Source organism: Brevundimonas sp. P2_A6, assembly GCF_056404975.1.
Genome location: NZ_JBFUCZ010000005.1, coordinates 117,481 through 175,151 on the forward strand (window position 1 = coordinate 117,481; position 57,671 = coordinate 175,151).

The 57,671-nt window shown below is 64.0% G+C and carries 41 protein-coding genes and 1 pseudogene (2 of these 42 only partly in view); 18 read left to right on the plus strand and 24 right to left on the minus strand.

What is annotated here, in order from left to right; all coding sequences use genetic code 11:
• The 3 genes in view from AC1DW4_RS12820 to AC1DW4_RS12830 are tightly spaced (at most 27 nt apart) and all read right to left on the minus strand, a layout consistent with a single transcriptional unit that may run on beyond the window.
• Positions 1–310, minus strand: partial view of a Zn-ribbon domain-containing OB-fold protein gene (locus AC1DW4_RS12820; RefSeq protein WP_477017653.1) — the 5' portion only. The gene continues 122 nt to the left of window position 1, outside the view; the window shows 310 of its 432 coding nt (coding positions 1–310); its start codon is at positions 308–310; its stop codon lies off the left edge, out of view.
• A gap of 10 nt (positions 311–320) precedes the next feature.
• Entirely contained in the window at positions 321–869 is a 549-nt protein-coding gene (locus AC1DW4_RS12825) for a MaoC family dehydratase (RefSeq protein WP_477017654.1), read from the minus strand.
• A 27-nt stretch (positions 870–896) separates the two neighbouring features.
• Positions 897–1,343, minus strand: coding sequence for a MaoC family dehydratase (locus AC1DW4_RS12830; RefSeq protein ID WP_477017655.1), 447 nt, complete (start codon positions 1,341–1,343; stop codon positions 897–899).
• A gap of 224 nt (positions 1,344–1,567) precedes the next feature.
• Here AC1DW4_RS12830 and AC1DW4_RS12835 point away from each other — a divergent pair, with 224 nt between their 5' ends.
• The 11 genes from AC1DW4_RS12835 (at position 1,568) to AC1DW4_RS12885 (ending at position 18,733) form a co-directional block, all read left to right on the plus strand.
• Positions 1,568–4,048, plus strand: a complete 2,481-nt coding sequence (locus tag AC1DW4_RS12835; RefSeq protein WP_477017656.1) for a TonB-dependent receptor — start codon at positions 1,568–1,570, stop codon at positions 4,046–4,048.
• Positions 4,048–5,421, plus strand: a complete 1,374-nt coding sequence (locus AC1DW4_RS12840; RefSeq protein WP_477017657.1) for a spinster family MFS transporter — start codon at positions 4,048–4,050, stop codon at positions 5,419–5,421. The genes AC1DW4_RS12835 and AC1DW4_RS12840 overlap by 1 nt, the downstream gene beginning before the upstream one ends.
• Positions 5,422–5,453: 32 nt before the next feature.
• Entirely contained in the window at positions 5,454–7,157 is a 1,704-nt protein-coding gene (locus AC1DW4_RS12845) for a class I adenylate-forming enzyme family protein (protein ID WP_477017658.1), read from the plus strand.
• Positions 7,154–7,912, plus strand: a complete 759-nt coding sequence (gene fabG, locus AC1DW4_RS12850) for a 3-oxoacyl-ACP reductase FabG (protein WP_477017659.1) — start codon at positions 7,154–7,156, stop codon at positions 7,910–7,912. The genes AC1DW4_RS12845 and fabG overlap by 4 nt, the downstream gene beginning before the upstream one ends.
• Before the next feature lie 48 nt (positions 7,913–7,960).
• On the plus strand, positions 7,961–8,620 hold the full coding sequence (locus AC1DW4_RS12855; RefSeq protein WP_477017660.1) for a TetR/AcrR family transcriptional regulator: 660 nt from the start codon (positions 7,961–7,963) through the stop codon (positions 8,618–8,620).
• 488 nt (positions 8,621–9,108) lie between these two features.
• A complete protein-coding gene (locus tag AC1DW4_RS12860) occupies positions 9,109–14,919 on the plus strand; it encodes a HAMP domain-containing protein (protein WP_477017661.1) in 5,811 nt (1,936 codons plus the stop codon).
• A gap of 44 nt (positions 14,920–14,963) precedes the next feature.
• Positions 14,964–16,949 carry a response regulator gene (locus AC1DW4_RS12865; RefSeq protein ID WP_477017662.1) on the plus strand — a complete coding sequence of 662 codons (1,986 nt, stop codon included), beginning with the start codon at positions 14,964–14,966 and terminating at the stop codon, positions 16,947–16,949.
• Positions 16,950–17,130: 181 nt separating this feature from the next.
• Positions 17,131–17,523, plus strand: coding sequence for a hypothetical protein (locus AC1DW4_RS12870; protein WP_477017663.1), 393 nt, complete (start codon positions 17,131–17,133; stop codon positions 17,521–17,523).
• A complete protein-coding gene (locus tag AC1DW4_RS12875) occupies positions 17,520–17,792 on the plus strand; it encodes a DUF5985 family protein (RefSeq protein WP_477017664.1) in 273 nt (90 codons plus the stop codon). Before AC1DW4_RS12870 ends, AC1DW4_RS12875 begins: the two co-directional genes overlap by 4 nt.
• A 17-nt stretch (positions 17,793–17,809) precedes the next feature.
• Positions 17,810–18,046 (plus strand): DUF5985 family protein, encoded by a 237-nt coding sequence (locus tag AC1DW4_RS12880; RefSeq protein ID WP_477017665.1) that lies wholly within the window; start codon positions 17,810–17,812, stop codon positions 18,044–18,046.
• A gap of 195 nt (positions 18,047–18,241) precedes the next feature.
• On the plus strand, positions 18,242–18,733 hold the full coding sequence (locus AC1DW4_RS12885; protein ID WP_477017666.1) for a peroxiredoxin family protein: 492 nt from the start codon (positions 18,242–18,244) through the stop codon (positions 18,731–18,733).
• A 336-nt stretch (positions 18,734–19,069) separates the two neighbouring features.
• Here AC1DW4_RS12885 and AC1DW4_RS12890 read toward each other — a convergent pair whose 3' ends face one another.
• Both AC1DW4_RS12890 and AC1DW4_RS12895 read right to left on the minus strand, forming a co-directional pair.
• Positions 19,070–19,444, minus strand: a complete 375-nt coding sequence (locus AC1DW4_RS12890) for a hypothetical protein (protein ID WP_477017667.1) — start codon at positions 19,442–19,444, stop codon at positions 19,070–19,072.
• Positions 19,445–19,720: 276 nt separating this feature from the next.
• The gene (locus AC1DW4_RS12895) at positions 19,721–20,230 is read right to left on the minus strand and encodes a hypothetical protein (RefSeq protein WP_477017668.1); all 510 of its coding nucleotides are present in this window, start codon (positions 20,228–20,230) and stop codon (positions 19,721–19,723) included.
• 656 nt (positions 20,231–20,886) lie between these two features.
• Here AC1DW4_RS12895 and AC1DW4_RS12900 point away from each other — a divergent pair.
• Positions 20,887–21,363, plus strand: coding sequence for a hypothetical protein (locus AC1DW4_RS12900; protein WP_477017669.1), 477 nt, complete (start codon positions 20,887–20,889; stop codon positions 21,361–21,363).
• A 71-nt stretch (positions 21,364–21,434) separates the two neighbouring features.
• Here AC1DW4_RS12900 and AC1DW4_RS12905 read toward each other — a convergent pair whose 3' ends face one another.
• The 5 genes from AC1DW4_RS12905 to AC1DW4_RS12925 all read right to left on the minus strand — a co-directional run bounded on the left by AC1DW4_RS12905 (position 21,435) and on the right by AC1DW4_RS12925 (position 26,694).
• On the minus strand, positions 21,435–22,028 hold the full coding sequence (locus AC1DW4_RS12905) for a C39 family peptidase (protein ID WP_477017670.1): 594 nt from the start codon (positions 22,026–22,028) through the stop codon (positions 21,435–21,437).
• 228 nt (positions 22,029–22,256) lie between these two features.
• Entirely contained in the window at positions 22,257–23,159 is a 903-nt protein-coding gene (locus tag AC1DW4_RS12910; RefSeq protein WP_477017671.1) for an NmrA family NAD(P)-binding protein, read from the minus strand.
• Positions 23,160–24,434: 1,275 nt separating this feature from the next.
• On the minus strand, positions 24,435–24,728 hold the full coding sequence (locus AC1DW4_RS12915; protein WP_477017672.1) for an HU family DNA-binding protein: 294 nt from the start codon (positions 24,726–24,728) through the stop codon (positions 24,435–24,437).
• 740 nt (positions 24,729–25,468) lie between these two features.
• Complete coding sequence (locus AC1DW4_RS12920) at positions 25,469–26,194, minus strand: hypothetical protein (protein ID WP_477017673.1); 726 nt, start codon at positions 26,192–26,194, stop codon at positions 25,469–25,471.
• Positions 26,191–26,694: an RNA polymerase sigma factor gene (locus AC1DW4_RS12925; protein WP_477017674.1), complete on the minus strand. Its 504-nt coding sequence runs from the start codon at positions 26,692–26,694 to the stop codon at positions 26,191–26,193. The genes AC1DW4_RS12920 and AC1DW4_RS12925 overlap by 4 nt, the downstream gene beginning before the upstream one ends.
• A 114-nt stretch (positions 26,695–26,808) precedes the next feature.
• Here AC1DW4_RS12925 and AC1DW4_RS12930 point away from each other — a divergent pair, with 114 nt between their 5' ends.
• The 3 genes from AC1DW4_RS12930 (at position 26,809) to AC1DW4_RS12940 (ending at position 30,408) form a co-directional block, all read left to right on the plus strand.
• Entirely contained in the window at positions 26,809–28,113 is a 1,305-nt protein-coding gene (locus AC1DW4_RS12930) for a S8 family serine peptidase (protein ID WP_477017675.1), read from the plus strand.
• A gap of 90 nt (positions 28,114–28,203) precedes the next feature.
• Complete coding sequence (locus AC1DW4_RS12935) at positions 28,204–28,872, plus strand: hypothetical protein (RefSeq protein ID WP_477017676.1); 669 nt, start codon at positions 28,204–28,206, stop codon at positions 28,870–28,872.
• A gap of 546 nt (positions 28,873–29,418) precedes the next feature.
• On the plus strand, positions 29,419–30,408 hold the full coding sequence (locus AC1DW4_RS12940) for a hypothetical protein (RefSeq protein WP_477017677.1): 990 nt from the start codon (positions 29,419–29,421) through the stop codon (positions 30,406–30,408).
• 165 nt (positions 30,409–30,573) lie between these two features.
• Here AC1DW4_RS12940 and AC1DW4_RS12945 read toward each other — a convergent pair whose 3' ends face one another.
• The 6 genes from AC1DW4_RS12945 to AC1DW4_RS12970 form a co-directional block, all read right to left on the minus strand.
• Complete coding sequence (locus AC1DW4_RS12945) at positions 30,574–32,235, minus strand: MFS transporter (RefSeq protein ID WP_477017678.1); 1,662 nt, start codon at positions 32,233–32,235, stop codon at positions 30,574–30,576.
• A gap of 5 nt (positions 32,236–32,240) precedes the next feature.
• Positions 32,241–33,149 (minus strand): ROK family protein, encoded by a 909-nt coding sequence (locus AC1DW4_RS12950; RefSeq protein WP_477017679.1) that lies wholly within the window; start codon positions 33,147–33,149, stop codon positions 32,241–32,243.
• A complete protein-coding gene (locus tag AC1DW4_RS12955; RefSeq protein WP_477017680.1) occupies positions 33,146–34,954 on the minus strand; it encodes an alpha-amylase family glycosyl hydrolase in 1,809 nt (602 codons plus the stop codon). Before AC1DW4_RS12955 ends, AC1DW4_RS12950 begins: the two co-directional genes overlap by 4 nt.
• On the minus strand, positions 34,944–36,521 hold the full coding sequence (locus AC1DW4_RS12960) for a carboxylesterase/lipase family protein (RefSeq protein WP_477017681.1): 1,578 nt from the start codon (positions 36,519–36,521) through the stop codon (positions 34,944–34,946). Before AC1DW4_RS12960 ends, AC1DW4_RS12955 begins: the two co-directional genes overlap by 11 nt.
• A 183-nt stretch (positions 36,522–36,704) precedes the next feature.
• The gene (locus AC1DW4_RS12965; protein ID WP_477017682.1) at positions 36,705–38,888 is read right to left on the minus strand and encodes a TonB-dependent receptor; all 2,184 of its coding nucleotides are present in this window, start codon (positions 38,886–38,888) and stop codon (positions 36,705–36,707) included.
• Between the two features lie 128 nt (positions 38,889–39,016).
• The gene (locus AC1DW4_RS12970; RefSeq protein ID WP_477017683.1) at positions 39,017–39,940 is read right to left on the minus strand and encodes an alpha/beta hydrolase; all 924 of its coding nucleotides are present in this window, start codon (positions 39,938–39,940) and stop codon (positions 39,017–39,019) included.
• A 500-nt stretch (positions 39,941–40,440) separates the two neighbouring features.
• On the opposite strand from AC1DW4_RS12970, the gene AC1DW4_RS12975 reads away from it, so the two are divergent.
• Positions 40,441–41,400 carry an alpha/beta hydrolase gene (locus AC1DW4_RS12975; protein WP_477017684.1) on the plus strand — a complete coding sequence of 320 codons (960 nt, stop codon included), beginning with the start codon at positions 40,441–40,443 and terminating at the stop codon, positions 41,398–41,400.
• An 18-nt stretch (positions 41,401–41,418) separates the two neighbouring features.
• A complete protein-coding gene (locus AC1DW4_RS12980; RefSeq protein WP_477017701.1) occupies positions 41,419–42,327 on the plus strand; it encodes an alpha/beta hydrolase in 909 nt (302 codons plus the stop codon).
• 3 nt (positions 42,328–42,330) lie between these two features.
• On the opposite strand, the gene AC1DW4_RS12985 is transcribed toward AC1DW4_RS12980, so the two are convergent.
• From AC1DW4_RS12985 to AC1DW4_RS12995, 3 genes are all read right to left on the minus strand, one after another.
• Complete coding sequence (locus AC1DW4_RS12985) at positions 42,331–43,674, minus strand: MFS transporter (protein ID WP_477017685.1); 1,344 nt, start codon at positions 43,672–43,674, stop codon at positions 42,331–42,333.
• A gap of 120 nt (positions 43,675–43,794) precedes the next feature.
• Positions 43,795–44,802, minus strand: coding sequence for an alpha/beta hydrolase (locus AC1DW4_RS12990; RefSeq protein ID WP_477017686.1), 1,008 nt, complete (start codon positions 44,800–44,802; stop codon positions 43,795–43,797).
• A 28-nt stretch (positions 44,803–44,830) separates the two neighbouring features.
• The gene (locus AC1DW4_RS12995; protein ID WP_477017687.1) at positions 44,831–45,793 is read right to left on the minus strand and encodes an alpha/beta hydrolase; all 963 of its coding nucleotides are present in this window, start codon (positions 45,791–45,793) and stop codon (positions 44,831–44,833) included.
• A gap of 347 nt (positions 45,794–46,140) precedes the next feature.
• Here AC1DW4_RS12995 and AC1DW4_RS13000 point away from each other — a divergent pair, with 347 nt between their 5' ends.
• Entirely contained in the window at positions 46,141–47,130 is a 990-nt protein-coding gene (locus tag AC1DW4_RS13000; protein ID WP_477017688.1) for a LacI family DNA-binding transcriptional regulator, read from the plus strand.
• Between the two features lie 328 nt (positions 47,131–47,458).
• Here the strand turns inward: AC1DW4_RS13000 and AC1DW4_RS13005 are convergent, their stop codons facing one another.
• From AC1DW4_RS13005 to AC1DW4_RS13025, 5 genes and pseudogenes are all read right to left on the minus strand, one after another.
• On the minus strand, positions 47,459–48,106 hold the full coding sequence (locus AC1DW4_RS13005) for a ShlB/FhaC/HecB family protein (protein WP_477017689.1): 648 nt from the start codon (positions 48,104–48,106) through the stop codon (positions 47,459–47,461).
• A 189-nt stretch (positions 48,107–48,295) separates the two neighbouring features.
• Positions 48,296–48,748: a ShlB/FhaC/HecB family hemolysin secretion/activation protein gene (locus AC1DW4_RS13010; RefSeq protein WP_477017690.1), complete on the minus strand. Its 453-nt coding sequence runs from the start codon at positions 48,746–48,748 to the stop codon at positions 48,296–48,298.
• A 50-nt stretch (positions 48,749–48,798) separates the two neighbouring features.
• Positions 48,799–49,053, minus strand: a pseudogene (locus AC1DW4_RS13015) (hypothetical protein); the annotation flags it as partial.
• Positions 49,054–49,381: 328 nt separating this feature from the next.
• Positions 49,382–51,085, minus strand: a complete 1,704-nt coding sequence (locus AC1DW4_RS13020; protein WP_477017691.1) for a ShlB/FhaC/HecB family hemolysin secretion/activation protein — start codon at positions 51,083–51,085, stop codon at positions 49,382–49,384.
• Positions 51,085–57,671, minus strand: the 3' portion of a protein-coding gene (locus AC1DW4_RS13025) for a YDG domain-containing protein (RefSeq protein ID WP_477017692.1). The gene runs 217 nt beyond the window's last position; the window shows 6,587 of its 6,804 coding nt (coding positions 218–6,804); its start codon lies beyond the right edge, outside the window — the gene reads right to left on this strand; the stop codon is at positions 51,085–51,087. Before AC1DW4_RS13025 ends, AC1DW4_RS13020 begins: the two co-directional genes overlap by 1 nt.

A 57,671-nucleotide genomic window follows, 5' to 3' on the forward strand; every position in this document is an offset into this window, starting at 1 on the left:
CATCGACGATGCCCATCACCCGCAGACCGTCCTCGACGTCCACGAGCCCCAGGGCATAGGGATGCCACGGCTCCAGCGCGAAGAGGGCCGGCGGTCGGTAACGCTGGATCGTGAAGCTATAGAGCGTACCGCGTCCGGCGATGCGCGCCGGGACGACATGCTTGCCCTTGCACTCCGGGTTCCGGCAGCTGACGACCTGGGGATAGTAGAGCGTCCCGCAATCCTCGCAGCGGGTGCCCAGCAATGCCGGCGCGGCCTCGTCGAGTACGAGTGCCTCGGGGACGACGGCGGTGATGGCAGAGCCCGTCATGATCGACCCCTCAAAGCGAGAGGATGTCGCGGGTTTCGCGGAAGTAGAGGAGACCACTGTTCACGTCGGTGACCTCGACCGCATGGCGCACGTAACGGCGGCCCCGCTTCTCGAACTTTTCGATCGCCCGGGTCGTGATCCGGACCGTCGCGCCGACCGGGATCGGCTCCAGGATCTCGGAGTCGTGATAGGTGTGAATCGAGCCGATCGAGAACGGCCGGGTGGCGTCGAACTGCACCGACAGGACGAAGTGGGAGACCAGCAGCGGCGGCACGATGGCCCCGCCGAAAGGCGATTCCCCCTCGATGTGCCAGCTGTTCATCCGCCAGCCTTCGTACCAGGGATTGAAGTCCTCGACGCCGTCCGAATACAGGATCACCAGCTCGGCCGAGAGGTGAAGGTCGCGCGACAGCTCGTCTCCGATCTCCACCATATCCCAATAGGGTCGCGCTTCCGAAGCGAGACCGTCGATGAAGTCGCGCGTCTGCCTGGCCTGAAGGGGGCTCATGGGCTTGAGCGCGTCGGTGGCCGGGCGGTGGGATTGGGTCGGCGGTGTCATGGCATCATTTCCTTCCACGAGGCGCGATCAGGCGCCGACATCGACTTCGACCCAGCCGGCCGTCTTCTTTTCACCGGCCTCGTTCTCGGCCCAGACATCGACGATGAAGCGGAAGCCTGCGCCCTTCGGCTGCTTCTCGCGCACGACGCCGTGAGTGGAGATGGTCTCGTCGGCGAAGGTCGACGCGACGTATTTGAGCACCACGCGTGAGCCCTTGAAAAAGGCCGCGCCGAAATGGTTGACGCACATCTCGGCGATGTAGGCCGATGACATCTCCCCGGTCTGGATCGGGGCCTTCAGCCCGGTCTCAGCAGCATACACGGGGTCCCAGTGGTTCGGGTTGAAACGGCCCCACAGGCGCGAACCCATCAGCTGGATCGCGGCCTTCTTGCGCAGACTCTGCAGTCGGTAGCCGACCGGCGTCGCCGGCGTGATCGCCAGGTCCAGCGGCAGCGATGCTCCAGTGCCATCCATGGCCAACCCCTACTCCCATCTGCACGACTCTGACGGCCGCTGCCGGGGTCGAGGTCGCAACATACGACCATTCTGTGCCCCTGCGACATACTATCAACGTTGTCGTTGATTTCTGTCAACACTGGTATTGACAGATCGTACGGCAACGGTCTTCCTGAGCCTGTCGCAAGGACTCGCATCAGACGAGCGGAAGGCGACAGGGATTGGAAAGTCAGGGGAGAGCCATGACTGCATCTACGAAATCGCTGTTGATGGCGGGTAGCGCCGCAGCCTTGCTGATGGTCGCGTCAGGACCTGCCTTCGCGCAGTCGGCCGGGGCACAAAGCGGCACGGCGCAGGAAGATACGTCCTCGGTCGATGACATCGTGGTCACCGCCCGACGTCGATCGGAAACCCTGATCAGTGTTCCCGTGGTCGTGAATGTGGTCACGGCCGAAACGCTGGAGCGGAACCGGGCCGACGATCTGTCGCGGATCGGAGAACTGACACCGACCGTCGTCGTCGGATCTTACAAGTCCAACGGGGGCGGTTCGATCGCCATTCGCGGCATCAGTTCCCCTGCCAATCAGACCGGTTTTGAACAGGCCGTTTCGGTCGCCATCGATGGCGTCCAGACCAGCGACGGCCGGATCACCCAGATGGGCTTCTTCGACCTGCAACAGGTCGAGGTCCTAAAAGGCCCGCAGGCCCTCTTTTTCGGCAAGAACAGCCCTGCAGGCGTCATCTCGATCAAGTCTGCCGACCCGACCGACCAGTTCGAGGCGGGTTTCCGCGCCGGGTATGAGTTCGAAGGCGACGAGGCCACGATCGATGGCTATGTTTCGGGGCCGCTGGCGGAGGGGCTGAATGCCCGTCTTGCCCTGCGCTATCGCAACCTCGACGGCTGGCTGACCAACACCGCCCAGCCGATCGCCAACCCCTTCTACTCGGCGATCACGGGCGCGCCTGCCGGGGCCGCCACCCTGCCCGGCGTTTCCGACAGCCGCCCCGGTGACGAGGAAGTCCTCGGCCGCCTGACCCTCACGGCCGAGATCGCCCCGACGATCACCGGGCGACTGAAGCTGTTCATGGGCCACAACGAGGATGCAGGCCCCGGCGTCGCGACCCAGAACATCGGATCCTGCTCCGGGGGCTCCAACCCGCGTGTCTACGGCATCGCCGACCCATTCGCGGACTGCGTGGCCGACAACCGCACGACCAGCGGCGACCTGCCCGACGCGATCGCGCGCACGATGCGCGGGTATCGCGGCAACAACAAAGCCTATGGCGAGCTGGACGTGTTCACCGGGGTGCTGGACTTCGACTGGGCGCTGACCGAATCGCTGAACCTGTCGTCGACCACGGGCTATGATTCCACGCAGTACGAATTCCTGTCCGGCCTGGACCAGACGACCTATTCGCAGTTGGCCTTCTACAATCGGCAGACCAACCAGGAGATCAGCCAGGAATTCCGGCTGACCAGCGATTACGCCGGACCTCTGAACTTCATGCTGGGGGCCTTCTATCAGGTCACCGATCTGTTCACGACGAACGACACCAAGCTGCGGGACAGCAACTACCAGGCCGCGTCCGGCAGGTTCTCGACCTATGAGGACTACGCCAAGCAGAGCGGCGAGACCCAGTCGGTCTTCGGCCAGCTGGTCTATGACCTGACCGACACGATCGAGATCGCGGGCGGTGTGCGGTGGACGCGCGAACAGAAGGACTTCGCCAAGCGCAACCTCTACGGCATCGGCACCTTCGCCACCCAGAACACGACGTATGCTGGATCGTCGAACGTCGGCGAGATCCAGGGCCGCTTCGAAGATGAGAACATCTCTCCCGAAGCGACGATCACCTGGCGTCCGGACAGCAACCACACCGTCTTCCTGGCCTACAAGACGGGCTACAAGTCCGGAGGGTTTGGACTGACCAGCCCGTTCCAGACGACGACCGTGATCGGTGACATCGACTTCAGTCCGGAGTCGGCCAGCGGCTTCGAGGCCGGAGCCAAGGGAATCTTCGCCGATGGTCGGATCCGGGCCAACGTCGCAGCCTTCGCCTACCGGTTCGAGGATCTGCAGGTGAACACCTACGATCCGTCGCGCATCGCCTACACGATCAACAATGCCGGCGAGGTCCAGCAGCGCGGGATCGAGGCCGACGGGACATGGCAGGCGACGGACGCCCTACAACTGCGGGGTGCGATCGCCTACGTCGATGCGCAGTTCAAGGACTTCGTGGGCCAGTGCTATTCCTACGCCTTCCCGACCGGGACGGTGCGGGCAACAGCCGTGGCGCCGGCCAACTGTTCGTTCGTCAATGCGACGGCGCTGACGCTGCAGCAAGACTTCGAGGGGCGCGCGCCTGCTCGCGCACCCCAGTGGTCGGGCAGCGCCGGCTTCACCTACGAGACCCAGATCGCGGGGTTCGGCGTGGCCCTGACCGGCGACGGCTTCTACAGCGACAGCTATTACGCGTCCGAGACCATGGCTCCGGCCACGCTGCAGGACGCCTTCTGGCGCTACAATGCGGGGGTCACCGTGACCTCACCGGACGGGCGCTATTCGGCGCAGCTGCTGGGCCGCAACCTGTCGGACGAGAACTACATCCTCTATGCGGCGGACCGGACCGGCGGGGCGAGCGTTCCCGGCGCGATCGGAGAACAGCGCGGCGTGATCGCGCGGGGCCGTGAAGTGGCCCTGCAGTTCTCGGCCAAGTTCTGATGAACGAAACGACCCAGGCCGCCGGATCGAAAGGTCCGGCGGTTTCTTCGTTCAGGGCCCCGCCCGCGACTGGCTATGCCTGGTACACGGTGGCCGTCCTGACGATCTGCTACACCCTGTCCTTCATCGACCGGCAGATCCTCAGCCTGCTGGTCGGTCCGATCAAGGCCGAGTTCGCGGTATCGGACACCCAGGTCGGGCTGCTGGGCGGACTGGCCTTTTCGCTGTTCTACACCATCGTCAGCCTGCCGGCGGGACGTCTGGTCGACCGGTTGAACCGTCGCAACATCATCGCCGCGGGCGTCTTTTTCTGGAGCCTGATGACTGCCGCCTGTTCGGTCGCCATGGGTTATCCGGGCCTGTTCCTCGCCCGAATGGGCGTCGGCGTCGGCGAAGCGACCCTGGCCCCCGCCGCAGTCTCCATGATCTCCGATACGTTCCCCAACGAAAAGCTGGGTGCCGCCATGAGCCTGTATGGCGTCGGCATCTATCTGGGGTCCGGCCTGGCGCTGCTGGTCGGAGGACTGGTGGTCCAGCTGGTTACCCAGACCGCGACACTTGTCCTGCCCATCTTCGGCGAGGTCGCCTCGTGGCGGGCGACCTTCCTGGTCACGGGCATCCCCGGCCTCCTGGTCGCCCTCTGGGTCCTGACGCTGCGAGAGCCGGCCCGCCGCAAGGCCATCGTGGCTTCCGACGGGGCCGTCGCTCGCCTCACGATCCGCGAGACCGTGACGGAGATCGCCAAGCGACGGGTCGCCGTGGCCTCGATCGCTCTTGGCCTGATGTTCCAGGCCGTGGCCCTCTACGCCTTCATGCTATGGTCGCCGGGCGTGCTGCAGCGGTCCTTCGACTGGACGCCGCAACAGACAGGCCTGGTCATGGGTCTGGTCGTCCTGTTCGGCGGCAGCTTCGGCATGCTGATGGGAGGGCGCCTCAGCGACAGCGGCTTGGTGGCTGGTCGCCGCGACGCCGCGCTGCGCATCGCGACCTTCAGCTCCATTATGGGCACCCTCGCCTTCGGGGCGCTGATCTGGGCACAGGGATTTTCAGCCACCGCTACGGTCGCGGTCTTCGCGGTCGGGGTCGTTCTTCTCGCGATGCCAGCGGGCAGTTGCTATGCGGCATCCCAGATGGTCCTGCCCAACCAGGTCCGGGGACAGGCCCTCGCTCTGATCCTGTTCGTCGCCAACCTGGGCGGGTTGACCATGGGGCCCCTGCTGCCAGGACTGCTCAACGACTACGTCTTCCATTCCGAAACCGCGCTCGGCCTTTCGCTGGGCATAACCTTGTCGATCTCCACGCTGCTCGCCACTCTGGCTTTTGGCTGGGGACGGTCTGACTATCGCAAGCACCATGAGATCCTGAACCCCTGACCATGGCCTTCGAGAGCGCCCAAGATCCGATCATGCCTGCCAGCGCGTTTCCTTCCCCCGTCGCCGAACGTCAGGCCACCACGGCGCGGGGCTTCGATCCGTGGCGATCGCGCACCCTCTATGACATGCTCGTCCACGCGGCGGGGCGGCATCCAGATCGTCCCTATCTGATCACCGACGCCCGGACCTGGACCTATCGCCAGATGGCCGACTGGGCGGCGTCCGTCGCCGGCGGCCTGCTCACGGCCGGCGTCCGGCCAGGCGAAAACGTGGCCCTGGTGATGGCGAACTATCCCGCCTTCGCCGCCCTGAAGTTCGCGATCGCGGCGGTCGGCGCCGTTGCCGTTCCGGTCAATATCCTGAACCGCAGGGACGAACTGGCCTATGTGCTGCGCCAGTCGCGGGCCGTCATGCTGGTCACGATGGACCGGTTTCGGGACCTCGACTACCTGGGCATGCTGGACGAGATCGCCCCGGGTTGGGAGAGCGACGGAGGCGGCACGGCTCTGCCCAACCTGCGCACGGTCGCGGTCTTCCAGGCCGAGGGCGACGGGCGCCCCGGCGCGACCACGTTCCAAGACCTCGAGGGCGATGCGGGCGCGCTGCCCCAGGTCGACCCGGCCGCCCCCGCAGACATCATTTACACCTCGGGCACGACCGGCTCGCCCAAGGGCGTCGTCCTGACCCACGACATGCTGCTGCGGGCGGCCTTCGGCAGCGCCTACGCCCGGGCCTTCGAGGACGGGCGTCGCATCCACTTCAGCCTGCCGATGAACCATGTGTACGGGTATGTGGAAGGGCTTCTGGCGTCGCTGTTCGTGGGCGGCGCGATCGTCCCGCACCTGAAGTTCGATCCGCGCGCGACGCTGCAGGCGGTCGAGCGGCACAAGGTCACCGACCTCCTGCTAATCCCGACGATGACCCTGGCCGTGCTCGATGCGCTCGTCGACACGCCGGTCGATACGGCATCACTGAAGGGCATGCTGTCGTCCGGGGGCCGCACGCCGCCCGGTCTGTGGGATCGCATTCTCGCGACCTTCGACGGCATCGAGATCACGACCGGCTATGGCATGAGCGAATGCACGGCCTCCACGACCGTGACCCGGCCGGACGACCCGACCGCGCGGCTTTTGACGACCAACGGCCGGCTGCGCGACGTCGGGCCGGCCGGCGATCCGGCCATCGGCAACCGCATCGTCGACTATCGCGTCATCGACCCGCAGTCGGGCGCGGTATTGCCGGCTGGAGAGGTCGGCGAACTGATGGCCAGGGGCCCCGGCGTGACGGCTGGCTACTACGACAAGCCCGACGCCACGGCCGAGGCCTTCGACGCCGAAGGCTGGCTGCACACCGGTGACCTCGGTCGAATCGATGCGGACGGCTATCTGAGCCTGGTCGGGCGCGTGAAGGAAAGCTATCGCTGCGGGGGCGAGCAGGTCACGCCCTCGGAGATCGAGGACGTGCTGATGGTCCATCCGTCGGTGCTTCAGGCCCACGTCGCGCCTGTGCCGGATGACCGCATGGGCGAGGTCGGCGTGGCCTTCGTCGTCGTCCGCCCTGGGCAGGCGCTGGATCCACAGGCGCTGATCGATTGGTGCGCGGGGCGACTGGCGCGCTTCAAGGTGCCGCGTCATATCCTGCCGATCCGGGCCGAGGACGTTCCGCTGACACCATCGGGGCGACCCCGCAAATTCCTGCTGTCGCGCATGGCCATCGAACGTCTGGGCTTGTCATGACCGAAGTCTCCAGTGTCGCCCTGGTGACCGGAGCCGCGCGCGGCATAGGGGCCGCCATCGCCGAGCGCCTGGCCGCGGACGGCTGCGACATCGCGGTGTTGGATTTGGATCCGGCGACTTGTGCAGACACCGTCGCGCGGATCGAGGCGCTGGGGCGTCGGGCTATCGCCGTGGCCGTCGATGTCGCCGACGAGGCTTCGGTCCAGACCGCCGTCGCAGCGGCCGAAGCCGCGCTGGGGCCTCCCGCCGTTCTGGTCAACAACGCCGGCGTGCTGCGCGAGAAGACCCTGGCCAAGATGACGCTCGACGACTGGCAGGTCGTTCAGGACGTGAACCTGCGTGGCGCGTTCCTCATGTGCCGCGCGGTCCAGCCGGCGATGCGCCGACAAGGCCATGGCCGGATCGTCAACCTCGCCAGCATCGCCGCGCTAGGGGCCTACGGCCAGGCCAACTACGCCGCGGCCAAGGCGGGGCTGATCGGCCTGACGAAGACCCTGGCTCTGGAGATGGGCAAGTCGGGCATTACCGCCAACGTCGTCGCGCCGGGCTTCGTCGTCACCCCGATGACGGCCGCCGTGGCCGAGCGGCTGGGCGTGACCTTCGAAGCGATGATCGCGGACGTCGTGCGCGATATCCCCGCCGGCCGCCCGGGCCAGCCAGAGGACATCGCCAACGCCGTCGCCTTCTTCGCCGACCCGCGATCGGGCTTCGTCTCTGGCCAGGTTCTGTTCGTGGCGGGCGGACCGCGCGGCTGAACGGGCCCGCTTGGTCTTTCGGCGCTCGCTCGCTAATCAGGTCGCAGCATGAGCCCCACCAGCGACAAGACCAGCGGCATCGGCAAACGTCGCAAGGCGGCAAAGGAAGAGAGTTCCGACGCCTACAAACGGCGTCGGCGCGAGATCGCCGAAGCGGCCGTCCGTGTGTTCGACCGTCTGGGTCTGCAGGGCGCCAGCATCAGCGCCGTGGCGGCCGAACTCGGCATCGATCGCGCCTCGGTCTACTACTACATCTCGTCCAAGGAGGAGCTGTTCGACGAAGTCCTGCGTGCCGTGGCCGAACGGAACTCCCAGATCGCCACGGACATCGCCGCCAGCACCCTGCCAGCGCCGGACAAGCTGTGGAACCTGATCGTCGCGATCATGGAATCGTATGGAGAGCACTATCCGCTGCTCTTCATCTACATTCGCGAGAACCTGGGTCGCGTGTCGGGCACACGTTCGAAATGGTCATCGGACATGCGCCAGGTGAACCGCATGATCGAGAACGCCTTCATCTCGATCATCGAGGAAGGCTATGCCGACGGCACGTTGCGCGATGTCGGACCATCACGTGTTGTCGCCTATGGCATGCTGGGCGTCGTCGGCTGGACCCATCGCTGGTTCCGCCCCGAGACCTCGCCACAGAGCGCGCGCGAAATCGGCGAGACGTACGCCAACATGATGGTTTCCGGCATGCGATCTTGATTGCTGATGAGCCCGATGCAGTCCTGACGCACACATCGACAAGCTTTCAAGGCTCGACACCGCAGCCAACCGCGGGGTCCCATCGTCGAGCCGGTCTCAGAGTGGCGTCCCGAAAGCGGACGTTCCGAACGTCTTTGACGAGTCAGAATCGGACATTCCTCCCCCGCTTTGCGCCTAAGCGCCATTCCGTGAAAAGTGGCACTGCGAATGCGTTCCAGTCCAAGCCGCCAATGACCGTGACGAGACAGCCGCTAGCGGCCAAATAGTCGCTCGTAGGGTGGCAGCCAAATAGTCGCTCGTAGGGTGGCAGAATGCCGTCAGCAAATTTTGATGGCGATGGAACCAAGCGCTGCGTTACCGGTTTGATCGGAATTCTGGGGGACGGTTTAGCGGGGGACAAGGTGGGGGAGCTGCGAGTTCTTAAGACCAACGCCCCCGATCGGCATCCGCTACCTCAGTCACGGGATTGAGACGCACGGAGTTCGAAAATGGCTATGGTTGCTCTGGGCCCCGAGGCGGCACTCGATAATCGTCAGCTTCTGGCGGCTCTAAGGGCATTCCGTCGTGGCGACTTCTCCGTCCGCTTGCCCGGCGACCTCACTGGAATGGACGGCGAGTTGGCGGAAGCCTTCAATGACGTCGTGGAGCTCAACGATCGAATGAGCCGTGAGTTCGGGCGGCTCGGCGAAGTCGTCGGACGACAGGGCAAGATCAACAATCGAGCGCGAGTGCCCGCAGCCGTCGGTGCCTGGGCCGCCAGCGTGGATGCCGTCAACACCCTGATCGAAGACATGGTCCATCCCACCGCCGAGATGGCGCGAGTGATCGGCGCGGTCGCCAAAGGCGACCTCAGCCAGACCATGGACCTGGAGAATGAGGAGCGGCCGCTGCGCGGTGAGTTTCTGCGGATCGGCCGGGTGGTGAACACCATGGTTGGCCAGCTGGGCTCGTTCGCCTCCGAAGTGACACGCGTGGCGCGCGAGGTCGGGACCGAGGGCAAACTGGGCGGGCAGGCGAACGTGAAGGGCGTGGCCGGAGCCTGGAAAGACCTGACCGACAATGTGAATTTCATGGCGGCGAACCTCACGGGCCAAGTCCGGAACATCGCCGAAGTGACTACCGCCGTGGCCAACGGGGATTTGTCGCGCAAGATCACCGTGGATGTGAAAGGCGAGGTGCTGGAGCTGAAGAACACCATCAACACCATGGTGGACCAGCTGAACGCCTTCGCGTCCGAAGTGACCCGGATGGCCCGCGAGGTCGGCACCGAGGGCAAGCTGGGCGGACAGGCCCAGGTGAAGGGCGTGACCGGAACCTGGAAAGACCTGACCGAGAACGTGAACTTCATGGCCGCCAACCTGACCAGTCAGGTGCGCAACATCGCCGAAGTTACCACCGCCGTGGCCAAGGGCGACCTCTCCAAAAAGATTACCGTCGACGTGAAGGGCGAGATCCTGGAGCTCAAGGTCACCATCAACACGATGGTGGACCAACTGAACGCCTTCGCCTCCGAAGTGACGCGTGTTGCCCGCGAAGTCGGCACCGAGGGCAAGCTAGGCGGTCAGGCGCGGGTGGAAGGCGTCGGCGGCACTTGGAAGGACCTGACAGATAACGTCAACCTGATGGCTGACAATCTGACCGGTCAGGTGCGCAACATTGCCGAGGTGACTACTGCCGTGGCGAAGGGCGATCTGTCCAAGAAGATCACTGTGCAGGTGCGCGGAGAGGTGCTGGAGCTGAAAGACACCATCAACGTCATGGTGGACCAGCTTAACGCCTTCGCATCGGAAGTGACTCGGGTCGCTAAGGAAGTCGGCACCGACGGCAAGCTTGGTGGCCAAGCCCAGGTGGAAGGCGTCACCGGGGCCTGGAAGGACCTGACGGACAATGTGAACCTGATGGCCGACAATCTGACCGGTCAGGTCCGGAACATCGCCGAGGTTACCACCGCCGTGGCTAACGGCGACTTGTCGAAGAAGATCACCGTCGACGTGAAAGGTGAAATCCTGGAGCTGAAATCGACCATCAACGTGATGGTGGACCAGCTGAACTCATTCGCCTCGGAAGTGTCGCGCGTGGCGCGTGAGGTGGGCACCGACGGCAAGCTGGGTGGTCAGGCGAACGTGAAGGGCGTCGGCGGCGCGTGGAAGGATCTGACCGATAACGTGAACTTCATGGCCGCCAACTTGACCGGTCAGGTGCGTAACATCGCCGAGGTGACCACCGCCGTGGCCAACGGCGACCTGTCCAAGAAGATCACCGTGGATGTGAAGGGCGAGGTGCTGGAGCTGAAGGACACCATCAACGTCATGGTGGACCAGCTGAACGCCTTCGCTTCGGAAGTGACCCGCGTGGCCAAGGAAGTGGGAACGGACGGCAAGCTGGGCGGTCAGGCGCGAGTTGAGGGTGTGACCGGGACCTGGAAAGACCTGACCGACAACGTCAATCTGATGGCCGACAACCTGACGGGTCAGGTGCGCAACATCGCCGAAGTGACGACCGCAGTGGCCAACGGCGACCTGTCCAAGAAGATCACCGTGGATGTGAAGGGCGAGATTCTGGAACTCAAATCTACCATCAACGTCATGGTGGACCAGCTCAATTCCTTCGCCTCCGAGGTGTCGCGGGTGGCGCGCGAGGTCGGCACCGAAGGCAAGCTGGGAGGTCAGGCCAATGTGCGCGGCGTCGCCGGCACCTGGAAGGACCTGACCGACAACGTGAACTTCATGGCCGGAAACCTAACCGGCCAGGTGCGGAACATCGCCGAAGTCACCACCGCCGTGGCCAAGGGCGACCTGTCCAAGAAGATCACCGTCGACGTGAAGGGGGAGATCCTAGAGCTGAAAGACACCATCAACACCATGGTGGACCAGCTTAACGCCTTCGCGTCTGAAGTGACCCGTATGGCGCGCGAAGTGGGTACCGAGGGCAAGCTGGGCGGACAGGCGCAAGTCGCCGGGGTCACCGGGGCCTGGAAGGACCTTACCGACAACGTGAACTCGATGGCCGCCAACCTGACCGGTCAGGTGCGCGGTATCGCCCAGGTCGTGACCGCTGTGGCCAACGGTGACCTTAAGCGCAAGCTCACCCTGGATGCCAAAGGTGAGATCGCCTCGCTGGCCGATACGATCAACGGCATGATCGAGACCCTGGCCATCTTCGCTGACCAGGTGACCAACGTGGCGCGTGAGGTGGGCATCGAAGGCAAGCTGGGCGGACAGGCGCGGGTGCCCGGCGCAGCTGGCCTGTGGCGCGACTTGACCGACAACGTCAACCAGCTTGCCGGCAACCTGACCACCCAGGTGCGCGCCATCGCCGAGGTGTCGACCGCCGTGACCAAAGGCGAGCTGACCCGATCCATCACCGTCGAGGCCTCGGGCGAGGTCGCGGCGCTGAAGGACAACATCAACGAGATGATCCGCAATCTGAAGGACCAGACGCTGAAGAATACCGAGCAGGACTGGCTGAAGACCAACCTCGCCCGCTTCACCCGCATGCTGCAGGGCGAGCGCGACCTGGCGACTGTCTCGAACATGGTGCTGTCCGAACTCGCGCCCCTGATCAACGCGCAGCACGCCGTCTTCTACGCCGCCGATTCCGACATCGAGGCGGAACCCGTTCTGGTGCTGGCGGCGACCTACGCCACCACGGAACGCGAGCAGCTGTCGCCGACCTTCCGCCTCGGCGAGAGCCTGATCGGCCAATGCGCGAAGGAGAAGGAGCGCATCCTGCTGACCAATGTGCCAAAAGACTATGTCCAGATCGGCTCGGGCCTAGGCGGCGCGGCACCGCTGAACATTATCGTGCTGCCCGCCCTGTTCGAGGGCGAGGTCAAAGCGGTGATCGAGCTAGCGACCTTCGGCGAGTTTTCAGAGACTCATCAATCCTTCCTGAGCCAACTGATGGAGTCCGTCGGCATCGTTCTGAACACCATTGCGGCCAACATGCGGACAGAAGGCCTGCTCACTCAATCTCAATTGCTCACCTCGGAACTGCAGGCCCAGCAAGACGAGCTCAAATCCACCAATGACCGGCTAGAACAGCAGGCCGCATCACTGCGTCAGTCCGAGGAGCTACTCCGGGCTAAACAGGAAGAGCTGCAACAGTCGAACGCAGAGCTGGAGGACAAGGCCATCCTGCTGTCAGCCCAGAACAAGCAGGTGGAAGCCAAGAACATTGAGGTGGAACAGGCCCGTTTCGCGCTGGAGGAAAAGGCCGAGCAGCTGGCGCTGACGTCCAAATACAAATCCGAGTTTTTGGCAAACATGAGCCACGAGCTGCGCACGCCGCTGAACAGCCTGCTCATACTCTCCAAAATGCTCAGCGAGAACACGCAAGGCAATCTGACTGGCAAGCAGGTGGAGTTTGCCAAAAACATCCACGCCGCCGGTTCGGACCTGCTGGGCCTGATCAACGATATTCTGGATCTGTCCAAAATCGAGTCAGGCACCGTCACCCTCGACATCAGCGAAACCAGCTTCTCCGGGTTGCGCGACCAGATGGAGCGCACCTTCGCCCAGATCGCCCAGGACAAGCGGCTGGACTTCCGCATCGAGCTGGATTCCGCCCTGCCTACTTCGATGTACACCGACGACAAGCGGCTGCAGCAGATCATCAAGAACCTGCTCTCCAACGCCTTCAAATTCACCGCTGCCGGCGGCGTCAGCCTGAAGGTCGAGCGGGTAGATAGCGGCTGGAATCCCGCCAACGAGCATCTGACCAAGGCGGGCCAGGTCCTGGCCTTCTCGGTCCACGACAGCGGCATCGGCATCCCCGAAGAGAAGCAGCGGATCATTTTCGAGGCCTTCCAGCAGGCTGACGGGACCACCAGCCGCAAATACGGCGGCACGGGCCTGGGTCTGTCGATCAGCCGCGAAATCACCCGCACCCTCGGCGGCGAACTGAAGGTCGAGAGCGAGACCGACAAGGGCTCGACCTTCACACTTTTCCTGCCGCTGAACTTCAGCCCTGCAGTCCCCGCGACAGGAACCTCGGCGCGCGAACCCGGTCGATCGGTCACGATTCGCGCGACGCCGGTGGAAGAGGAGATGGAACAGGTCGAAGTCGTCATTGACGATCGTGACGCGATCACCCCGGGCGATGCCGTTATTCTGATCGTCGAGGATGATCCGCGTTTCGGCTCCATTCTGCTGGCACTCGTGCATGACTGCGGCTTCAAAGGCGTCGTGACCCAGCAGGGCGTGGCAGCCGCCTCCCTGGCCCGCCGCTACGGGCCACATGCGATCATGCTCGACATCGGTCTGCCGGACATGGATGGACTGGCTCTGCTGGACCTGCTCAAGCGGACACCGGAAACCCGTCATATCCCGGTGCACGTCATCTCGGCAGACGATCAGGCGGGCCTGGGCCTGGCGATCGGAGCCTTTGCGTTCACACCAAAGCCGATCGACCGGGAAGGTGTCGTGGCCAGCCTGGACGACGTGAGGCGATTTGTGTCGACGCCAAACCGCCGGTTGATCTTCGTCGGCAACGGCGGGGAACCCCTAGCCCTTCTGAAATCGGCATTTGGATCCGTCACCCGGGTCGAGTCGCTCAAATCCTTGTGTCGTCTCAAGATCAGGCGCTCCGACAGCCTGGTCATGGACGCGGCAAGCGTCCCGATTCCCGCCCTCATAGGATGGCTGAAATCCGCAGACAGACCCGCGATCGTCTTTGCGGCTGACGACCTTGTCGCTGCGGACGAACGGAGCCTCCGCCTCGCGGTCTTCGCTGGCTACGCACGGCTGGCACGCACGTCCGAGCAGCTTCTCGAACAGACCACGCTTCTGTTGCACCAACCGACCGAGAGCTTGTCCGAGGATGCCCGCACCACCCTGGCCCAGACCCGCAAGGATGACGCGATCCTGACGGGTCGCACCGCACTCGTGATCGACGACGATATCCGGAATATCTTTTCGATGGCCAGCGCACTGGAGGAATTCGGCGTCGGCCTTCACTACGCCGAAAGCGGCCGGGCCGGGCTCGACCTTCTCCGTCAGCATCCGGAGATCGACATCATTCTGGTCGATATCATGATGCCGGACATGGACGGATACGAAACCATGCGGGAAATCCGTTCGATCGCGCAGTTCGCCGATCTGCCGATCATCGCCGTCACCGCCAAGGCGATGAAGGGCGACCGCGCCAAATGCATTCAGGCCGGCGCTTCGGACTACGTCTCCAAGCCCGTTGACATCGACTATCTGATCTCGGTCATGCGGGTTTCGATCCAAAGGACGGATGCCACCCGGTTGTCAGCATCCACGCTCGAAGCGCCCCGCGAACCGGCGGTGGTGTGATGGTCCGCGCCACCAGGAGGAAGTCGGGTCCACCCAAGGCGCGGGTGCTGATCGTCGACGATGACGAGCGCAACGCCTTCGCCGCGACAGAGGCTCTAGAAGTCCTCGGCCATGAACTGGTCGTGGCCCGCTCCGGCGAGGAAGCCCTGCGCATCCTCTTGGTCCAGGAGTTCGCTGTCATACTGCTGGACCTCCACATGCCCGGCATGGACGGTTACGAAACCGCCCGACTGATCCGCGAACACCCGCGCACTCGCGACACACCTATCGTCTTCGTCACGGCGGTGTTCCGGGACGAGCCGCACATCTTCCAGGCTTATTCCGTCGGGGCGGTGGACGTCGTGTTCAAGCCGGCCGATCCTTTCATCCTGCGCTCCAAGGTCGCCATTCTGGCCGATCTCCACCTCAAAACGCTTGAGCTACGCCAGCAGAACGAAGAGCGCCAGGCGCTGCTCGAAGACCATGCACGCATCAGCGAAGAGAAGCTGGCGGCCGAACGCGCGTTGCGGGCCACGCGAGAACGACAGGACGCGATCCTGAAGTCGCTTCCCGTCGTCTTCACCTCGCGGGCTACGGTCCACCCCTTCAAGGCGCTGTTCGTCAGCGACAGCATCATGCCGCTGACGGGCTTCTCGCCCGAACGCTTTGTAGAAGATCCTGAGATCGGCTTGGGCCGTCTGCACCCCGATGATGTCGCCAGCGTCGCGGACTGCCTCATGAAGGCTTCGGAGACTGGAGCCTACGCTTGCGAGTATCGGTGGCAGTGCGCCGACGGCACCTATCGCACCTTCCTAGACCAGGGCGTGTGGGTTCCGGATGAGATCGGTGGAGAAGGCCACATCCATGGAACGCTGTTAGACGTCACCGAGCGTCGCCAGCTGGAAGAACAGTTAATCCAGGCGCGAAAGATGGAAGCGGTCGGCCAGTTGACCGGCGGTGTCGCCCACGATTTCAACAACCTTCTCACGGTGGTGCTGGGCAACGCCGATATCCTGCTGCGGCGCGTCGAGGGTCAGGCGAACCTCATCAAACATCTCGCGGCCATCCGCGCTGCGACCGAGAGAGGTCAGACCCTGACCCGCCAGTTACTGGCGTTTTCCCGGCGGCAGACTCTTAATCCTCAGGTTGTCGATCTCAATCAGTTGATCACTGGTTTTGTACCCCTGCTTCAGCAGGCCGTGGGCGACGGCGTCGAGATCGAAACGCGGCTGTCCGCCGATCCATTTCGCGTCATGGTCGACCCGACCCATCTGGAGACTGCGCTCCTCAACCTTGCGGTCAATGCGCGCGACGCCATGAGCGGACGGGGCCGACTGACAATCCGCTCGGACGGGCCACCTGCCTCGGAGGGTGCTGACGCTTTTGCGCGCATTTGTGTCGGCGACACGGGTCCGGGGATGCCGCCGGAGATCGCCGCGCGAATATTCGAGCCGTTCTTTACCACCAAGGACGTTGGGAAGGGCTCCGGCCTGGGGCTATCGCAAGTGTTCGGCTTCGTCACTCAATCCGGCGGAAGGGTGAGTGTCGCAAACGAGCCCGGCAAGGGCGCGAGTTTCGAGCTTCGCCTGCCGGTGACGACGGAGCCGGTCGCGACCGAGGGACGGAGCTCTCTGGCGAATGAAGACCTTACTGGCACCGAGCGAGTGCTCATTGTCGAGGACGATCCTGCAGTCCTCAGCGTTTGCCTCGATATGCTCGTCAGCCTTGGCTACAGCTGTGAGGTCGCTTCGGATGGCCAGGGTGCCCTGCACCGTCTGTTAGGCGAAAATCGGTTCGACCTGCTGTTCTCCGACGTCGTCATGCCGGGGGGGATGAACGGCATAGAACTGGCGCGTCAAGCACGCCAGATCCGGCCAGAATTGCGCGTTCTTCTCACTTCTGGTTATCTAGGCGAAGGCGTCGAGACGTCCACGCATGAGTTCAATTTAATCGATAAACCATACGAACGCGCGCAGCTTGCGCAATGTCTTAGACAGGTCCTGGGCGAAGGGAGCCAACCTCTCCTAGAGCCCAAGGCACTTGCGAAGTGATGGGGCCAGACACCGGCGTGCTCGGCTCCAAAACCATTGGCAGGGGTCGCCTGAACCCGAGCCCGGGTAGACACCGCGCGTCGTCCAAGCCGCAGGCAGCCGGAGCTTCCGACATTGCCTCCTGCAGAGGGCTCTCCAGGTTCGGCCCGATGCCGCTTTCCGACGACGCAGGCCTCGAACCGTGACGGATCGTAATTCGCCTGGAATTGACCCGGAGTTGCGCGCCTTCATTGAAGGAGCACTTCCTTCGGTCTGGGCGCTTGAGACCTTCCTAGCATTAAAGCGGAACACGGGGACGTCGTGGACCGTGGACGGCTTGGTCAGTGAGTTGCGGGCCAACACGTCCTTGGTAGCGGACTGTCTTGGCCACCTGGAACGCGCAGGTCTGATCGTCTCGATAGAAAATACATATCGCTACCAGCCGGCTTCAATGGCCCTCGACAGGCTGGCGCACGATCTCGAGGCCGCATATGGCGAGCGGCCGTTCACAGTGATTGGCGTGATAACGTCAAGGCGTGTTGATCCTTTGAAGGGTTTCGCCGATTCATTCAAACTTGGGAGATGGAAGGCATGAGCGTATTCGCCCCGGAAGTCATTTACTTCCTCTGCCTTGCTGCTAGCTCCGCATGCGCCGCCCTTTTGATCCGATCTTACCTTCGATCACGTCAGCCGTTACTGTTGTGGAGCGCGGGTTGCTTCTGCCTACTGGCGCTCAACAACGCCGCCGTCGTGTTGGATATGATCGTGTTTCCCAACCTGGATCTCACGCTTGCACGTCAGTTGACGGCGTTATGCGCGGTGGGGGTTCTTATCTATGGCTTCGTTTGGGAAGTTGATCGATGAACGGGACCGAAGCTATCATGGGTGCCACCATCATGGGGTACACGGTCGCCAGCCTCTTCTTTCTGAAGTTCTGGCGTCGTACGGGCGACAGTCTATTTTTTGCTTTCTCCATGGCTTTCCTGCTCCTCGCTGCGACCCCATTGCTTACTCTTGTTTTCTCGGTTCCCAGGGAAGAGCAGAGCCCATTCTATCTAATCCGCGCTTGCGCCTTCATAATCATCATCCTCGCCATCGCCATAAAGTCTCGGCGCTAGGTTCTGGGCTCATAAGCGCGGTTCCAGGAAGCGGACGTTCCTAAGGTCCGCTTCGGGTGGAAAGCGGACCTTAGGCTTGGCTGCTCACAAGCATGGGTCTTTAGGGTACTCGCGCCACGAAACTAACGATTAACGAAATCGCAGCCGCCACTCTCTTACCTTCAAATTGGAAGGGCGTAGAAGTGGCGTAGATCGATGAAGAGAACTATCCGCGTGGGCGAACGGGTTCCACCCGTCCGGTTGGGCCGACTGAGCGAAGGCTTCGTCAGCAGTCAGAGCGCAGAGACCCTGTTCCTGGGCCGTCGCGGCATCTTGATCGGCGTGCCCGGAGCCTTCACCCCAGTGTGCAGCGGAACTCACGTGCCAGACTTTGTAGACCGCGCGCCGCAGCTGAAGGCATCGGGCTTCGACTTCATCGCCTGTCTTGCCGCAAACGACCCTTGGACGCTGGACGCCTGGAGCCGTCAGTTAGATCCGGAGGGCCGCCTGCTCTTTCTGTCGGACGGCAACCTGGAGTTTGCACGCACGACCGGCCTCACAAGGTTGGATCCGGATCAGTTCCTGGGCGAGCGTTGCCGCCGGTTCATGATGGTACTGAACGGTGCGGTGGTGGAGAAGCTGTCGGTCGAGCCCGAACTCGCGGCCCTGACCTGCACTCGATCCGCCGACGTTCTGTTGGACGCCTGAGATCGGTCCTCAGCAAGCGACACACCGATTTGGCGAAGGCTCCTAGCAGTCATTGGCGTCTGGGTGAAAAGCCGACTTTGCAAACGACAGCCACGGATCCAAAGCGACTAGTGACGTCGCGGCTGCAAGTGGACGCGTGAAACGTTTGAAGTCGGCAGAAGACGGTCGCTCAGCTGCTCCGTTCAAGATGCCGACGTGCCGCCTTCACTACGGCCTCGCGGTCCAAAACCGCCATTCGTTCCCACAAGGGCTGCGTGGGGGAGACCGTTTGTCGACGCATATTACGTAGTTCGACCCACCGATCTTCGTTATCGCTGTTTTTATTCATGTGACTACTCAGATGCTCATCATGGGTCGCGGCAAGAGTGCTTCAGCCAATTGGACAGTGTCGGCGACCAGATGGCAGCGGTCGAGGAACTTTGTCTCCATCATCGCGCAACGTTCGTAAGTAGCAGGATCATTGCTGACGAAAATCGTAAAGCTCTGTTTGCTGCGGGCGCTGTTGAAAGCTGCAGCGATCTGGCCGACTTCGTCTAGGGTCGCCTTCTCATGGGGGTTGCGGATGTCGAATATCCAATCCCAACCGCCGAGTTCAGGCCGCTTCTTGATCAGGTCCAAAACCGTGTCAGCGACCGTATAGGTTTGTGGCATTGGCAGGACTGTTACCAAAATCCGGTGCGACCGCTCGTTGATTGAAACCTTGGTGGTCATGCCTCGACCATATCGGAAGCCGACAAACGAAACTTTAAACAGCCGAATAAAGGAAGGCCCTCGTCCGGGGCGGGGCGAGGGCCTTCAGGTCTGGGCATCATCACGGATAGGAATTGGTCGGGCGATGAAGGATCATCCCGACTGCTGACCTTGACCAAATCGGCCTGGACTCTCAATCCCTAAATAGTAACGGGTTGTCGAAGCCAAGTGCTAACGACTTCTGGTCGCCATGCGAGGTCCACTAAGGGTCGAAAGCAGACGGGCGCCAATGGGTGGTTAGCGGACTTTAAATCTGGCTTCGGCGAGCGCGCGCTCATGCTCGTCCAGAACGGTATGTCGCGCAGAGTGACCGATGGCAGCAGCGACGCACCATGCGACCATGCCAATCAGGCAAATCCCGATCACGCCGTTGTAAAGGACTGCGTCGAGCCACACGGCGAAGAAGGACATGATGAGGGGAACGCACATCAGCAAGATGAGAGCGACGGCAAGACCTATGGACAGCGGTTTTTGATTTCGAAGGCGTTGCCGAGCTACTTCGTCAAGCGACGCAGTCATTCGCTCCTCACGGTCACGTGCACCAGACCTCACGTAGAACCACACACCCAACAATCCTAAGCCTCCTAAAGCGATAGAAAGGATCAACGGGGCAGGTGGGTTGGTCAGGCGGGAAAAAACAGCGGCTACAAAAAGCATGACGCCAACCGTCCCGGCCAAAACTGGCTTTCGCCAACCGGATCGCTTTTCTGTCAATCCATCCGCCATCAGCACATTGTGGTCAGCCATCTGAAAGTCCGCAATGGGTCGGAAGCGGCAATCTGCGTGCCGCCCGAAAGCGGACCCTCCCATGACGCCCAGGGGTGGGAAGCGGACCGTTTGCTGAGGGCGATTACCGGCCTGTTTGGCGGTCGCCAGTCGCCACCACTCGTTTCAAATGAGCATCTTCGGTTCTGTGCCCCATCACGGTGGAAACTGATCCGACAATCAACGCTGCGTGGCCTAAACCTGCCCTGATCGGGAAATCTAATCGAGTGAAAATCAGAGCCGCGACCGCTCCAAAGGCTAGGATTGTGAGAAGCAACCACATCGTATGCTGAAAAAGAAATCGGTCTCGCTCACCCACGGACACCAATGAAAAGTTCGCAGTCCCGACGAGCATGTTTTCTTTGATGGCGGCCCCGCCGATCCCAACGATGAAAGCCACAACGGCAACTATCGGTCCTGCATAACTAGGTCTGGCAAGCAGAGCCGCAGAAAGGCCCAACGCTGCAAGAACGCCCGTGCACGCCGCCCAGCGTTTTGTCTCAGAAGAATGAAACGTAACGCGCATCGAGCGGCTCAATCTGGTTAGACGTTGATACGATCACGAATACCACGATTGGCGGAACCAGTGTCCGCAATGGGTCGGGAGCAGACGGACGCCCACTGGTGGGAAGCGGACATTGCCGTCGCTCATCAAGGTGGGCACGATAGCATCGATGCTGGTGAGCCCTGACAACTATGACGACCTCAGATCATGGCTTGGACGAATGGTCGTGCTTGCCATGCCAGACATCGAAGTTGGCTCCGAGATCGACCCGGTTCGGATCCTTGATGGTTTCGCCGAAAAGGCACCAGCGAAGGCGAGAGTGGGCCTCGCGCTTGCTGTTGGCGACCTTCTCGAAATGACGGGCGACTGGCCGGATGACCGCGTGGTCACGACCGATCAACAGCTTCTCGCCGCCGGACTTCCAACCCTCTCGGACGTCCGTGCACTCTTCAACAAGACCATAAGCCGGGTTTTGAAACGCGGCTCGATCAGGAGCGAGGCTGAGTATCATTCGGTCCGAAATGCCTCAGAAAGACAGGGCGAACATCAGCCAATTTTGTGGACCATGATCGAGGCTTACGAAGCGCAACAATCCAGTGACGTCTGCTAAGGGTCGAAAGCTGTCATTCAGATGACGTCGGCAAGCGGCCCGTCCGACGAACAACTAGCGGAAAGCTGGCATCAGGTTTCGATCAAGGCTCGAAAGTCGCCTCCGTAAGATAGCTCGTTCCATATCTGACGGAACTCCGTGAGGCTGAAAACTCTGCGGCCAGGTGACGGCTGGTCCGGATCGATCATCGTAATCTCTGCTTTCTGCCTATCGACGGCGACGACCACCACGGTATGTCCGACATCCCGAGTGAGGGAGAGATCCACGATCACGGGGTCACCTAAAGCCACCTCGGCCTCGATCAGACGAAGGCCTTGATCGAAACCCGCATCGTCGTTTCGAAACGTCTTTTCATGCCAGTTCCGCCCCAACGCTCGAGACACTCGGATCATGTCAGAGTAGCGAGTGATCGAGTGGATTTCCTCTTCGGAAGCGTCGGGATTGCCGAGCGCCAATATCTTGAGCTGTCGCGGCGTTCTCCGAACGCCCTGGTGCTCAAGAACCATCGACGCGACCGTGGGCACACAGAGCAGCAGTTCTTGGCGCTGATGGCGCAAATCGATTGACGGTGTGCCTTCACTGCCAGTCGGTTGAACGACCGGGACGGTGCACGACACGACAAACAAGGCAACTAGTGCGGGAAGAAGTGAAGCAACTGCGCGCATGAGCCAGTAGGCGCAGATGTCCGTAAAAAGAATGTAGAGGGGAGAAGGTTAACTCCGAGAGGCGCGACCGGCCCTCCATCGTTGATGATCCAAGGTCCGCTCTGGGTCGAAAGCGGTCAAAGGCATCGTGCCGGATAGCGGACGTTCTGAACTGCCGTCGTGGGTGGGCAGCTGATGTTTTCCGCCCTGCCCTCGGTATGCGTTTCAAAAATATCGTTCTGGCGCCGCCTAAGAGAAGCGCTCCGCCAGGAGCGCCTTCACGGGCGTCCAGAGCAGATCGGGATAACGGGCGTTATCGAGCGGCTCAAGCTTCCCGCGCCCGCTGAACTGGTCGCGCATGTACTGCATGCCCTGCCATGGCGGAAACGCTTCATCCTGGCCCGGAGCGATCAGTTTGGTGAGCTTGATCATGGCTCCGAGCGACCCGAGGCTTCCCACCCACAGCGTTCGGTAGCGTTCGGCGGTCGTTTCCGTCATCGCCACGGCAAGCTCGCGGGCGCTGAGAGTGTCCCCGGCGATGCGCAGGAACCGCGGCGTGTTCTCGTCCATCGCGGCGGCCGCAACATAGGCAGCGACATTGTCCTTGGTGGTGAAGTCCAGTCTCTGATCCGGATCATGCCAGAAGAGGACGCGGCGGATGCCCGGTTGAATGAGCGGCATCTCCTCGCCAAGCATATCCATAAAAGCGCCATTCAGGATCGACGTAGCTTGGATTGGCGCGAGGTCGATGAGCGCCATGAACTCGCGGCGCAGATCGAAATTCCGGTTGTCACCGGGTCGGGTCTTGGTGAAGTCGGCCGCGTAGTCTGACGGAATGATGCGCGGCACTTTCGCGCGGATCGCGGCGTTGAGCAGTACCGTCTGGCGGTCGATAATAACATCGCGCACGCCGTTGAGTGCCGAGACAACGCAGTCGGCACCAGCCAAGGCTTCCGCCACGGCATCGAGATCGAACGGATCGGCGGGAATTACCCGCGCCCCAAGGGTCTCGGTTCGAGATCTCTCTCCGTCGTCCAGGTCCGGTCGCACAATCGCGCTTACGGTGGCGCCCCGCGCTACAAGAGCCTTGATGATCCGGGCACCGAGATCCCCGGTACCGCCCGCGATTGCCACATTGCCGGTGTCTGACATGGAGAAGTCCTAGCTGACGTGACACTCCCTATACGCCACCGTTGCAAATTCGCTTTCTAAAGTATGTGACGCAGTCCTGCCTCACCGGCTTGTGGTGCTAAACCGGCTGCAGACCGGCCAAATGGCCGCAATGGGTCGAAGGTGGTCATGCGGTGTTCGCCGGAAAGCGGACATCGCGACCAAGGCCTAGGGCAACCGCACAGTGCAGTTAGCTGATGGCCCCAGGTATGCTTCTGCCAAGGCGACGGAACCGACACCGTCTCACCTTGCCGCAATATGGCTCAGCTTATCGAAAAGTCGCTCGACGGCGCAGGACCGCTACGGGAGGGCCGGTCCTTCACTGGCAGGTCGATTGCGGACACTGATCTGGAGGACCTGATCTGCGTTTGGCAGCGGCTGGGAAATCCCGCTCTCCGAAGTCTTGCGGTCCGCCTCATTCGAACCCTTAGAGAAGATCGTTCGGGGTAGGACTTGGTTCGCCGCGAGATGACCTAGCCGAAGTCCGGATCGGATCGGATCGGACGCGGCTATCGACCCGAGGCGGAAAGCTACACTCCTCGCCATGGGAGGAAGCCTGTTCACCGATATTCGCGAAAGCTGGACTGAGAGGGTGCGCTGCGCACGGTGATGCCGCTTCTTCTGAGGATCGTGTCAAAATGGCTCAGGGCTGATACGAGGGTCGTTTGGCACGAGTGTCACTGCATGGAAACTAAAGCATGAGTTTACGCGCTGGGGTCGCAGTGTTCGTCCTGTTGGGGACCCTGCTCGGTGGCTGTTCAACGACGCCGAGGCAGTTCGACCCGGTTCTTGCTGCCCCCTCGTCTGGTGAAACGGAGGCCATTGTCTCCACCTGTCGTGAAATGGTTGATGCGGGCATCACCTCCAATTTCGTGAGAGACGGCTTGGCCCCAAGTGCAACCGGAGTTGTGGCTGCATATGGAACTGGTGCTGTCGCCTTCGCAGGTGCCGGGAGCACCCTCGCCGGCACGGTCGGAGCTGCTTCGGTGGCTCTGGTAGCAATGCCGGTAGTGGGGATCGCCGCTGGCGTTTTTTACACCCGCCACGTCCGGTCAAGGCGCGAGCGCCAGAGCAGGACAGCCATGATCCAATGTCTCAGTGAATACGATATTGAGGTTTCAGACTGGCAACTTCGCCAGTCCGATTGAGTGCTCCATATTGACCAACCAATGTCCGCAACGGGTCGGGAACCGTCATCCAAATCCGATCCGAAACCGGACAAGCTGAACGAAATCCCTGAAGAGGAAGCCATAGCCGTCAGCCAAGCCTGACAGACCCGTTTAGCCGCTCGTGGAGTCGCTTCCCCGCTCGAAACATCGTGCTCGTAGTTGCAGCCGCAGTGACTGCCTCCCCCGTCCGGGGATTTCTGGCCGTACGTTCAGCAAGGAAACGCGGGGTAAATATGCCAAAGCCACGCAGTTCGACCCTCCTGCCTTGACCTAGGGCGGTTTCGATCTTGCCCAGGATCTTCTCAACTACTTGCCGCGCCCCCTCGGGCCCTAAGTGAGGATACTCCGCGGCGAGACGGTCTACGAGCTGTGTTTTTCTCATTGCTCTTTTAAAGCGGGCCAGAGGTAACTTGCCAACCGTGTTTCTAAAAACGGACGCCGCCAACGACCGGCCAGGGCCTTACGAAGTCAATGGCACAGACCGAAAAGCGGACGATGACCTCCTCGCCTCGCCTAAGCGCCATTTCGCGAAACGCTGCAGGCATTTCGCTGACTGCCAGCACCCCGGTGCGGTTTCGTGTTTGGCCTAAGGCTCGCGGAGGCCCGCGGTTGAGGATCTCGCTTTCGCAAGCCGACATGGTACCGTCGTCAAGGGCGTACGCTGACTAGCCTCCCCACACTGGGGACGGTGTAGCTTCCTAAGCGATCTCTGCGGGGCCGATTGCGAGGTCAGTGGAGCCGCAGTCCTTGCATTGCCCAGTTGAGGAGCGTGGCTGGCGCAGATCGATGCGGACCCTACTGGCACCATCCCATGCCTTGCTAACTTCGCCCAATGCGGTCCATCGCAAGGCCAGAGTCGAGCTCTGGCCGCATCCCCGGCATCGCACAGGGTACCGGTCCGTTTGCCACGACTTTGCGGAGGTCGCCTGATCAATCACCGCGTTGTCCGCCCGTTTGCGCCGGCTAAAAACAGCCTCGCCTCCAGAAGTCCCCGATGCTTATCAGAGTTCCGCTCACCTTGGGTGAGGTCTGACACGCGCAAGGGCTGGAGATCGGCAGGATGCTCGTAACTCGACATTCAAATCGTCTATCGTAACCGCGCTATCGAAACTGCGGGAAAGCCTAACGCCATCCTCCATCGCGAGCTCGCTCCTCAGCGGCAGCGTCCAAGGTCTCTCCAGACAAGCCAGCGTCCACCGCTGCCATTATCACCGCAGGCGTGTCCGATGCGGCGGTGCGCACTTCGCCAGTTGGGTCGCCGAGCGGGGTAAGAGCGCGGATAGCCCAGTGTCCCTCGTCGCGGCAGGCCAGACCCGCCACGCCGACCACGCCGGCCCGGAATGTGCGGCACCAACGGCCGTCGATGTCCCGATAGGTCAGAGCGACCGCCCGCCCCTCGGTGTCCTCGCCATCCGAGGCCAATCCCTGGTCTAGCACGCGTACCAGGCCAGCATCCACGATCGCTCCGCCGGATGACATGACGAAACCGTCCTCCGCGGGGTTGAGCAGGGGGCCAAGGACAAGGCCGCCGACGAATGTCGCCACGGCAAGGCCACCCCACAGGGCCGCGCGCCTTGGGGCGAAGGCGTCGGCCAGCGCGCCCGTCAATCGGGCCCATGGAGAAGGAGCCGGGTCTGCACCCGTGATCATTCGGGCCAGAGCTACGTCACGCGCATCGGGAGCCACGACAAACGCCTCCCGCGCAAGCGTCCGCAGCCCCCGTATCCGCGCCAGGCGCTTTGCCAGGTCCTGATCATGCAGGGCCTCGGCATCGATACGGTCGCTGGCCTCCCGGCTCAGCTCTCCGTCGATACGGCGCATCAGGGTCTCGTCGTCGTAGTGGGTCATCCCATTACTCCTTGCGCCGACAGGGTCTCGATCAACGCCTGCCGGCCCCGGACCAGACGACTAGTCAGGGTGCCGGCCGGCACACCCAGCACCTCGGCGGCCTCGGCGTAGGACAGGCCCTCGATCAAGACCAGAGCCACCGCATGCTTCTGATCGTCAGGCAGGGCATGGATCGCCGCGCGGGCGGCCAGGGCGTCGACGCGCAGGCCTTCGTCCGCCTGGGCGTCGTCTCCGACAGAGGCCGTAACGGCATCCTCTGGACACACGACGCGGCCCCATCTCTGGCTTGAGCGACCCTCGTCGATGGCGATCCGCCTCATGATGGTGAAGGCCCAGCTGTCGAGCCGCGTCCCTGCGCGGAACTTTGCCCGCGCGCCGAGCGCCCGCTCGATCGTCTGCTGGACGAGATCCTGCGCATCCGCATCACGGGGCCGCAACACCCGAGCAAAGCGGCGCAGGCGCGGAAGAAGCTCGACCAGCCCCGTCTGAAAGTCGTCCAAGCGTTATCCTCGTCCATGCGGATGAAACGACCGGGCCGGGACGTTTCATCCGTGGCATAGACAGGACGGAATGTCTTCTTCCGCAAGTGCCGATTTTCGGAGGGTGAATTGAGATTGAGACAGGGCATTCTGAGTGGATTGGCTTTGCTGTTGTTGGCGGCGGCGACGCCCACGGCCGCGCAGATCGGGCCCCTGCAGACCCCGAGGCTCCCGGTCGCCCCGCCGGGTCCGGGCCGATTGCCTGAGGTTGGGGATATCGATGCCCTGGCGCGCCGGTCCGTGGATCGCGCGCTGCAGGCCCCTGCCAGACTGAGCGATCTTGTCCGGCGGTCGGGAGGCGCGCTGGACACGGATCCTGACGGCTGGCCGGTGGTCGCCGCGGAGATCATAGCCATCGATCTGTCGGAGGCGGCGCAAGCGGAGGCCGTGCGCGCCGGCTTCACCCTGGTCCGCCAGGAACGGCTGGAAGCCCTCGATCTGAACGTGGTCGTGCTGGCACCACCGCGCCGAATGCGCCTGGCACGGGCCGTGACGCGATTGCGCGCCCTCGATCCGGACGCCGACGTCAGTTTCAACCACGTCTACGCCCCGGCAGGCGAGGCATCCGCACGGCAAGGCCTCCTGCCATTGGAGCTGTCTCCATCGGCCACCCAGGGCTCAGGCGCACGACTCGGATTGATCGACACCGGCGTAGAGGCGACCCATCCCGCTCTCGTCGGTTCAAGGATCACACAGCGTGGCTTCGCGGGCCCGCCGCGACTTGGGGCCCATGGAACGGCCGTCGCCTCTCTGATGGTCGGACAAAGCGGCGTCTTCGCCGGGGCGGATCCCGGGGCGGGCCTGCTGGTCGCTGACATCTTTGGCGGGCAGACGGACGGCGGCTCCTCGACTGGCCTTGCCGAGGCGCTGGCCTGGATGGTTGACCAGGAGGCACGGGTAGTGAACATCAGCCTCGTAGGACCCAGGAATGGCCTTGTGGAGCGCGCTATTGCGCGGGCGCTAGCGCGAGGCCTGACCCTCGTCGCGGCCTCTGGAAACGATGGTCCGGCCGCCCCGCCACTTTATCCCGCCGCCTATGAGGGCGTCGTAGGTGTCAGCGCCGTCAACGCCCGCGGAAGTATCCTTCCCGAGACGGGACGAGGTCCACAGGTCGACTTCGTCGCGCCGGGTGCCGATATGGCGGCAGCAGGCCAGGCCGGGACCTGGACGCGCGTGCGTGGTTCATCTTTCGCCGCCCCGCTCGTCGCAGGTCTGCTGGCCCGCAGCGGCGGTGGGGCCCAGGCGCTCGCGGCGCTCGCGCGGACTGCGGCCGACCTGGGTGCGCCGGGCAGGGACCCCGTCTACGGTGAAGGGCTTGTCGGCACAGCGCTCCGGGTCGACCCCAGCGTGATCGGTGCTCGCGGGCAGCTGTCCAGATAGGATTTCTCTCGGGCTCGGGATGAATCCTGTGGGTCGTGTCGTTGGAACTTGCGAGGGCGATGTCGCCCAGACTCTGCAGGAGACACGATCATGATAAAGACCCTGATGATGGCGACCGTCACGTTCGGCCTCGCTCTGGCCGGTGCGTCTCAGGCCCAGGTTCTGGGCGGTGGTGGAAGCCTGACCGGCGGCCTCGGCGGCCAAGTGGGCGGGCTAGGCGGCTCGCTGGGCGGCAACGGGGCTCTGAATGGCAGCCTCACTAATCCGATTGATGGCAGCATGATCCGCGACCGGGGTGCCGACACCTTGACGCGAGCCGAGCGCACCGCCGAGCGGGCCCGGAACCGTGCGGCCGCCGCCGCCGACCGCAACCGTGAACGCGCCGCCGCCGTTGCCGGGCGAACCCGCGCCACAGCGTCCAACGTCGCCGGAACCGCTGTTTCAACCGCTGCCGGAGCATACGGCTCGGTACAAGGCGCTGCTTCTGGCGCGGCTGGATCGGCGCAGGGCCAAGGCTCTGGCATGCTGAACGGTGCCAGCTTGGCCGGTGGCGGCGCTCTGAGAGGGGCGGCCTCAGATTCGCCGGATCGTTCCGCTTCTCCGGCGACCGATCAACGGGCTGCCGAACAATCCACCCCCCAGCCCCGCCGTCGCGTTGATGCGAACGCCGGCGTGAACGGGTCGACATCGGCGAACCGCAATGGGGCCTCGGCCTCTGTTGGGATCAACGCCGCAGCCAACGTTCGTCGTAGAGACTGATCAGTCTTTAGCCGATAAAAGACCCCGTCGGATCAACGTCCGACGGGGTCTTGTCCTAAAAAAACTCAACCGACGGCCCGATATCCGAGGTTGCAAACTTCGCTTTCGAGTCAGGAGCGGACATTTCAGTTTGAACAAGGTCCGATCCTGACTCATCTCAGCGGTTGGGAACGTCCGCAATCGGGCGGCAAGCGCGTGTGGGGTTGAGCCTTCCGCAAAGCGGACGTCCTGGACGTCTCAAACGGGTGGAGAGCGGACGCACCATGGACTGACATGGCATGGCCCCTAAGCTTGCAACCTGCCGCGCGCGTTGCTGGCGATAAAGGTAGCACGAACCCGCGACGAAAGTTGTGTCCGATACCGCCGATTGACAAGCGGGGAACTCCCTTAGACAGTGCCTGACGGGGAGGGGAAATACGTATGCTGACATCGGCCTTGATAGCGGCCCTGCTGCTCGGTAGCCCTGTTGTCTCACTATCTCAAACGGCGCCAAGCACGGGCACATCGGTGCCAGCTTACTGCCTTCAACAGGGCTGTTGGGGTGGGATGGACCAGAATATTGGTCGCTCGTTCAGCCGTTCCCAAATCACTGAGTCCGGCACCCAGCGGACGACATTCTACTGGGTTGAACCTGGTCGAGTCCTACGCCGAGAGCTTGTTGGGAACGGCATTGTAAACAACCAAGACTTCACGATGAACCCGGCGACGGGAGCCCCCTTTGGCTACACAGTTCTGGAGGATGGAGCGCTGGCGACAGACGCCGCAGGCGTCGAAGGCGCGGGACGTCTCGTTTTTCGTTTTGTTGGCGACCAGTTTGCTATCGAAAGCCAACAATTCAGGCGAGGCCAGTGGGCTCAGTGGCGCATTCTCGGAATGGCTCGGGGCAACAACTATTGGCGTTCCGATGCGGCCATTGCGCAGGCTCAGCAGGGGCGGAGCGAAATGTTTGGCATGCTGGGAGCTGTGGTGGGCGGCATCGCAGCGGGGGCTCAAACAAACGGTGATATGACCGCCATCACTGCGGGGATGGCGGCGGGGTCGGGAATCGCGGCCCCAAACTCCGAAATAGCCTCGGCTGCAAACACAAACTTCCAAGCAGAACGCGAACGCTATGAGGCCGCACGCGAGCAGGAGCGACGCGCGATGGCGGCAGTCAACAACCCGAACAGTCTATCGACCCCGCAATCCGACCAAGGCTCATCTCCCTCAAATCAAGCGGCAGCCGAAGGAGGCATGAAGTCTCACACGACGCGCGCGTACTTTGTGACGGGGCTCGTGCCCACCGCTGACAACACGCGAAATCCGCTCTGCTACAGCACCCCGTTCACCATCACGTTCATGACCCCTGCCGACCGGTTCGTCGATCAGGAACGTGCGCAGGCCGCTGCGGCTCAACAGGTTCAACTCTTCCTCGCCAAATGCTCGCAACTTGGCCGTGTCGACTCTGGCACGCCCCTCGCATATCTCGAAGGTTTAACCAGCGGCTGGCCCTATCCCGCGCTTCATGCCGAGGACAAGCAGGTCCTTATTCCGTAGGCGTAGCTATCCGCCCAAGGTCCGCTCTGGGTCGGAAGCGGTCATAGGCTTTGAGCCCGAAAGCGGACGTCCCGGCCCGCGCCTAACGGCCATTACCCGAAAAGTAACGCTCGTTGGCTAACTACCAGGACCGAGACGAGTTGGCGCTCGACTGACAGCGCAAAACTAGGCGTGAATATCGACCGACTTGCCCTCGCGCACCAGCAACAGACCAACCACCGCAGTCAACACAGCGATCACCACCGGATACCAGAGCCCGTAATAGATATTGCCCGTCGCTGCGACCATGGCGAAGGCCGTGGTGGGCAGGAAGCCCCCAAACCACCCGTTGCCGATGTGATAGGGTAGCGACATCGAGGTGTAGCGGATGTTGGTCGGAAACATCTCCACCAGCGCGGCCGCGATCGGGCCGTAGACCATGGTCACATAGAAAACGAGCACGAACAGGATGGCTATGGTCAGGGGTTTGTTGACCAGGGCGCTGTCGGCCTTGGCTGGATAGCCTGCGGCCTTCAGTTGCTGGCCGAGGCCGACCTCCCAAGCCGTGCGTTGGGTCTTGAAGACGGCGGTGGGCAGGATGTCGCCCCGGAAGCTGGGAACGATCACAGAACCGATGCGGACCGTGGCGACCGAGCCGGCGGGCGCAACGACGTTGTCATAGGTGACGCCAGCCTTTGCCAGGTAGGACTTGGCCAGGTCGCACGAGGTGCTGAAGGTCGTCTTGCCGACGGGATCGAACTGGAACGAGCAGTCAGCAGGATCGGCATGGACCGCGACCGGCGACGACGCCGTCGCCGCCGCCAGTTGCGGATTGGCGGCCCCCGTCAAAGCGTGGAAGAGCGGGAAATAGGTCAGGGCCGCGATGATGCATCCGCCGAGGATGATCGGCTTGCGCCCAACCTTGTCCGACAGCCAACCCCAGAAGACGAAGAACGGCGTGGCCAGCAGCAGCGCGGCCGCCATCATGATATTGGCCAGCGGCCCGTCGACCTTCAGCGTCTTCTCAAGGAAGAACAGGGCGTAGAACTGACCGGTGTACCAGACCACGGCCTGACCGGCGGCCAGCCCGAACAGCGCGATGAGCACCAGTCTCAGGTTGGGCCATTTGCCGAAGCTGTCCTTCAACGGCGTCGTGGACCCCTTGCCCTCGCCCTTCATGCGCTGAAAGGCGGGGCTTTCAGCCAGTTTCAGCCGGATCAGCAGCGAGACGCCCAGCATCAGGATCGAGACCAGAAAGGGGATCCTCCAGCCCCAATCGAGGAATGCCTCCTCTCCCAGGGCGAACCGAGTGCCGAGGATGACAACCAGGCTGATCATCAGCCCGGCCGTCGCCGTGATCTGGATGAAGGAGGTATAGAAGCCGCGCCTTCCAGGCGGGGCATGCTCGGCGACATAGGTGGCCGCACCGCCGTATTCTCCACCCAGCGCGAGGCCCTGCACCAGGCGCATGAGGACCAGGATGATCGGGGCCGCGATGCCTATGGCCGCGTAGTTGGGCAGCAGACCGACGACGAAGGTCGACAGGCCCATCAGCAGCATGGTGACCAGGAAGGTGTTCTTTCGTCCCCACAGGTCACCCAGCCGCCCGAACACGATGGCTCCGAAGGGCCGCACGGCGAACCCGGCGGCAAAGGCCATCAGGGCGAAAATGTAGCCGGTCGTCTCGTTCACGCCCGAAAAGAACTGGGCCGTGATGATCGTCGCCAGCGACCCGTAGAGATAGAAGTCGTACCACTCGATCACGGTCCCGACCGACGAGGCCAGGATCACCAGGCGATCGTCCTTGCCGATGCGGCCGGACTGGGTGGCGGCATGGGTATTGGTCATGACGGTCAGGCTCGCTGTGAAGAGGTGTTGGCACGGGCGTCCGCCGCCAAGGCGATCGCGCCGAGCACGCCGGATCGCTCGCCGAGGCCGGGCGCGACCAGATAGTCGGCGATGGCGTCAGCATCGTCGAGATGTTTGAGGTAGCCGCCCAGCTCCAGCTTCAGCCTGACCCGCACGCGATCCAGGAGCGCTTGCTGGCCGCCGACACCGCCGCCGATGACGATGCGTTGCGGGGCGAGGACATAGGTCAGGCTGGCCGCCATCTGCGCCAGATAGTCGGCGATCAGCTCCCAGACAGGATCGTCGCTCGCGATCGTCTCTCCGGGGCGGGCCAGGCGCGCGGCGATGGCGGGGCCGCTGACAAGGCCTTCCAGGCAGGCGCCGTGAAAGGGGCAGATACCAGCGAAGGGATCGCGCACCGCATCACGACGCATCGGCAGATGCCCCGCCTCCGGATGCAGGACGCCGTGCACCAGAGCGCCGTTGGCGACGACACCCATGCCAACGCCTGTGCCGACTGTGACGTAGACGTGGTCCGCCTGGCCCTGGCAGGCCCCCCAGCGTCCCTCGGCAAGGGCCGCGCCGCCGACATCGGTGGCCAGACCGACCGGCAGGCCGAACCGTCGCAGGGGGGTCAAGATATCGGCTCCCGACCATCCGGCCTTGGGCGTGGTCAGGATATGCCCGAACTCGGCTCGGGTCGGGTCGAGACCGATCGGTCCGAAGCTGGCGACCCCGATGGCATCGAAACGGCTTTCGGACTGGCCGGCCTCCAGAACAGCGACGACCCGTTCCAGCGTCTCGGCAGGGGTCGTAGTCGGGATCCGAATAGGTTCGGACAGATCGTCTGGCCGATGACCGAAGGCGACCACGACCTTGGTACCGCCGAACTCGAGACCCGCATAACGCGTCATTGATCCGCGACCCACCAGAAGACCCCATACGGCTTGAGGTGAACCGGGCCGATTGGCACCGGCTCACCCGTCAAGACTGACAGGCCCGGCGCGTCGAGGGCAACGGGTCTTGCGACCGAGACGGGCCGATCAGACAGATTGGCCAGACAAAGGAACATGCGTCCATGCGAACGCGTGAAGCCGAGGACGCTGTCGACCTGAAGGGCGAGCGGCACGGCCCTGCCCCGTACGCCAAGATCATTCAGCGCACGCGCGTGATCGCCAAAGGCCTGGATGGCATCGAACACCCGGGCCGCAGCGCTCTCACGGTCGTCGGCAGCGAGACGCGACCAGTCCATGGCAGGGCGATGGAGCCAGCGCCCCTCGTCCCGCCGTTCGGGATCATCCAGATAGGTCAGATCGTTTCCCAGGCCGATCTCGTCGCCCATGTAGATCAGTGGCCAGCCGTCCAGAGCGTGGATGACGCCATACAGCAGCACCAGTCGAGCCAACGCCAGCGTCGGATCGACGTCTTCGCGTCCGAAGCCGACCAGCGAGGCCGCCATTCCGTTAGTCGAGGGCACGCCACCCGCCGCCGTCTGGAACCGCCGACCGTCCGAGAAGCCATTCCCGTCGTAGAAGGTGGACCAGCGCTCGAGGTCCGCCGGAGAGGCATAGGCCGCCAGCGCGTTCCAGATCAGGTCATCGTGACAGCGAACATAGTTCAGCCAGGCGGCATGATCGGGCCGGGCCGAGGCAGCATCGAGGACCCGCCGGACGATCCCGGCGTCCTGATCGGCCAGCCCGCCCCACAGCGCCGTCATGACTCCATTGTTGTAGGCCAGGTCGCAGCCGTCGGCGGCCTTGCCGAAGAAGGGCAATATGTCGTCCAAGCTTTCGATCGCCTCTGCGAGCAGCACCACGCCTGGGGCCGCGATCGACAGGGCCGCATGGAACGCCTCGACGATCAGATAGGCCTCGGGCTGGCTCCGACAGGATGTGCCCAGGCGCTTCCAGAGAAAGGGAGCGCTATCGAGACGGAAGCCCTGCACGCCGCGATTGGCCAGGAACAGCAGCACGTCCAGCATCTCCAGGAAGACGTCCGGGTTGGCGTAGTTCAGATCCCACTGGAACGGATAGAAGGTCGTCCAGACCCAGGCCTCGACATCCTCGTCGTAGGTGAAGCTGCCCGGAGCGGTGTCGGGGAAGACGTCGATCAGATTGCGCTCCCACGCAACCACTTCGGCCTCCTTTTGGACCAGGTGATAGTAGGCGCGAAAGATCGGGTCTCCAGCACGGGCCCGTGTCGCCCACTCGTGTTCGCGTGCGGTGTGATTGCAGACGACATCGAGCAGTAGCCCCATGTCGCGCGCCCGAAGTTCCGCCGTCAGACGCTCCAGCGTGGCCATGTCGCCGAGCGCCGGCTCGACCTCGCGGTAGTCCTGCACGGCGAAGCCGCCATCGCTGTCACCGTCGCGCGCGCGCAGCAGCGGAAGCGGATGCAGCCAGCGGATGCCGAGGGACTGCAGATAATCCAGCCTTTCGATGACCCCTTCCAGGGTGCCGGCGAACCGGTCGACGTAAAAGGTGTAGACGGTTTCGCCTGATCGGCTGATCCACGCGGGATCGGCGGCGCGGCGACGATCGATGACGCGCAGGGTCTCGGGCCGCTGATCGATCGCGAGCCTCAAACGCGCATCGACGCGCGCCTTGAGGTCGGCCGCGCGTGCGCCATACAGGTCGCGCAGAAGCCGTGAGAGCACGTCCGAAGGGTCGGTCCCGATCGCTTCGCTCGCTTTGGGCCGCACCAACTCTTCAGACGACACGGGCAAGCTCGTTCCGATCCGGACCTTTGGCGACACTCGTCTGGGTGTCGAACATCATGCTAGGCATCTCGGTGGCGTTGAATGGCGGCCAGGACGGCAGGTCCGGATGCTGAGGGCTGCCAGTCTTGGCGAAGGCAACGAAAGCCCTCGACATCATTTCGCTCAGTTGCTGGGCAGAAACACCGCCGCCGGTCATCGAGGCGCAGCGGGCCGTGTTGGCGAAGACGAACGGAATATCGAGGCAGTGGAAGGCCGCCGGCCGGCCGTCCAGCACGGGGGTCTGCCAAGTGAACCAGTACAGATAGGCAGGAGCGCCGCCTGCCGAAGCCTTGGCCGCAGCCTGGGCGATCGCGCTCTGGCGGACCGGCGAAGTCGCGATCCGTGACCACAGATCGAAGGGCGAGGCCCCCGGAGTCCGATCGCGGAAGGCGGCCACGATCTCTGAGCCCTTGCCTGGAGAGAAGGCTTCGGCGCGGCGTTGCAGCTCGGCCTCATCCATCGCCTGGGCATCCGGCTGATTTATGCCGCTGACGAACTCGTTGAGCGTCGAGCCGATGATCATCGGCACATCCCGCGACATCGCCGGCGCGTTCGGCCGGAACGGGGCGGCGGGCAGGATCTCGCCGTCCACCACCGGCCCGAAGTCCAGGCGACCGCCCACGGCCCGGACATCGACGAAGCCAGGGAAAGGCCTGTTCTCTCTCGCCGTCACCGCGGCTGCGGCCTGGCGCAGTGTCAGATACGGCAGCGTATGGAGGCGATTGACCTCTGTGCCGTCGAGACCGAGCTCGGCCAGAAACAGTTCGGTCAGGCGTCGAGACGATTCACGCGTGGCCGGCCGAGTGAACGACCCGCTCATCACACCTGCGCGGTGGAATAGCCCCTGCGCCGCCGGCATCCCCATCAGGGTGCTGACCTTCGCGCCGCCTCCCGACTGACCGAAGATCATGACCCGATCGGGATCGCCCCCGAAGGCGGCGATATTGTCCCGGATCCATTCCAGAGCCGCGACGATGTCCAGCATGCCGACGTTGCCGGACGAGGCGTACTGGTCGCCGAAAGCCGACAGATCGAGGAAGCCCAGAAGATTGAGGCGATGATTCAGGCTGACGACGACGACGTCGCCCTGACGCGCCAGGTTCTCACCGTCGAATGCTGGGAGATCCTGGCTCGAGCCCGCAGCATAGCCACCGCCATGCAGCCAGACCATGACGGCGCGTCGATCGCCGTCGGTGCCCGGTGTCCAGACGTTCAGTCGGAGGCAGTCCTCGCTTTCGACGCTGTCGTTCCACTGGAAGATGAAGGCTTCTTCGTCGTTGAACCGGCCGGTGCCCTTGTCCTGCGGCGCGACGGGGCCGTACTGGCGACAACTGCGCACCTCGTCCCAGGCCGGAGCCCGGCGCGGCGGCATGAACCGATGCTCGCCGGCCGTCGTGTCGGCATATGGAATGCCCTTGAAGGTCAGGATGTCAGAACTGACGTAACCGGCGACCTGGCCGGAACGAGTGCTGGCCAGCGCGATCCTTCGTCCGGCCCGAATTCGGTCTGCAGGCGGCGCTGACGCCATCTGGGCAGACCTCGCAGCCGCCGGCGACGATATCGACCCGAGCGGTCCTACGAACGCCGCCGCCTTGAGAAGCGAACGACGGCCAATGCGACCCTTTCCAGCATTGTTCTCAACCAAGACGCGCCCCGTGTTTTTATCCGTGGTGAGTGGCGGTGCCCTCGACGAAGGCACCGCCCTCCAGCCTCAGTTCAGGTCGATCCGAAGCGTGACACCCACGGTACGCGGACGCGGTCCGGCCAGCAGGGTCGGTCCGTTGGCCGCAGTAGGCCCGCGCTCGTCCGACAAGTTTTCCCCGTAGAGACGCAGCTCGTATTCATCCCAGCGGATGCCAACGGCGGCCCGGTAGAGCTGGTAGGGGTCCAGGGTATCCAGCGTCGCATCCGCGATCTTGTTTCGGCCCAGGGCCGTCATCGATGCATTGGCGAAGAAATCGTATTTGCCGAGGTTGCGTTCGTAGTTCGCATCCAGCCGCCAGTTGTATGGTGGCGTGTTGATCAGGTCCTCGCCATTGGCAAAGCGAGGATTGGCTGCAGCGAATTTGGGGCTCACGTCCGTGAACTTCGAATCGTTCACGTTACCGATTACGCCGAGCGTCAGCCCCTCCAGCGGCGTGTCCCACGAAGCCTCAATGTCGATACCGCGAGTCCGTGTGTCGCCGAGGTTGGCAAAGGCAGCCAGGCCGATCGATGTGTTGAAGGCGCTCTGCAGGTTCGTGTAGTTGATCTGGTAGACGCTCGTAGCCACCCGCAAAGCGCCGTCGAACAAGGTCCCCTTCGTCCCGATCTCCATGTTCAGAAGTTCGTCGGGTGTAAGCGCGATAGCGCTCGGGACGCCATCGGCGATGACCGCGTCCGCCTGCGCCTGCGACTGAAGAATGCCACTCCGGAAACCTGTTCCAACATTGGCGAACACCATCCAGTCGTCGTTCGGATAATAGGCCAGGTTCGCGCGCCAGGTCACCTTGTCGGGCTTGGACTGGCTGGAGACGGCCGTGCCATTCGAGATGGAGTCCGAAGACCGGTCATCGCGGAAGTAACGCAGACCGACCAGGGGAACGAGTTTCCCACCCATCAGATCGTAACTGACTTCCGAAAAAATCGAGGCGTTCTCGGTTCGCGTGATGGTCTGGCCGGCAAGGTTCAGCGTCGGGAAGTTGATGTTGAACGTGTAGAGGCCCTCGGCCTTCTGATAGAAGATTCCGCCCACCGCGTGGAGCGGACCGTCTCCATTCGTCGCCAGGCGGAATTCGTTGACGAAGCTGTCCGAGTTGCCGCCGTTGTTCAAAACGCCGATCCCCAAAGGCGCGCCCAGGTTGAGGCCGACCTGGAAACCGCCCGGCAGCGACTTCTGATAGGACGTCGCATTGGTCAGGGTGAAGTTCTCGAAGTCGTGGGTGATCGTGCTGGAATAGTATTCAGAGCGCCGATGATCGAAGCCGACGACATTACCCTGGAACGACGCATAGGGCGGATCGATCGAGTTCATCACATTCAGGTAGTCCTGGTCGGTGCTGAACTTCCAGGCGCGCAAACGGACACTGGTGTTCGCGTCAGGTTTCCAAAGCACGACCGCCTGCAGATCCTCGGCGATCACCGTGTTGGCGTCGGTCTCGCGCGGGGTGCCCGTAGGTGCGCCGGAATAGATGTCGTTATAGCCTTGGCGATAGTCGTAGCCGCCGCTGATCCGGATCCCCAGGACATCCTGCACGATCGGGATCGAGACGGCTCCGGCGACCCGATAGTTGGGATCGCTGGCGTTGGCCGTCGTTGAGACCTCGCCTTCCGCCTGAGCGGTGAAGCGATCGAGCGTGGGGTTGCGGGTGCGATAGATGATCGTCCCACCCATGGAACCGGAACCATAGAGGGTTCCTTGGGGCCCCCGAAGCACCTCGACCTGTTCCAGATCGAAGTACTGAACGGGCGGGGCGGCCTGGAAGTTGGGAACGCCGAACGGGGTATCATCGAGGTAATAGCCGATCATGCCGTCGCCGACGGGGCCACCGGCACCCGAGCCACGGAACGAGAAGACCCGATAGCCGGCACCGATTTCCTGGGCCTGCGAGGCACCAGGGATCAGCTGCATCAGATCAGCTCCGTCGCGAACGCCGCGTTGCGTCAGCGTCTCTTGGGAAAAGGCCTGAATCGCCAGCGGGACCTTGTCCAGCTGCTGCTCGCCGGTCTTGAGCGCGGTGACGATGATATCGTCGACCTGATCGTCCTGAGCCACAGGCGTGGCCTGCGCCCAGGCAGGGGCCGAGATCAGCGACGCAGCGCAGGCCATCACCGCCAGACTGACGCCCCGCCCATGCGACAATGTCGCTCGGCGGGCGGTAGTGTGATTACGAGCCTCAATTTTACTGAATATCATGGTCGTCCTCCCCGTGGTCCGATCGCTTGTGCAATCGATTGCTTGTTTCGTTGCATCGGCATCCCGAACGCCAGGATGCGGATCTGTGGGGCCGGATCCGGTCAAGGACCCGGCCGAATTGTCGAGGCCTAGGTCGTGGTCGGTTCTGACGCGGCGAAGGCGGCGCCGAGTCCGGCCTTCCACGCTCCGGTGAAGGCCTTCGAGACCCGGGCCTGCGGCGCTATGAAGTCAAAGCCGTGATAGGCGCCCGGCGTCAGGTGAAACTGGGTCGGCACCCCGGCCGCCACCAGGCGTCGCGCATATTCGAGGTCTTCGTCGACGAACAGGTCCAGGCCGCCCACGCCGATAAAGGCCGGAGCCAGACCCGCGACGTTGGCCAGACGGGCGGGAACGGCCCCATGCGGCGGCTCCGAAGAGCCGGCCGGCATGCCCAAGAAGCTGGTCCATCCAAAACGGTTGCCCGGCTCGTTCCAGCCGATGGTGCCGATGAAGTCCGGCACGCGAACCGTGGTTCCGGTCCGATCATCCAGCATCGGATAGATCAGGACCTGATAGCAGAGCGGGATCTCGCCACGGTCGCGCGCAGAGATGGCCAGCATGGCTGCCAGTCCCCCACCCGCGCTCTCGCCCATGACGGCGATGCGGCTGCGATCGACGCCCAGCGCCTCGGCGTTGGCATGGACATAGGCCAGCACGGCGTAGCAGTCCTCGACCGGTCCCGGGAACGTGGTCTCGGGTGACAGACGGTAGTCGACGTTGGCGACGACGCAGTCGAACTCGGTGGCGATGGACTGACACATAGCGGTGGTGTCGGTCACCCGACCGAGAATGTAGCCGCCGCCGTGAATGTGGATCAACGCAGGGCGCAGGGCCTTGCCGGACTGATAGCCGATCAGTTCGAAGGGGGCGTCGGGTTGGTCAGGGAGGCCCGGTGCCATGCGGCGCTCGACCGATGCGGCCGAAGGGGCGGGCGGCGTTTCGACCGGTAGAATGGCTCGCACGGCAGACAGCGTCGCGAGGTTCCACTCGGGCTGCGGCCGCGACAAAATCATGCGGGCACCGTCCCTGAGCTCGGGATCGACGCGGGCTAAAGGATCGGCTGCAGGCTGAGCGACGGAAGCCCGAGGCATACCCGCGAAAAGACCAGCGGCCGCGAAACCCATCGCGAGATCTCGCCTGTTCATTCTCATCGGACGCCCTTCCCGCTCGGCGGCTTCAGCCGCTCTCACAGCTCGGATAATGCCCAATGCGCAATCGATTGCAAGCATCGTGCGCGAGAACGTGCAAACGATTGCGCAGTCGCGATCCATCCTCTAGCGTTTTGCAAAATGACCGGCGGTCGGCCTCGCACAAGCGCGGTCATCAGCCAGCTCGGCAACACAGGGAGAGCCTCATGACGACAGGACCGTTTAGCAAGGTCGCGACCACGTGGGCGCGCGGCGTGGGGTTGGTCGCAGCGATCGGAGGGTTGCTTGCCTTTGAACCGGCTGCCATGGCTCAGACACCGAACACCGTGAGAGTTGACCCGGACGGTACGGTGCATGCGCCAGCCATGACCGTGCCCCTCTCTGGCATGCTTAGCCCCGAAGCACGCGCCTATGTCGCTGAACATCTGGTGCAGATGCAGCAGCCCGAGCTGTTGGCCCAGGACCACGGCGTTCCGATCTTCATGAAGCCCTATCTGGCGCGCCAGATGGAGCTGTTTCCACATCAGCGTGCCGACGTCACGATCGCTGGTGTCCACGCCTATGACTACACGCCTCAGGGCGGAGTGCCGGCCTCTCAGCAGGCTCGGGTTTTGATCAACCTGCATGGCGGCGGCTTCATGGGGTGCTTCCCCGGCTGCGCCGAACTTGAGTCCATCCCATTGACGGCGCTTGGCGGCTATCGCGTGATCGCCCTGGACTATCGTCAGGGGCCCGAGCACAAATTTCCGGCCGCCAGTGAAGACGTGGCTGCGGTCTATGCCGAGCTGCTGAAAACCTATCCGGCGCAGAACATAGGCATCTACGGCTGCTCGGCCGGCGGCATGCTGACGGGCATGTCAGTGGCCTGGTTCCAGACGCACGGTCTTCCCCGCCCCGGTGCCATCGGCATCTTCTGCGCCGGCGCGACCATGTCCAGCGCCGGTTTCGGCGGAGATGCCGACTACTTCAACGGCCCGCTGGGCGATGCCCGTATGCCTCCGCCCTGGCCGCGCCCCGCCCCGGCTCAAGGGTCAGGGCTGCCGTATTTCGCTGGCGTGGACGTCAGCGACCCTCTGGTGTCGCCGGCCTCGTCGGACGACGTCCTGCGCCAGTTTCCGCCGACCCTGATCATCACCGGGACCCGCGGGTTCGAGCTGAGCTCCTCGGTCTATACCCACACCCAGCTGGTCCGGGTCGGGGTCGAGGCGGACCTGCACGTGTGGGAGGGCCTGTTCCACGGCTTCTTCTACAATGCCGACGTGCCGGAATCGCGCCAAGCCTATGACGTGATGCTACGCTTCTTCGATCGTCATTTGGGTCGCTAGCCGGAGACGAGCGTGACGATGCCTGTCGACGCTCACGGCCGCCTCGATTTCGAGCCGATTCCCGCGCCGTCTGGACGCGGCGCGCTGCATCTGAAGCCTGCAAGCACGGTCGAGGGCGTGCAGATCCCCGACATCTTTGTCTGGGTTCCCGACGGCGCGACGCCCGACGGGCGCTACCCCGTGATCTACGCCCAGGATGGCCAGACGCTGTTCGAGGCCCACCGCGTCGCCTTCGGAGTGGCCTGGGAGTTCGATCACTGTGCCTCACGACTGGCCGATGAGGGGCTGATCCCACCCGTGATCGTGGTCGGTGTGGCGAGCACCGATGACCGGCTGCTGGACTATGCGCCCATGCATATCCTCTCGCCTCTCGGCGAGGAGTCGCGCCGAAGGGTCGAAGACCGCCATGGCGGCAGGGGGCGATCCGGGGCCTATGCGCAATGCCTTGTGGAGACCGTCAAGCCGATGATCGATCGGCACTTTCCTACACGGCCCGCCCAGGACCAGACCTTCGTCGTCGGAGCGTCCATGGGGGGCGTAGCGGCAGCCGAATGCCTTGCTCTCTACCCGAAGACCTTTGGCGGAATGGCGGCACTATCGGGGCACTTCAGCCTGTTGCCACTGGATGACGACCCGCCGCCTTCGGCCGCCTTTTCCTCCGACGTCACGCAGGCTCTGAACGGCTTTGTCAGACATAACCTGCCTGCGGCGGGTGCGCATCGGATCTGGCTGGATCGGAGCGAACTCGGCCTAGACCAGCACTACGGTCCGGTGCACCTGACGATCGAGACCGCTCTGAAGGATCGAGGCTACACGATCGGCGAGGATCTCATGTGCCGCCTTTATCGGGGCGTAGGGCATGACGAAGGGGCGTGGCGAGCCCGGCTTTCCGATGTTCTGACTTTCCTTCTGGGCCGCCTGTCCTGACGCTCAGGCGGACGGCACAGGGGCGACAGACCGAGCAGCCTCGCCGCTGTCCCGTACCCAAAGCACGCAGGCACCAGCGATCGCCATCAGCACCCCGGCCAGCATCAGGGCGTTGCGAGGATCGCCTCCCAGCAGGCTGTCGAAATAGAGCGGCATTGTCACGGCGTTCAGCAGCATTGGAATGACGATCATCATGTTGAAGATCCCCATGTAGACGCCTGTTCTCTCTGGCGGGATCGTCCGAGCCAGGATGATGTAGGGATTGCCCATGATGCTGGCCCAGCCCAGGCCCACCCCGATCGCGGGCAGGAACAGCCAGCTTTTGTCGGCGATGTGAGGGATGGCGAACATCCCCGCCCCGGCCGCGATCAGACAGACTGCATGCGTCATGGCGGGTCCCGCCTTGCGCGCCCACGGCACCATGGCCAAAGCCGCCACGAAGGCGACGCCGTTGTAGAAACCACCGATGTCGCCGTTGTCGAGCACCGCCTTGCGGAAACCGTCGGACACGGCATTGGTCTCGTTGTAGACCGAGCGTGCGATCGAATAGACGACGTAGTTCCAGTAGGTAAACATCGCGTACCACTGGAACAGGCTCATCAGAGCCAGCTTGCGCATCACCACCGGCATGGCGACGATGGCGTGCCAGATTTCCATGATCGTGGCACCGGCTGTCGTCCGCAGGGATTTGATCCGTGCCCACTCCGCTTCCGACAGTGGCAGCTCGGGCACGCGGAAGATCGACCAGAGGATGGTCGTCAGCGACAGCACCGCGCCGATCGTGAACGCCGCCCGCGTGATGACCGGAATATTGTGGGCATCGACGGCGTTCGGATCAAAGCCCAGCGCGTTCACCAGGAAGGTTGGCGACAGATAGGCGAGCATCTGCCCCAGTCCGGTGAAGGCGCTCTGGGACAAAAAGCCGAACCGGCGCTGATCATCTGCCAACCGGTCGCTGACGTAGGCGCGATAGGGTTCCATCGTGATGTTGTTGCCGGCGTCCAGGATCCACAGAAGGCTGACCGCCGCCAGGATCGTGGGGCTGAGGGGCATGAAGAACAGTCCAAGCGAACACAGCACGGCCCCTACGATGAAATACGGTGTGCGGCGGCCCCAGCGCGAAGACGTCCGGTCGCTCATGGCACCGATCAAAGGCTGGATCAGCAGTCCGGTCAGCGGGCCGGCCAGTTGCAGAAGCGGGATATTGGCGACGTCGGCCCCGAGATACGAGTAAATCGGCGACATGTTGGCCTGCTGCAGGCCAAAGCTGAACTGCAGCCCCAGAAAGCCCAGGTTCATCTCGATGATGCGCAGCCACGGCAGATGCGGCTTGTTCGACACGTTCATCCCGGCGTTTCCCATGGCACCTTTGGCGGTGCCTATTCGAGCTTGCGCAATCACTGTGCAAACGATTGCATGGCGGACCTTAAGGGACTTTTCGAATGACGCAATCCCGATGCGCAGCCCTCAGATCGAGGGCCGTGCGTCCAGGGCCCGGGCCAGCCAGAGGTCGAACAGATCCAGCCAGTGACCGCCGGAGGCATTGGTCGGGCCGAGGCCGAAGCCGTGGCCTCCCTCCTGAAACAGATGCGCCTCAGGCTTCACACTCGCCTGTCTCAGTGCGGCGAGCATCATCAGGGTGTTCTCGGGGGGCACGGCTGTGTCGTCCAGAGCATGAACCAGGAAGGTCGGTGGTGTGTCGGCCGTGACGTGCGACGCTGGTGAGCGTCGTGCCAGAACAGCCGGATGGGGCGTCGCCCCCAACAGCGACAATGCCGACTGCGGGTTGGTATAGGGTGCTTCAAGCGTGATCACCGGATAGATCAGGCCGACGGCGGATGGCCGGGCGTCCTGACGATCGACGTCATCGCGCGGCTCATAGACAGATTCACCGTAACCGGTGGCCAGCGACGCGGCGAGGTGGCCGCCGGCCGAATACCCCAGCACGGCGACGCGGTTGGCCTGATAACCCAGACGGTCCGCATTCGCCCGGATCAGCCGCAGCGCCCGCTGCGCATCCTGCAGCGGCACGTCCCAACCGGCAGTCCAGCCCTCCGCCGGGAGGCGGTGAATCAGCACGAAGGTTGTGTAGCCGAGTGCGGCCAGCGCCTCCGCCGTCGCCGTGCCTTCGTGGGTACCAACGACGAAGGTATAGGCCCCGCCCGGGATGACCATGACCGCACAGCCGTTGCTGGTCTGAGGGCGAAAGACGTGCAGGGTCGGCCGCTCGACATTGCGGAAGAAGACGGACGGAAAATCGGGGGGCACCGGCTGCGCCTGAAACGGTCCGTTCGGAGCATCTCCGGTCCACAGGTGCATGACCTCCGCCGACGACCAACTGGGCGGCAGAGGATCGAGCGCGGGTCGCATCGCGAGGGGTGCCTGCTGGGCTCGCGCAGCCGTCAGCGGCAGGACGGCGGCGATCGCGCCGAGCAGAAGCCGGCGCGAGAGGACGGCGGCGCGGGAAAAGATCATCAGGATACGGCCTTTGCGAGCGTCATCATCACGCGGAGGCGAAAGCATTGGCCAGCGCCGCCTTCCAGGCCGCCGTGAACGACTGCGAGACACGCGCCTCGGGAACCACGAAATCGAACGCATGGAAGGCACCGGGCACAACCCGCAGTTCGGTCGCGACGCCCGCCTTCACGAGGCGCTTTGCATAGGCCATGTCCTCATCCACGAACAGATCGACGGCACCCACCCCGATGAATGTTGGCGGTAAGCCGGCCAGGTTCTCGACCCGCGCCGGAACGGAGCCCGACGGTGGGGTTCCGCGTGCCGTCTCGCCGCCCAGAAAGGCGCTCCAGCCAAAGGCATTGGCATCAGCGGACCAGCCGACCTGGCCGATCGCGCCGGTCGGCCTCTGCATGCTGCCGGTCCGGTCATCGAGCATAGGATAGATCAGTAGCTGAAAGCAGAGCGGGATTTCGCCTCTGTCCCGCGCCAGCAAGGCCAGCATCGCGGCAAGACCGCCCCCCGCGCTCTCGCCCATCACGGCGATGCGTCGCCGATCCACGCCCAGGTCTTCGGCCTTATCATGCATCCACTTCAGCGCGGCGTAGATGTCCTCCACCGGGCCGGGATAGGGGGTTTCCGGGGCGCGCCGGTAGTCCACGTTAAGAACGACGCAGTCGAACTCCGCAGCCAGCATCTGACAGAAGGCTGTGGAATGGGCCGCGGTGCCGGACACCAAGCCGCCGCCGTGCATGTGGACGATCGCGGGGCGGGCCGCTCCTGTCTTGGTGCGACCGATGACCTGCACCGGGACATCAGGGTCGCCAGGTCCGCCGGGTATTCGCACGGTCTCTGGTTGTGGTGACGGGGCTTCCAGTGCGGGCGGTACCGGCCACATCGTGCGAATCTGGGCGATCGTGGCGAGGGTGAGAGGCTGCGCGGGCTCAGCCATGATCTGACGAGCGGCATCCCGCAACTCTGCATCGACCGCCAGCAAAGGATCGCTCTCCACCTGAGCACTCCGAGTTGGACGACCCGTGCCGTTCGACGAGCCTCTCAATGGCTTCAGCCTCACCTAACCGCTCTCCATGCATCGACGTGCAATCGATTGCAGAACTCTATCGTCTTTACCGCTCTGATCAAGCGCTCCGCGTTATCGTCTCGGGCAAGGACCCTGATCAGCCGAAGAGGTCGAGTTTGGAATCGATCGGTATAAGCCTGCGCCTGCGTCACGACGTCGAAGCCCGCTTCGGATCCTGCAGCCTTGCAGGTTGCGGTAGGGGCTCAGTCGGCTATTGAAAGGGCATGCGTAGCCGCCAGCCCGCCACGCCCGGATCGACGTCCGGCACGCCCCTAAAGATGACGGACATCGCCCGTCTAGCGGGGGTCGCGACCTCCACCGTGTCACGCGCGCTGGCTGAAAGTCCGATGATCCCGCTTGAGACGCGGCGAGAGATACAGCGGATTGCAGCCGAACATGGCTATGTAATCAACCTCAGCGCCCAGCGCCTTCGATCCAATCGCACCCGGACGATATGCGTGGCGATCCCGCTTGGCCATGAAGCGGATCAGATGATCTCTGACCCGTTCTTTTTGCAGCTGTTCGGCCATATCGCCGACGAGGTTTCCGCACGCCATTACGATGTGCTTCTATCGCGCATCCCGTCGCCCAAGCCCGGCTGGCTGACCCGCCACGTCCAGTCACAGAAGGCCGATGGCTACATCATCGTAGGTCAGAGCGACCAGCACCATGAGATTAATAAGGCCGCCAAGACCTTCCTGCCCCTCGTCGTATGGGGAGCGCACGTGCCGGATCAGACTTATTGCTCGGTTGGATCGGACAATGTCGAAGGGGCGCGCGCGGCGGTCGATAGCCTGCTCGCAGCGGGGCGTCGGCGTATTGTTTTCCTCGGCGCGGCGGAATTGCCCGAAATCGAAATGAGGTTGAAGGGCTATCAGCTGGCGCTGACCCAGGCGGGAATCGCTATCGACGATGCGCTCATCCGGCCTGCCCATTTTACGGGGGACACCGCATTGGCCGCTGTTCAGGCCCTGATCCGCGAAGGTATCGCATTCGACGCCATATTCGCCGCGTCGGACGTTATCGCGCTCGGTGCGCTCCGCGCCCTTCAGGCTAGCCAGGTCGCCGTGCCCGATGATGTATCGGTGATCGGGTTCGACGATCTGCCGCTGGCAGAACATGCCCACCCGCGCCTCACCACCATCCAGCAGGACCTCCGACGGGGGGCGGCCACCCTGGTCGAGTTCCTGTTTCGCAGATTGAATGGAGAAGTCACGCCATCGGCTATTTTGCCAGTGACGATCGTAAGGCGTGACTCTTCCTTCTGACAGCCGGCCTGTGTCGATGGCTCCTGCACGACAACTTCGGCCTAAACCCCTGTCCCCCATCGCCTTCGTATCGTCAGTGGAGACGGGTTAGCGTTGGACTGACAGCACCGCCACCGTCTAGTGCACTGTCATATATAGTGTGCTGGCCGGATTTATCGTCGGGATAACCCGATGTTTTCGCGCACAATCTCCACCGAAATCCCTGGCGGGTGTTGGCCCAGGGGCGCCTCTACCTGCCCCGCTTCCGGGACCAGGTCTTCGTCCATGAACCCGGCGACTTCACCGGATACGCCGTCCGTGCTGCTGCTCCACAGAGTTTGAGCGAAAGCTAGTACCGCAACGTCAGCGATGCCGAGATCCAGTTGCGGTCTGCGAATGTCTGTTCGCTCTCGACGTGCGACCACTCCAGCCGGCCGAACATGGACGTGCGCCCGGCGGTCGCGGCCTCGAACCGCACCCCAGCCCCGATCGCGCCGGTGTCGGTCTGCTCGCGTTCGCCGACGAGCGGCGTCTTGAGCCAGGTTCGTCCGGCGGCGCTGAACACATAGGGCAGGAGCGCGGCGCGGCCGAGTGTGACGCTGCGTCGTACCTCGATGCGACCGGCGAAGGTGTCGTCACCCACGAGCGAGCCCGCCGGCGGGCCGGAGACGAGATCGCTGGAGGCGATATTGCCCTGTTCCGAGCGCAGCAGCGGATCGCCGAAGCCCGTCTGCCCGCGCAGGATGCTCTGGGCGGAGAAGGCGCCGCCGAGCGGCATGAGGACGCTGAGGCCTCCCTGGAGACGTGTGAACTCCGCATCAGCCCCGAAGCGTGAGAGAGGCCGGAAGGCGGTCGCGTCGTCGATGGAGCGCGCCCCGAACCCGTCGAACCCTTGCGAGACCTCCAGTTCGTAGCCTACCCGTCCGTCCAGGATGATGGGCTCGGAGCCGTCGATGCCCAGCCGGGCCACGCGGGTCCGGTCGGTGAACAGGGGCACGGGGAACCCCAGGATGCCCGTGGTCTGTTGCTCCTCCGACGCATCGAAGGTGAGCCGGAGGTTCTGCGATCGGACGCGCGAGCGCACGGTCGCCAGGCTGACGAAGGCCCCGGCCCGGGTGAACTCGCTCTGCAGGACGAGAGGCGCGCTGCTGCCTTGCGGAGCGGATGCGCTGTAGGCGTACTCCCCTCAAAGGCTCAGGCCGTCCCGCCCGATCGGGAGTTCCGCGTAGATCGAGGCATAGCGACGAAGCGTGTCGTCCGACCAGGAGACATCTTCGGGTGAAACGGCGGCGCTCACGATGATGCGCTCTCCCAGACCGAGGAGACTGTTGAAGGCGACCGACCCCGTCGCCTGCTCGCGCCCCAAGTCTTCGCTGAGGCCGTTGTCGATCGCGAGGGCGACCTGCACCGGCCGGTGTTCGCCCCCGATGATCAGGACCGTGCCGCCGGTCCGGGTGCCGGGACTGAGGGCGGATTCCAGAGCCACCCCGGCCGTCTCGCCGGCGAGCAGCAGCCGGCGTTCGAACTCGGTGGCGCGCAGCGGCCGGCGATCGAGGAGAGGGGCGAGCACGCTCTGGACCCGGCCGCGGACGGCGCGCGGCAAGCCATCCACATCGATCCGTTCGACGAAGCCGGACACGACGAGGATCCGGACGATGCCGGTCTCTCGCTCGAGATCCTGGGGGGGACCACGACCCGGACCAGCGGATAGCCGGCGCTCAGATAGGCGGCCTGCAAGCCGGCGGCGTAGTCGTAGACGTCGGCGACCGAGACCTCTGAACCGCTTCGTGCAGAAGCCCGAGGACATGGCCGCGCAGGCTCTTTCCCCAGCCACGACCACGAAGCGCGAGCCCTTCGGCCGACGTTGCGAGTTGGGCGCGCGAGGTAACTGATCGAGACATTCGATGGCTCCAGTAGGCCGACGACGAAGTCACGGCCTATGATTTACAGGACGCAGAAGCCGCTGGGTTCCCCCCCTTTGGCCCCCTGTGCGTAAGAAGGGTGCTTCAAGGGGCGAGCGCGCACATGTCGCCTGACGCCGCGTGGCCAAGATTCACCGGATGCACGAAAAATGTTCGCAAACAACGCTTTATCTGACGAACGCTTTATCTGACGGCTGAAGTCGGCTGCGCCGAAATATCCTTCCCTTCTCGCGTCAGGCGGCCGGATCGCCGCCATCGAAGCCTCGCCTGCCTGGCCCGACGTCCAGTTGCCTCCCTCTCCGTGCCTGGCGCCAATCCACGAAACCGATACCGTGCTGAGCTGCCGATCGTCAGAACGCTGCGGTCAGTCGGACGTCGGTTCGCCAGTCGCCGGATTGGGTGTCGATGGCGTCGTTGAGGGCGTAGCCGGCGGTGGTGGACAGGGTGGCGCGGTCGAACAGGCGGATATCGACGCCCACGCCGACCGAGACCGGCGTAATGTCGTCCCCGGTGAACTCGTCCTTCCCATAGGCGGCGTCGACAAAGCCGAAGGGCGAGACAAGGGCCGGTCCATAGGTCTGGCTGATGGCGGCGACACGCAGCTCGTTGCGCACGACCAGACCGGTATCATAGGCCCCGTCGTCCAGGCTGTAGCCCCGGGCCAGGCTCATGCCACCGACGCCCAGCCGCTCGCTTTCAGGCAGGGGATCGCCCGAGATCTGGCCGAAGATCTGGGTGACCAGGCCGATACCCTGGCCCAGACGGGTGACGCGGTCGTAGCCACCGCGCAGATAGACGTAGTCGGCTTGCGTGACCCGGCCCGAGGTATAGGCCGCGAAATCCGCGTCCTCGCTGTCCGACCCGATGCCGCCGGGGCTGTAATGGACGCTGGCGTTGATCGCGTGACGTCCCAGCCGGTCGCTGGCGGACAGGGCCCAGCCGGCGTAGAGCTGATAGACGTTCAGGGGCTGATCCAGGACCAGAACCGGGCCGAAATAGACCTCGCGGCTTTGCTCCTTGTATTCCAGGCCGAACGAGACGTCTCCGCGCAGGGCGCTGAAGTTGGACAGGGCCCCGACATAGCCGCCGCTGATCTCCAGGGTCTTCTGGGTGACGTCGAAGGCGGCGACGGCGGCGTTGCTCTCCACCTGGCTGACGTTCAGCTCGAAGGCCTGGCGGGCACCGAAGGGCACGAACAGATTGGCCGCGTGGCTGACGTAGTTGGGGGTGTCGTCAAAGGCCTCGTCGCCACCGGTGAACTGATAGGACACGACCGCGTCCGATCCGATCAGGGCGCTGACGCCCGCGAAATACCGGTCCCGACCGGTCGAGGGGGTTCCCGCGTTGGAATAGCCGCCATAGACGCGGAACGGACGGCTCTCGCTCGCAACCAGTCTCAGGTCGCTCTCTCCGGCCTGGTCGCCGGGGCTGAACACCGCCTCGACGTTGCGGAACGGGTTGCGGTTGAGCCAGTCCAGATCCTCGGCCAGGTCATCGCCATTGATCGGCTGACCCGACGTGACGCGCACGCGGTTCCGGATGGAGGTCGGGTCGGTGCGGGTTGTTCCCTGGACGTTGACATCACCAAGGACGAACTCCACCACGCGCACCTGCAGCACGCCTGAGGTGACCTCCTGCGGCGGGGTGCTCAGCGAGACGAAGGGATAGCCGTTGGCGCGGTAGAACCGGGCGATGGTCGCCTCGATCTCGGCGATCAGCTGGCGCGACAGGGGGCGACCCAGATAGGGGGCCAACGCTCCTCGACCGGCCTCGGTGTTCATGCGCGCGACAGCCGAAGTGTCGATCCCGGCGGTCGGTCCGGTTCGCACGGGCGACGCCGTGTCCAGAAGGACGATGCCGCTGAGCGCCGGACCGATCGGCGTGTCATCCTCGTCGGCGGCGATGGCGTTGGCTCCGACCAGAGGTTGGCTGGAGGTCGGCGACGGCGGCAGGTTGCGCTCCACCACCTGGGCGTGGGCGGCCAGGGCGCTGGTCGAGCCGAGAAGCGCCGTCACCCCGAAGGTGACGGCGCGCACAGTGTTCAGAGTACGCATCAGCGCGAGAAACCTTCAAAGCGGATGGAGGCGGACGTGAAGCCGCTCGTGGGATAAGGGGCGACCGGGCAGATCTGATCGGAGGGGCAGAGTTGATCCAGCGACGCCTCGCCTTCGCCGTCGGCCTCCAGCGACGCCTCCTCGACGAAGCCCAGACCCGGGGTTGATCCGGTGACGTCCGCCTGGACCCCGCCCGATACGACGCCCGCGCCCGATCCGTCCGAAACCGGAATGACGGGGAACAGGCTGTCGTCGATCGGCGGGATGCCCAGGTTGATCGTGAAGGTCGCGCCGTTGAAGGTGACCGAATAGTTCGTCCCCGCGCTCAGCGTGCCCTGGTTGATCGCATAGGTGCCGACCGCCTCCCCCGGAGCCCGCGACAGGGCACCGGTCAGGCTGTCACCCTGGACCAGCGAGCCCGTGGTGATGGACGAGGTCAGAGCCGGGTCGGCGTCGTTTCGGTTCTTCTCCTTGGCGTCGGCGGTGATGGTGATGCCCCGCGGCGTGATGGTGCCGATGGCACCGGACGCTGTGGTGGAGGCCAGCACATAGTTGCCTGCTCCGGTCCCGCTGAGAGCCAGACCCGTCGATGTGACCGTCTTGCCGGTCCCCGCGTTGGCGTCGGCATAGCTGCCCACCGTCGGGTTGTTCAGCGTGACCGTGTCGCCCGCGACGACGCCCGACAGGCTGTAGTTCGAGCCCGCCAGGGTCGCCGTGGTCGTACCGTCATAGGTGCGCGACGTGGTGCCGGTCAGGGCAGCCGTCAGGACCTTGGCGTTGATCGTGCCGATCGCCCCGCTGGCCAAGTCGTTGACCGTGTAGTTGGCGGCGGACGCCCCCGTCAGGGCCAGGCCGTTGACGCTGACCGTCTTGCCGCTCCCCGCGTTGGCGTCGGCATAGCTGCCTACCGTCGGATTGTTCAGCGTGACCGTGTCGCCCGCGACGACACCCGACAGGCTGTAGTTCGAGCCCGCCAGAGACGCCGTGGTCGTACCGTCATAGGTGCGCGACGTGGCGCCGGTCAGGGCAGCGGTCAGGACCTTGGCGTTGATCGTGCCGATCGCCCCGGTGGCCGAGCCGTTGACCGTGTAGTTGGCGGCGGACGCCCCCGTCAGGGCCAGGCCGTTGACGCTGACCGTCTTGCCGGTCCCCGCGTTGGCGTCGGCATAGCTGCCCACCGTCGGATTGTTCAGCGTGACCGTGTCGCCCGCGACGACACCCGACAGGCTGTAGTTCGAGCCCGCCAGAGACGCCGTGGTCGTGCCGTCATAGGTGCGCGACGTGGTGCCGGTCAGGGCAGCGGTCAGGACCTTGGCGTTGATCGTGCCGATCGCCCCGCTGGCCGAGCCGTTGACCGTGTAGTTGGCGGCGGACGCCCCCGTCAGGGCCAGGCCGTTGACGCTGACCGTCTTGCCGGTCCCCGCATTGGCGTCGGCATAGCTGCCCACCGTCGGATTGTTCAGCGTGACCGTGTCGCCCGCGACGACACCCGACAGGCTGTAGTTCGAGCCCGCGAGCGCCGCCGTGGTCGTGCCGTCATAGGTGCGCGACGTGGTGCCGGTCAGGGCGGCGGTCAGGACCTTGGCGTTGATCGTGCCGATCGCCCCGCTGGCCGAGTCGTTGACGGTATAGTTGCCAGCGGAGGCTCCGGTCAGAGCCAGCCCAGTAGCCGTCACAGTCAGGCCCGTTCCAACGTTGGGGCTGGCATAGGTGCCTGTGGTCGGGCTGTTCAGCGCCACGCTATCGCCCGCCAGAACGCCCGCCAGGGCATAGTTCCCTGCCAGCAGCGCCGCCGTGGTCGTGGCGTCATAGGTGCGGCTGGTCGTGCCGGTCAGAGTGGCCTGCAACTCGCGCCGGGCCACCGTGCCGATGTTGGCTGTGACCGAGGTCGAGGCCAATGCGTAGTTGCCGGCACCCGATCCTGACAGCGTCAGACCGGTCGCGGTGACCGCCTTGGACGTTCCGGCGTTGGCGTCGGCATAGGTCGCGCCGCCCGCACCCAACGTGACCGTATCGCCGCTGACGACGCCGGTCAGGGCCAGGTTCGATCCAGCCAGCGTCGCCGTGGTCGTGGCGTCATAGACCTTGCTGACCGGACCACTGAGCAGGGCGGTCAGGATGGCGCGGTCGATCTGGCCGATGGACCCGGACACCAAGGTCGAGGCCAGCACATAGTTGCCGGCTCCGGCTCCACCCAGACCCACGGTCGCCGTCACGGTCTTGCCCGTGCCCGCATCGCGCGTGTCGTAGCTGGCCGAGGTCGCGGCCGCCGTAACGGCCTCGCTGCCATAGACGCCCGTCAGGCCGACCGTCAGATTGGTGATCGGGGCCGCTGTGGTGCCGTCGTAGGTCCGCCGCGCCGTGCCGCCCAGGCTGGCCGTGACGGTCGCGGGCGTGATCGAGCCCGCGCCCGTCAGGGTCGAGGTGGCGAGCACATAGTTGGAAGCGCCGGTGCCGTTCAGCACCAGGTTGGAGGCCGTCACGGTGTTGGCGTCCCGGACGTTGGCCGAGTTGAACGTGCCCGTGCCGCTGCCGGTGACCGTGTCGCCGTTGACGAGGCCGGTCAGGGTGAAGTTCGTGCCGCCCAAGGCGATCGCGGTCGTCGCGTCATAGGCCCGGGTGATCCCGGCGTTCAGCATCGCCGTCAGGGTGCGTGGGGTGACGGTCAGGTCGGCCAGGCGGATCACGCGATAGGCGCCGCCGCCCTGACGCTCTGCCGATCCGCCCGTGACCGTGGCGGCATAGGCGCCCACGTTGGTCGTGCCGGTGACGCTGGTTGAGGCGATCGCGTCGCGGGTGACCGTGTCGCCGTAGCGGAAATCGCCACGATAGGTCAGGCTGAAGGCACCAGGCGTGTCGCCATAGACGCTGGTGTTGCCGCGTCCGTCGACCAACAGGATGTTGTTGGCGCGGTACAGTTCGGCGAAATGGGAGACGCCGTCGCTGGACGCGGACGCGTCGCTGGCCGGGGCCCAGATCGTGTTGAAGTCGAAGCCCCGCCCATAGACCGCGGCCAGGGTGGTGGCATCCTGCAGCTGGGTACTGGTGAAGCCTGCGACATCGGTCTCGGTGAAGATGGCACCCGCGCCGCTCAAGCCCAGCGTCATCCCCGGCAGGAGGCCGCCGGTGCTGTAGCGTGCGCTGGTCAGGCTGACGTCTGTATTGTTGTTCTCTTCAGTCGCTCCAAGGAAGATGCCGCTTCTGGCGGATGCAGTGCCGAAGACGGCCGCCGTCAACAGTACGTTCCTGAAAGTGTTGGTCCCACCGGCGGTGCCGATCAGACCCCCAAGGCTAAGAAGGGCGCTCGCGCCGCGACCCGGGGCCACAGTTTGGGCGACGAGCCCGGAGACATAGCTGTCGCGAACGTCGGCCTGGTAGGCGGAACCGGCCAGGCCGCCGACATCGAGGCTACCGCCGAAGGAGACCCGGTCGAACCGGCCCGTCACCGTGCCCGCGAAGCCGGATCGGCTGAGTCGACTGTCCTGCAAGTACCCGAACAGGCCACCCACGTGTCCGTAACCGTTACCGAAGACTTCGGCGCTGCTGAACACGTCCTCGATCGTATTCACGACCCCATTGGCGGTGTCGCCATAGGTTTCGGCCGCGATGGAGCCAATCGCACCCTCCTGCTGACGGGTACCGTTGGAAATGCGCCCGCCGATCAGAGCGAAGTCGCGCAGCGTGGCCCCGGTCAGGCTTTGGAACAGGCCGACTGCGCTCAGGTTCCGATCGATGGTCAGGCCCGCGATCTGATGACCGTCGCCGTCCAGGATCCCGGTGAAGGTGCCATAGTTGTAGCCGATCGGCACGAAACCGCCGACCCCGAACACGGACCCGGCCAGCCCCTGGGTCTGGGCGGCGGAGAAATCACGGCCCAGCGTGTAGGATCCTGACAGGTTCAGGCTGACGAGCTGAAGCTGGTGGACGTTGTCGATCCGGCCGTCGGTGCGGATTTCCGAGGCCAGCATCGGGCGCAGGCCGTCGACCTGAACCCAGTCGGCACTGTTCCCAAACGCGTAACTATTGGGATTGAACGCCTGCGCGGTCGTCAGGCCTTGGACGTTGGTCTCCGTCGGGACGTAGAGGAACAGCGCGAACGAGTTGGTCCGGCCCGTCGTCTGGGTGTCGAAATACAGGTTCGTCAGCGACAGGGGGCCGAAGTTGGCGGCGACCAGGCCAGCCGCCGTCGGGCCATTGACCGGGCCGCTGGCATAGCCGTTGCTGATATCGCCGCTGGCGGAGGCTACGCCGATCAGACCCCCGGCATAGGTGCCGCCCGTGATCGCCCCGGTCGAGTAAACATTGTTGAAAACGCCATTGTTCATGTAGCCGACCAGGCCACCCGCAGCAAAGTTGCCCGTCACCGACCCGGTCGTATAGACCTCGGAAATCGTCCCCCCCGACATGTCGAGGAAGCCGATCAGTCCGCCGGCACTCCCGGCGCTGGTGACGGCCCCTTCCGCGTAGCCTCGGATCAGCCCCTGGTTCCCGTAGAACTGGCCCAGCAGCCCGCCTGCGTCGCCCGAGCTGGCATCGACGTCGCCGACGGCGAAGACGTCCGACAAGGCCGTCGAATCGGCCGTACCGATCAGGCCGCCGACCGCATAAGCCCCGTTGACCCGGCCCGTCCCATAGCTGTTCGCGACCGAGCCATAAGACGTTTGGCCGATCAGGCCCCCGACGTAAATGTTCCCCTGAACCGCCCCCGTGGCGCGACTGTCGTCAATCGACGAGGACAGGCTGCGGCCGATCAGGCCCCCGACACTTTCTCCCGATGTCACCGCACCGCTGGCGAACGCGCCTGTGACGACGGACTGGTCGGCGAGACCGACCAGACCACCGGCGATGCCGTAGCTGGCCTGGACATTGCCGCTGGCCCCGCTGTTGGTGATCGAGCCCACCCCCAGGTTCCCGACGAGGCCGCCCACAGTGCCGTTGCCGTAGACATCCCCCCTCGCCTGGCTGTTCGAGATGGTGACACCGTTTCCGCCCCCCACAAGGCCGCCGATGTCGCCACCAAAAGCAGTCACGGTCCCGAAGGACGTGCTGCTGTCGATAAAGGACGTGCCCAGAGCCAGGCCGACTAGGCCCCCGATGCGGTCGTAGCCCGAAAGCGCCGCGCTGGAGGTCGATCCCCGGATGGTGCCGTTGATAAACACACCGGCCAGCGACCCAACGTTCTCGTCTCCCTCAAACGATCCGCCGATCAGATGGACGTTCTGAATGGTCCCCTGCACGACATTGAAAAGGCCGACCGCATACACGCCCGAATGGGAAACGGTCAGGTTCGAGATCGAATGTCCCAAGCCGTCGAAGGTCTGCCCGGACGCAAGGTCGTTGTTGTAGCCAGCGGTCGACATGCCGGCGGCGTTGATGTCGCGACCGAGGGCATAGTTCGCCGTCGTCGACTCATTCATGCGCGCCAGGTCGGCATAGCTGTTGACCAGAGCGAAGGACTGGCTGGAGCCGGTGGTCAGCAGGGCGACTTCGCCCGCGTATGAGCTGAAGTTCGCATAACTGTAGTTGGTGTAGGCGGTGACGGTATTGGCCCCGAGGCTCGACGAAAACAGAGCCTGACCATTGCCGGTGCCCGTCTGGTCGGCGCGCACGATCAGCTGACCGGTGCCCGCGATGGAGCCATCCACGAAGACATTGGTGTGCGCCGACAGCGTCAGCTTGCGCGACAGCAGGTCCAGGTTGCTGCTGGACACCGTCAGGCTGCCCTCGCCCGGGGCGTAGGACGCCTTGTCGATCGTGCGGACGGTGATGTCGCCGCCGGTGCTGAAGGTGTTGTTGAAGATATTCGCGACCGTGTCGTCGATCGTGAAGGCCGCCGACTCCAGCAGCAGGTTCGAGGCCGTCACATCGCCACCGCTCAGGACCACGCTGTCGGCGGACATCACGACGCGGCTCGTGCCCATGCCATAGGGCGTGGCCGTGATCGTCGACTGCGTATCGATCGACCCGCCGCCGGTGTCGGTCAGGAAGATGCGGCCGCCGATCCTCTGCGTCGCCGTGGCGTTCAGGATCGTGGAGCTGTTGCCAGCGAGAGCATAGATGTTGCCGCCGTGGGTCCGGAGCTCGATGGCCGCCGCATTGACCGCGCCCGAGTTGTTCACCGACCCGCCCGCGCCGACCTCGACCAGGAACTTGCCGTCGTTGACCAGCGCATCACGCATCAACACCCGGTGACCGCCGATCAGGCCGACCGTGCCGTTTGCCGCCGTCAGTCCGCCATCACCGGCGGCGTTGTTGTTGTCGACCGTGTAGCCGATCAGGGCGATGTCGCCGCCCACCGCGCCGATGCTGCCAAAGTTGACCACGGCGGCGTTGCTGTTGCCGGAAAAGACCAGATCACCACCGGCCAGAAAGTTCGCGTCCGTCAGGTCCAGCGTCGAGGCGACGAAGGTGCCGCCGACGTTCACCGCCCCGCCCGAGCCGATGATGACGCCGTTGGGGTTGAGCAGATAGACACTGCCAGTGGCGGTCAGACCGCCGTTGATCTCGGACACCGAGGTGCCCGTGACCCGGTTCAGCGTCGCCCCCGTACCGTTGTTGAACCGCACCTCCTGGCTGCTGTTCACGG

Bases quoted from the DNA above. Each gene is read 5' to 3' on its own strand.
- AC1DW4_RS12825 (WP_477017654.1), bottom strand. From the start codon at position 869: ATGACACCGCCGACCCAATCCCACCGCCCGGCCACCGACGCGCTCAAG.
- AC1DW4_RS12830 (WP_477017655.1), bottom strand. From the start codon at position 1,343: ATGGATGGCACTGGAGCATCGCTGCCGCTGGACCTGGCGATCACGCCG.
- AC1DW4_RS12835 (WP_477017656.1), top strand. From the start codon at position 1,568: ATGACTGCATCTACGAAATCGCTGTTGATGGCGGGTAGCGCCGCAGCC.
- AC1DW4_RS12840 (WP_477017657.1), top strand. From the start codon at position 4,048: ATGAACGAAACGACCCAGGCCGCCGGATCGAAAGGTCCGGCGGTTTCT.
- AC1DW4_RS12845 (WP_477017658.1), top strand. From the start codon at position 5,454: ATGCCTGCCAGCGCGTTTCCTTCCCCCGTCGCCGAACGTCAGGCCACC.
- fabG (WP_477017659.1), top strand. From the start codon at position 7,154: ATGACCGAAGTCTCCAGTGTCGCCCTGGTGACCGGAGCCGCGCGCGGC.
- AC1DW4_RS12855 (WP_477017660.1), top strand. From the start codon at position 7,961: ATGAGCCCCACCAGCGACAAGACCAGCGGCATCGGCAAACGTCGCAAG.
- AC1DW4_RS12860 (WP_477017661.1), top strand. From the start codon at position 9,109: ATGGCTATGGTTGCTCTGGGCCCCGAGGCGGCACTCGATAATCGTCAG.
- AC1DW4_RS12875 (WP_477017664.1), top strand. From the start codon at position 17,520: ATGAGCGTATTCGCCCCGGAAGTCATTTACTTCCTCTGCCTTGCTGCT.
- AC1DW4_RS12880 (WP_477017665.1), top strand. From the start codon at position 17,810: ATGGGTGCCACCATCATGGGGTACACGGTCGCCAGCCTCTTCTTTCTG.
- AC1DW4_RS12885 (WP_477017666.1), top strand. From the start codon at position 18,242: ATGAAGAGAACTATCCGCGTGGGCGAACGGGTTCCACCCGTCCGGTTG.
- AC1DW4_RS12890 (WP_477017667.1), bottom strand. From the start codon at position 19,444: ATGACCACCAAGGTTTCAATCAACGAGCGGTCGCACCGGATTTTGGTA.
- AC1DW4_RS12895 (WP_477017668.1), bottom strand. From the start codon at position 20,230: ATGGCTGACCACAATGTGCTGATGGCGGATGGATTGACAGAAAAGCGA.
- AC1DW4_RS12905 (WP_477017670.1), bottom strand. From the start codon at position 22,028: ATGCGCGCAGTTGCTTCACTTCTTCCCGCACTAGTTGCCTTGTTTGTC.
- AC1DW4_RS12910 (WP_477017671.1), bottom strand. From the start codon at position 23,159: ATGTCAGACACCGGCAATGTGGCAATCGCGGGCGGTACCGGGGATCTC.
- AC1DW4_RS12915 (WP_477017672.1), bottom strand. From the start codon at position 24,728: ATGAGAAAAACACAGCTCGTAGACCGTCTCGCCGCGGAGTATCCTCAC.
- AC1DW4_RS12920 (WP_477017673.1), bottom strand. From the start codon at position 26,194: ATGACCCACTACGACGACGAGACCCTGATGCGCCGTATCGACGGAGAG.
- AC1DW4_RS12935 (WP_477017676.1), top strand. From the start codon at position 28,204: ATGATAAAGACCCTGATGATGGCGACCGTCACGTTCGGCCTCGCTCTG.
- AC1DW4_RS12940 (WP_477017677.1), top strand. From the start codon at position 29,419: ATGGACCAGAATATTGGTCGCTCGTTCAGCCGTTCCCAAATCACTGAG.
- AC1DW4_RS12945 (WP_477017678.1), bottom strand. From the start codon at position 32,235: ATGACCAATACCCATGCCGCCACCCAGTCCGGCCGCATCGGCAAGGAC.
- AC1DW4_RS12950 (WP_477017679.1), bottom strand. From the start codon at position 33,149: ATGACGCGTTATGCGGGTCTCGAGTTCGGCGGTACCAAGGTCGTGGTC.
- AC1DW4_RS12960 (WP_477017681.1), bottom strand. From the start codon at position 36,521: ATGGCGTCAGCGCCGCCTGCAGACCGAATTCGGGCCGGACGAAGGATC.
- AC1DW4_RS12965 (WP_477017682.1), bottom strand. From the start codon at position 38,888: ATGATATTCAGTAAAATTGAGGCTCGTAATCACACTACCGCCCGCCGA.
- AC1DW4_RS12970 (WP_477017683.1), bottom strand. From the start codon at position 39,940: ATGATTTTGTCGCGGCCGCAGCCCGAGTGGAACCTCGCGACGCTGTCT.
- AC1DW4_RS12975 (WP_477017684.1), top strand. From the start codon at position 40,441: ATGACCGTGCCCCTCTCTGGCATGCTTAGCCCCGAAGCACGCGCCTAT.
- AC1DW4_RS12980 (WP_477017701.1), top strand. From the start codon at position 41,419: ATGCCTGTCGACGCTCACGGCCGCCTCGATTTCGAGCCGATTCCCGCG.
- AC1DW4_RS12985 (WP_477017685.1), bottom strand. From the start codon at position 43,674: ATGAACGTGTCGAACAAGCCGCATCTGCCGTGGCTGCGCATCATCGAG.
- AC1DW4_RS12990 (WP_477017686.1), bottom strand. From the start codon at position 44,802: ATGATCTTTTCCCGCGCCGCCGTCCTCTCGCGCCGGCTTCTGCTCGGC.
- AC1DW4_RS13000 (WP_477017688.1), top strand. From the start codon at position 46,141: ATGACGGACATCGCCCGTCTAGCGGGGGTCGCGACCTCCACCGTGTCA.
- AC1DW4_RS13020 (WP_477017691.1), bottom strand. From the start codon at position 51,085: ATGCGTACTCTGAACACTGTGCGCGCCGTCACCTTCGGGGTGACGGCG.